A 57,671-nucleotide genomic window follows, 5' to 3' on the forward strand; every position below is an offset into this window, starting at 1 on the left:
GAGAACGGGGTTTCGATCTGGAACGAATGGGCCGATTCCGACGGCGACCTCGGGCCCGTCTACGGTCACCAGTGGCGATCCTGGCCGGCACCCGATGGCAACCGGATTGACCAGATAACGAATTTGCTCGACCAGATTCGGCATCGGCCGGATTCGCGCCGCCTGATCGTGTCGGCCTGGAATGTCGCGGATGTGGACACGATGGCCCTGCCGCCATGCCATTGCCTGTTTCAGTTCTACGTGGCGGACGGCAAACTTTCCTGCCAGCTCTATCAACGCAGCGCCGACATTTTCCTCGGCGTCCCGTTCAACATCGCGTCCTATGCATTGCTCACGATGATGGTGGCGCAGGTCGCGAACCTGGAGGTCGGCGAATTCATCCACACATTCGGCGATGCGCATCTTTACCTGAACCATCTCGAACAGGCCGATGCACAGCTCGAGCGGGAACCCTATGCGTTGCCTCAGCTAACCCTGAACCCGGACGTCCATGATCTGTTCGCGTTTGACTATGACGATTTCACACTCGACGGGTATCGGTTCCACCCGCATATCCCGGCGAAGGTCGCGGTCTGAACCGGTGCGTATATCGCTGATCGTTGCGATGGCCGAGAATGGCGTGATCGGCCGTGACGGCGGTCTGCCCTGGCGTATCCCGGCCGATCTTAAGTTTTTCAAGGAAACGACGATCGGCCATCCGATCGTGATGGGGCGCAAGACCCACCAATCGATCGGGCGCGCATTGCCGGGGCGCACGAACATCGTGATCACGCGCGACAAGGGTTTTTCGGGTGAAGATATTGCCGTCGTCGGCGACCTTGATGCCGCGATTTTGGCCGCCGGCAATGCGGATGAGGTGATGGTGATCGGCGGCGCGCAGATTTATGAACTGGCGCTGCCGCGCGCGGAACGAATTTACCTGACGGAAGTGCATATCGCGGCAGATGGCGACACGCGGTTTCCCGAACTCGATCACGACGCATGGCGCGAGACGGCGCGGGTCGATCATCCGGCCGACGGTGAGACGCCTGCGTTCAGTTTCGTCACCCTCGAACGCTAGACCTCGAACTCGGGACCGCTAGCTGCCGTCGCGCAGCCCCGGCCAGTTGCGGTCACCCGACGCGATGTTGCCGGCCTTGTCGAGGGCCCAGCGCGCGCGCACGATCTTCGAATAATTCAGATACAGCTTGCCGTCCCGGATCGACCATGCGTCGGGGTCGGTTGTGGCGGTATAGCCTTGTGCCACGGCCCAGGCGCAGTAACCGCCATATTGCGGGGCGAATTTCTCGGGCGTGGCGTTGAACTTGTCGCGGTTCGCGGCCGACACGAATTGCCAGGTTGCGCCTTGATAGGAGGCGCTGTGCGCCGGGTCGCCCTTGACCGGTTTTTCGTCGGTGAAATAAGCCACCGGATCATAGCCGTGGATGGCGGCCCCCCCGGCGGAGAATACGGGCTCGACCGCAAGGGCCGGCACGCTGAACAAAAGACCGATAAGCAGGAAGGTTGCCGTACGGGTGACAATTCGCATCCGGATTCTCCCGATTGTGGGTTGCAATACGCTTCATAAACACGCGTCGCGCAGAAATCATTCCGACATCGGCACAACAAATTCAATTGTCTTCTGGGATGCGCGGGAAATGAAATCCGCCGGGCCGGAGACCATTTGGTGCCGGCCATTTTGGGGGGCAAGGTGGCCGGCGGCCTGCGGGGCACGGCCAAACTCCGACCCGGCGGTTTCGCGATGCGGGCTTTTGTTCAGGGACCCGCCTCTGGTCACTAGTTGGGGCGAAACAGGGTGTTCGACAAGGCACGAAGATGTGTCGTGCGATCAACTAACTGCGACCGCGAAGGCGCGGTCGTGCGAGGCGGCATCGCCCCGCAGGCCCGGCAGGCCGCTTTATTCGATGGAGATGCTGGGCGCCGGACGAGTGGTTGCCGAAGATAGCTTCGCCAACACGGCCGACGCGAGATCCCGGTAGGCCGCCGCGTGCGGGCCATCGGGTTCGCTCGCCGTGATCGGTTGTCCGGAATCCGACGTCACCCGAATTGCGACATCGAGCGGAATTTCGCCCAAGAACTCGCAACCGAGCCGATCGGCTTCGGCGCGCGCACCGCCATGGCCGAAGATATCCGTCTGTTCGCCGCAATTCGGGCAGATGAACATGCTCATATTCTCGACGATGCCGAGCACCGGCACATTGACCTTGGCAAACATGTTCATGCCCTTGCGGGCATCGATCAGCGCGATGTCCTGCGGGGTCGAGACGATCACCACGCCGGCCAGCGGGACCCGCTGCGCCATCGTCAACTGCGCATCGCCGGTTCCCGGCGGCATGTCGACGATCAGCACGTCGAGCGCACCCCATTCGACCTCACGCATCATTTGTTCCAGCGCCCCGATCACCATCGGGCCACGCCAGACCATCGCCGTGTCTTCGGGCACCATGAATCCCATCGACATGACTTTCACGCCATGCGCCTCGAGCGGGGCGATCTTCTTGTTGGCCAGAGGCTTGGGTTTCTCGGTAACGCCCAGCATGCGGGGCAGCGACGGCCCGTATACATCCGCGTCGAGAATGCCGACCCGCTGGCCCAGCGAGGCGAGGGCGACGGCGAGGTTCACAGCCGTGGTTGATTTGCCGACCCCGCCCTTGCCGCTGGCTACGGCGACGATCGCACCGACATCCGGCAGCAGCGATGCGGCGGGTGCAGGGTTGGCACGTGGCGCCGGTTTCGCGGCGACATCGGCTGCTTCGGGGCGTGCTGCCGGGGCCGCATTGTGGGCGGTGAGAACCGCGGAAACGGACGATACCCCGTCGAGCGCAAGGACTGCGCGTTCGGCGGCTTTGCGTAACGGCTCCATCCGCTCCGCGTCCGCCGGATCGATCTCGATCGCGAAACCGATATTGCGCTCCTTGATCACCATGCCCGAGACCATGTCGTTCGCGATGATGTCTTTGCCGCTTACCGGGTCGACGACTGTGCGTAGCGCCGCGCGAACATCGTCTTGTGAAAGGGCGGTCATGCTTGAAAACTCCGGCTGTACAGACAATATCGTCTAGGACTGGTCGCCAGGGCGTGATCGCGCTTCACGACATGTTGTGTGATATAAGCCTGAGTGATCGATTTATAAACCCGGCGCGGTGACCGTTTGCCCTCATTTGGCAAACATCTTGTCCGGCGTCAGCTTACTGGTGAAGGAATTTGTGATGCCTTGGAACAGTCAAGGAGGCGGTGGTGGCCCATGGGGCGGCGGCGGCAGTGGCGGCGGCGGTCCATGGGGTGGGCAACGCCCGCCGGGCGGCGGCGGCATGGGCGGCGGACAGCAGCCCAATATTGAAGAGATGCTGCGTCGCAGCCAGGACAAGGTCCGCCGAATTATTCCGGGCGGGTTCGGCAGCGGCCGCGGGATTGGTATCGTCATTTTGATTGTTGTACTGCTCTGGGGCCTGAGCGGCTTCTACCGGGTTCAGGAAAACGAGCGCGGTCTCGAGCTGGTCTTCGGTAAGTGGAATGAGCAAGTGACCGCACCGGGTCTGCGCTGGCGCTGGCCAACGCCGATCGGCGAGGTGTTGACCCCGGCGGTGACGCAGATCAACCGTTTGAACATCGGCTTTCGCGACAGCGAGAATGTCGGCGGCAGGTCCTCCTCCCCGCGCGACATTCTCGGCGAATCCCTGATGCTGACCAGCGATCAGAACATCTCTGATGTCGATTTCACGGTGCAGTGGCGTATCGCTGACCCGGCAGACTATCTGTTCAACATTCTCGCACCGGAAGAGACGGTGAAGGCCGCGGCGGAAAGCGCCATGCGCGAAGTCGTCGGCCAGACGAAGCTTGATGATCTTCTGACCACCGCGCGTGAAGGCGTTCAGGATGATACCCGCATACTCCTGCAGTCGATTCTCGACGGCTACGGTGCGGGCATCAACATCGAGCGTGTCCAGCTTCAGAAAACCGAAGCGCCGCCACCCGTTATCGATGCCTTTAACGATGTGCAACGCGCGCGTCAGGATCAGGAAAGGCTGCAAAACCAGGCCGAGGCCTACCGCAACCGGATCGTGCCGACGGCGCGTGGTGAGGCGGCGGGTCTGCTTGAGGAAGCTGCCGCGTATCGCGAACGGGTCATCAAGGAAGCCCAGGGTGAAGCCGCGCGCTTCGACCAGATCTTCGCGACCTACCAGACGGCACCCGACGTGACCCGCCGGCGTCTTTATATCGAGACGCTGCGTGATGTTCTGGAGGGGGCCAACAAGGTCATCATCGACGAAGGTGCCGGCGGCCAGCAGGGTGTGGTGCCTTACCTGCCGCTGAACGAGATCAATCGCAATCGAACCGAAAACACCGGAGGCCAGCAATGAGCCGCGCAAAACTCGCGATAATCGGCGGTATCATTATTGTCGTCGGTGTGTTGCTGAATTCCGGCCTCTTCACGGTCCGGGAGACAGACCAGGTTCTGGTCCTGCAGCTTGGTGAACACAAACGTACGGTCCGCGATCCGGGCCTGCATTTCAAGGTGCCGCTGATCCAGAATGTCGTGAACTACGACAAACGGGTCCTGAGTGTGGACCCGCCGGCCGAGGAAATGCTGCTGAGCGATCAGAAGCGTATTCTGGTGGATGCGTTCGCGCGGTACCGGATCACCGACCCGCTGAAATTCTTCCAGACCGTGCGGGATGAGCAAATCTTCGGGAACCGGTTCGGCAATATCCTGACCTCGACGGTCAAGGAATTCGTTGCCCAGCGTGAACTCGCGGACCTGCTTTCGGATCAGCGCAACGTCATCATGGAATCGATCCGCGACGGTGTTGCCAACGAGACCGACGGGTTTGGGATCGAGGTCGTCGATATTCGTATCGGGCGGTCGGAGCTGCCGGAAGCGGTGTCGCAAACCGTGTATGAGCGGATGCGCACCGAACGCGAGCGGCAGTCGAACAAGCTGCGCGCCGAGGGCGAAGAGAATGCACGTCGCATTCGTGCCGAGGCGGATCGCCAGCAGGTCGAGATCGTGGCCGAGGCGCAACGTGAGGCCCAGTCCTTGCGGGGCGGTGGCGACGCGACACGCAACGCGATTCTCGGTGAATCCTACGGAAAGGACCCCGAGTTCTTCGAGTTCTTCCGTTCGCTGGAAGCTTACAAGGAGACGTTCGCCAAGGAAGGCACGACGATGGTCCTCTCCCCGAACAGCGACTTCTTCAAGTATTTCGGTGATCTGCAAGGCGGTCGCGACCGTGTCACGGGCCGTCAGGGCGGCAGGTAGCCGGCTATGGGACAACTCCTCATCTGGGGCAGCTTTCTGCTTATCGGCTTCGCGCTGGTCCTGTTGGTGGAGGGCTTGATCTACGCGATGGCACCCAATCTGATGAAGCGCCTGCTGAGCCAGATGAATGTTGTGCCGGAAGCAACGCTGCGGTCCGGCGGCGTCATAGCCGCGGTCGCCGGGTTCGGATTGCTGGTGCTCCTGAAAGTCGTGCAGCTCTGAGTGGTCCGGTTGCATTGCGGTCATTCACGCGAATGTCATGGCGTGAGGCCGCGATGCCGCAAATGTGCCGAAAGGGCGCCCAATTGCGAACATGATTGGGCGCCATATCGGTATCCGGCGGCTCGGGTGCCGCCGTGTTTTCCAGTCTGCCCTTGAACAGCCGGTTCGCATTTCACATATCAAACGGACCGATTACCAAGGGTGCGACGGAAGGCGCAAAATGCCTGGAACGGGAGTAACGGAAAAATGACCTCACAACATCATCAACCATCTCGCGCATTGGTCGGCTGGACAGCCGGCCGTGTCAGTTCGGCGGGCGCATTCCTGATCGGAATTATGCTCGCCATTGCGCTGGTCCTTTCAGCGCAACCGGCCGCCGCACGTTCGGCCCCGGACTCGTTTGCCGATTTGGCGGAACGATTGCTGCCGACGGTCGTGAACATCTCCAGTACGCAGCTGGTGAATCAAGGCCCTGGCCAGGAACGCGGGCCGGATATTCCCCAGGCCCCGCCGGGATCGCCGTTTGGCGACATGTTCAAGGATTTCTTCAATCGCAATCAGCAGGGCGCGCCGCGCCGTGCAACGTCATTGGGCTCCGGGTTCATTGTAGACCCGACCGGTCTGGTCGTGACCAACAACCATGTGATCGACGGTGCCGACGAAATCATGGTCACTCTGTCTGACGATACCCAGCTCAAAGCCGAGTTGGTGGGCCGGGATCCGAAGACGGATCTGGCATTGCTTCGTGTCGAAACGGAACGAGACCTGCCGTTCGTGCCCTGGGGCAATTCAAGCGTAGCCCGTGTTGGCGACTGGGTTGTCGCCATCGGCAACCCGTTTGGTCTCGGCGGTACTGTGACGGCCGGTATTATCTCAGCGCGCCAGCGCGATATCCGCCAGGGACCGTATGACAGCTTCCTGCAGACCGATGCCTCCATCAACCGGGGCAATTCCGGTGGACCGATGTTCAACATGAATGGCGAGGTCATTGGTGTGAACACGGCCATCTTCTCGCCAACAGGCGGCAGTGTCGGGGTCGGTTTTGCCATCCCGTCATCCATCGCCTCGCGGGTCATCGATCAGCTGCGTGACTTCGGCCAGACGCGCCGCGGTTGGCTGGGTGTCCGCATTCAGTCGGTGACCGAGGAGATTGCCGAAAGTATCGCCCTTGAAGGCGGTGCGCGCGGTGCGTTGGTATCGTCTGTAACTGCGGCCGGTCCTGCCGAGAAAAGCGGTATCGAGGCCGGTGATGTGATCCTGACGTTCGATGGCAAGCCGGTGGACACCATGCGCGAGTTGCCGCGTATTGTTGCCGAAACCGATATCGGCAAGAGTGTACCGGTCGAGGTGTGGCGTAATGAGCGTCTGGTGACGGTCGGTGTTCAGATCGGTGAGCTCGAGGAAGAGGTGCCGATCCTCGCGTCTGCCGGCCCGCGTGGTCAGGCGATTGAGCCCGAAGAAGCCGCGATCGACGATATCGGCATCACCGTGACGTCCATTACCGACCAGATGCGGACGCAATTCACGCTGCCGGACGACTTGCGCGGTGTGGTGATCACCGGTGTTGAGGCCGACAGTGCCGCCGCCGAGAAAAGCCTGCGCCCCGGCGACGTGATCGTCGAGGTCAGCCAGGAAGAGGTGAGTACACCGGGCCAGATTGCGGAGAAAATCCGCGAGGCTCGCGACACTGACCGTAGTTCGGTGCTGCTCAAGATCAACCGCAATGGCGACCGCCGGTTTGTCGCGGTCCGGATCAATAAATCCTGACGCAAGAAACCAAATAGGTTTCCTGGATAAGTGACAGCGGCGGCACCTTCGGGTGCCGTCGTTTCTTCTGTTTGAGGAGTCTTTCCCGCACAGATGCTTTCGCCCGCCAATGCAATATGCGATGAGGACGCGCTGAACCGATGTCTTCCACGCACACAAGCAAAGAGTTGCCGATATGAGCGAACGCCTGCTCCACCCGTTTCCCGGATTGCGCCCCGCACCCGGTGCCGCAGAGGATGTTGCTGCGCCGCCCTATGACGTCGTGTCGTTTGATGAGGCCGCCGCCATGGCGAATGGCAGGCCCTGGAGTTTTCTGCATGTGTCGCGGCCCGAGATCGATCTGCCGCCGGGAACGGATTCCCATGCGGATGAAGTCTATGCCAAGGGGGCTTCCAACCTCGCGGCGATGATCGAGGCCGGCGTGCTGATTCGCGACGATGCGCCCTGCTACTACGTCTATCGCATCATCATGGGCGATCACGTCCAGACAGGCCTGGTCGCCGCCACACCCGTGGACGCCTATCTGAAGAACATCGTGCGCAAGCATGAATTCACGCGACCCGACAAGGAAGACGACCGGGTGCGTCAGATTGATGAAGTCGATGCACAAACGGGCCCGGTTCTGGTGGTCCATCAACCGCAGGACGCCATCACCGATATTCTCAAGGAGATCACGGCCCTGGAACCGACCTATGACATCACGCAGCCCGATGGGGTGCGCCATATCATCTGGGCCGTGACGGTGACGGACGATGTTCAGCGGGTGGCAGATGCCTACGCACCCGTGGATGTGTTGTATATCGCCGACGGGCATCATCGCTCCGCCGCCGCGGCGCGTGTCGCTGCCCTGCGCGAGAGCCGCGACACCGTCACGGATGCCCATCAACAGTTCCTGATCGTCGCGTTCCCCACCGACGAGTTGCACATCCTCGACTACAATCGCGTGATCAAGGATTTGAATGGCTTGTCCGAGGAAGATTTCCTTGCGCGGGTGGCGGAGGTCTTTGAAGTGACGCCGTCTTCTGGTGCCGCCCGCCCGGCCCGTCAGCATGATTTCGGAATGTATATTGGTGGCGCCTGGTACGCATTGGCGACGAAGTGTGCGCCCGGGCCTGATGCACCGCCGCTCGAGCGGCTCGACGTGAAGCTCCTGTCGGATAAGCTGCTCGACCCGGTGCTCGGGATTGCCGATCCGCGAACCGATCCACGGATCGATTTCGTCGGTGGAATCCGGGGGTTGGAAGCGTTGGAAGCCCGCGTGGATGGCGGCGACTGGGCGGTGGCGTTCGCATTGTTTCCCACGAGTATCGAGGACTTGATGGCCGTCGCCGATGCGGACGAGGTGATGCCGCCGAAATCGACCTGGTTCGAACCCAAGTTGGCAGATGGCCTGGTTTCCTATCCGCTCGATGTTTGAGTTCGCCACGGATGGCTGAAAAGCCGGTCATCGTGGTTGCGGGGCCGACGGCGAGTGGCAAATCCGGTCTGGCCATGGATATTGCCGAACGTCTCGACGGCACCATCATCAATGCGGACTCAATGCAGGTCTATCGCGACCTGCGGATCCTGACCGCCCGCCCGTCACAGGCCGACGAGGCGCGTGTGCCGCATCTCCTTTATGGAGACCGCGACGCGGCACAGGCCGGTTCCGCCGCCGAGTGGGCCGCCGCCGCGCATGGCGCGCTCCAGTCCACGATCGACGCCGGCCGCCGGCCGATCCTTGTGGGTGGCACGGGCCTTTATCTGAAGGCATTGATGGAGGGTCTGGCGCCCATCCCCGAGGTTCCCGGCGAAATCCGCCAGCGCGCACATGACCGTCGGCTCGAGATTGGCGATGTCGCGTTCCACAACGAACTCGCTACCCGTGATTCCGAAATCGCCGCGCGGCTGCACCCCGGTGACAGTCAACGTGTGTTGCGGGCGTGGGAGGTGGTGGAGGCAACCGGCCGGCCGCTATCCGAATGGCAGAACGAGCCGGCTGTCGCGCCGGACAAGTCATTTCGGGTGATCGTGATTGCGCCGCCGCGCGCCGAATTGTACCGAAATTGCGACAGCAGATTTCTCGACATGATAGAGGCGGGCGCGATCGATGAAGTGAAGGCGCTCGCCGCGCGCGCTGCCAAAGAGGGGCTCAATCCGGCGTTGCCGATCTTCAAGGCCCTGGGATATCCGCCCCTGGCGGCGTATCTGCGCGATGAAACCGATCTGGGTGCAGCCATCATCGCCTCCCAGCAGCAGACCCGGAACTATGCGAAGCGGCAGACAACCTGGCTTCGGCATCAACTGCCGGGGGAACCAGGGGAAGACGGGCAACACCCTCGGATCAATGTATTGAAATATAATTACTCATTTGGTGACGATCTGTTTTCATTTCTGAGTTGACAGCGTATAAATCTTTTCTTAAGTTACCTGTGCGCTTGTAGCGGATGTCGTTGAGAATGCGATATCCGAGCAGCGATTTTTTTATGCCTGGCGTCATTGAACAATCCCGGATCGGGCTGAGGCCCGCGTAAATTACGCCGGTTGTGTCGATCTGGCTGGTCAACGGGGAGCAATTCGTTTATCCCGCCAGTCTTTGGTGCAGTGCAGCAATTGAAGCATGTCGATCCCGGGTCGCAGCGGGTCGACCCGAACGAGAATGAAAGGTGTGGGCGTTATGTCTGGCAATCGTATGACCGGAGCGGAAATGGTGATTAAGGCCCTGGCGGATCAGGGTGTTGAGGTCGTCTTCGGCTATCCCGGCGGCGCCGTACTTCCGATGTACGACGCGTTGTTCAAGCAGAATTCCGTGCGCCATATTCTTGTCCGCCACGAACAGGGTGCGGTGCACATGGCCGAGGGTTATGCCCGGTCCACCGGCAAGGTGGGGGTTGTCCTCGTCACCTCGGGTCCTGGCGCGACCAATGCCGTTACCGGCCTGACCGATGCGTTGATGGACAGCATTCCCGTGGTTTGCCTGACGGGCCAGGTGCCGACTCACCTGATCGGCAACGATGCCTTCCAGGAGGCGGATACGACCGGCATTACCCGGCCGTGCACCAAGCACAATTATCTGGTCAAGGATGTCGACGACCTGAGCACGGTGATGCATGAGGCGTTTTATGTCGCGGCGGCGGGGCGACCGGGACCGGTGGTAATCGATCTGCCGAAAGACGTTCAGTTCGCCGAGGGTGAGTATCACTCGCCGGAGAATGTCACGCACCGCCACTACAAGCCCCAGCGCGATGGCGCGGATGTCGCGATCGAGGAGGCCGTTGAACTGATTGCCAACGCCAAGAAGCCGATTTTCTACATCGGTGGCGGCTGCATCAACTCCGGCCCGCGCGCATGCGAATTGGTGACCGAACTGGTCACCGCGACGGGGTACCCGGCGACCACCACGATCATGGGCCTGGGCGCATTTCCTAGCTCGTCGTCACAATGGCTGGGCATGCTGGGCATGCACGGAACTTATGAATCAAACCTGGCGATGCATGACTGCGACGTCATGGTCGCAATCGGTGCCCGTTTTGATGATCGGGTGACCGGACGCACGGACGCCTTTTCGCCGAATTCGAAGAAGATCCATATCGATATCGATCCGAGTTCGATCAACAAGAACATCATGGTCGATGTGCCGATCATCGGCGACGTGGCGAATGTCGTCGAGGACATGCTCGAAAAATGGAAGGCTCGAAACGCGAAGCCGGACGGCAAGGCGCTCGAAGCCTGGTGGAAACAGATCGAAGAATGGCGCGCGGTGGATTGCCTCGCTTTCGAGCAGGGCACGGGTCCGAAGGATGAGATCAAGCCGCAATATGCGATCAAGCGCCTCTACGAACTGACGAAGGACATGGATGCGCTGGTGACGACCGAGGTCGGCCAGCATCAGATGTGGGCGGCCCAATATTATCACTTCGACAAGCCCAACCGGTGGATGACGTCGGGTGGCCTCGGCACGATGGGCTATGGCCTGCCGGCGGCGGTTGGTGTGCAGGTCGCACATCCGGAATCCCTCGTGATCGATATCGCGGGCGAAGCGTCTACAATGATGAACATCCAGGAGCTCGGCACCATCGCCCAGTACAAGCTTCCGGTGAAAATCTTCATCCTGAACAATTACTGGCTTGGCATGGTCCGCCAGTGGCAGGAACTGCTCCACGGTGCGCGTTATTCGGAATCCTATTCCGACGGCTTGCCCGATTTCATAAAGCTGGCCGAGAGCTACGGCATCACCGGGTTGCGCGCGACCCATCCGAATGAAGTGGATGACGTGATCACCCAGATGATCGAGACCCCGGGACCGGTGATCGTCGATATGGTCGTCGCGAAGGAAGAAAACTGCTTCCCGATGATCCCGGGCGGTGCCGCACACAACGAGATTCTCCTCGGTCTCGGTGATCAGCAGGAACAGAAGCAGTCCGAAGACGGCATGGTCCTGGTCTAGGACGGACCTGTACTGCGGTGGCTCGTCGAGAGCCGCCGTTGCCCGGTTCCAATTTCATTGAAAGCACACGTGTTATGGCAAAAAGAGACGATGCCGTTGAACGGCATGTTCTGGCGGTTCTGGTAGACAACGAACCGGGTGTTCTGGCCCGGGTTGTCGGGCTGTTTTCGGGCCGGGGATACAATATCGAGACACTGACCGTCGCGGCGGTCAGCGAAGATGAGCTGTCGTCGCGAATCAATATCGTGACGACCGGGACCCCGATGATCATTGAGCAGATCAAGGCTCAGCTCGAACGTCTCGTGCCGGTTCGCGATGTCCATGATCTCAGCGAAGAGGGGCCGCATGTTGCCCATGAGGTCGCGCTGGTGAAAATCGAGAATGAGGGCCCCGAACGCCGCGAGGCTTTGCGAATTGCGGATATCTTCCGTGCGCGGGTTGTCGACACGGGCGTGGATTCCTTCGTCTTCTCCCTGACCGGTGCGTCGGAGAAGGTCGACAGCTTCCTGCAACTGATGCGCAATCTGGGTGAGACCGAAATTGCCCGTTCGGGTGTGGTCGCAATCCAGCGCAGCGACAAGGACGGCAAGCCGAACCTGGGCGGTGATCTGGACGACGATTGAGACCTGCGGTGAAGCCGGTCATTGCCCGGCGGCATTCAGCACTGTAAAACCGCGCCACACCGGGCGCGGAAACGCGAAACCAACGATACTTCAAGACTGACGCAGAACAGGGAACAGAGATATGCGCGTTTACTATGACCGCGACGCGGACGTGAATCTGATCAAGGGCAAAAATGTTGCCATTATTGGCTACGGCAGCCAGGGCCATGCCCATGCCATGAACCTGCGCGACAGCGGCGCGACGAATGTCGTGATCGCGCTGCGCGAGGATTCATCCAGCGTCGCCAAGGCGGAGGCCGCCGGATTTGAGGTGAAGAACTCGGCCGATGCGGCCGCCTGGGCGGACGTGGTGATGCTGGCGGTCCCCGATGAGCTGCAGCGGGACCTCTACTATGATCATCTCCATGCCAATCTGAAGGAAAATGCCGCCATCGCCTTCGCGCATGGCTTGAACGTGCATTTCAATCTGATCGAGCCGCGGGCCGATCTGGATGTCTTCATGCTCGCGCCGAAGGGCCCGGGACATACGGTGCGTTCCGAGTATGAGCGTGGCGCCGGCGTGCCGAGCCTCCTCGCGGTGCATCAGGATTCAAGCGGCAACTGTCACGACATCGCGCTCAGCTATGGTTCCGCGATCGGCGGCGGCCGGGCGGGAATCATCGAAACCACCTTCAAGGAAGAGTGCGAGACCGACTTGTTCGGCGAGCAGACCGTCCTTTGCGGCGGCCTTTCGGCGCTCATCCAGGCGGGCTTCGAGACCCTTGTCGAGGCGGGCTATGCCCCCGAGATGGCCTACTTCGAGTGTGTGCACGAGGTGAAGCTGATCGTCGACCTGATCTATGAAGGCGGCCTCGCCAACATGCGCTATTCGATCTCGAATACGGCCGAGTATGGCGATTACACCCGTGGGCCGCGGCTCGTGACTGACGAGACTCGTGCAGAGATGCGCAAGATTCTCAAGGAGATCCAGGATGGCGACTTCGCGCGCGAATGGATGCTCGAGAATCAGGTCGGTCAGGCCTCGTTCAAGACCGTTCGTCGCCTGCAGGCCGACCAGCAGCTCGAAGAGACCGGTGCCAAGCTGCGTGGCATGATGCCGTGGATCGCCGAAAACGCCATGGTCGACAAGTCCAAGAACTAGCTGGTTCCGAAATCGGTCGGTCCGCGTGCCGAAAATACGGGCGTGGACCGAAACCGGCTGGTTTGGTTAACAAAATCGTTGCGGTTCTACATAAAAACGCTCTAAAACAAGGGCGTTAAGGCACTTTCTTTGCATACTGGTGAACCGATCGTTCACCATTTGTTAACTGCCCTGCGTCGATTCTTCGTGTTCGAGGTTCCGCCGGGGCCGTTGGGGAGATTCAGGGCGTGGCAATTGTCCGCACAGCATTCGAATTGTCAGCGCAAACCGTTCGTGGTTTGCCGACAGTTGATCTGTGCCTGACCACTCTCGATCTCGACGCACTTCTTATCGGCGGTGCGGCCCTGCGACTTAGGTGCCCCTGAGCATAAACAGGCCATAGCGGGCTGCGTTGTTCAGGGGAGAGTTCACCACCACCCTAAGTCAGCAAACCGAATTTGAGGCAGGACCAATGACCGCCACCGAAAAGAACACACAAGGTAATGATTCGCCGGTCGACAAGACCGACCCGAACTACGTCCGTATTTTTGACACCACGTTGCGTGACGGCGAGCAATCGCCAGGCTGCTCGATGAACCTCGAAGAGAAGGTGCGTGTTGCGCAAATTCTCGAGGAACTTGGCGTCGATATCATCGAAGCCGGCTTCCCGATTGCATCGAATGGCGACTTCGAGGCCGTGCGTGAAGTTGCGAACACGGTCAAGAAGTCGACCGTGGCCGGCCTTGCGCGCGCCGCGCATCAGGATATCGACCGCGCATGGGAGGCCGTGAAGGTCGCGGAACTCCCGCGCATTCATACGTTCCTCTCGACCAGCCCGCTGCACATGAAGTTCAAGCTGCAGATGGAGCCGGATGAGGTGCATGACGCGGTCATCGACAGCGTCAGCTACGCCCGCAACCTGTGCCCGGATGTTGAATGGTCGCCGGAAGACGGCTCACGAACCGAGCATGATTTCCTTTGCCGGACCGTTGAAAGTGCCATCCGGGCCGGCGCCGCCACGATCAACATTCCCGATACGGTCGGATACGCGGTGCCCGAGGAATTCGCGGCGCTGATCGCGATGTTGTTCAACCGGGTACCGAATATCGACAAGGCCGTGATTTCCGTGCATTGCCACAACGATCTCGGGCTTGCGGTCGCCAACTCGCTGGCTGCCGTCGGTGTCGGCGCGCGCCAGGTCGAGTGCACGATCAACGGCATCGGCGAACGGGCTGGTAATTGCGCGCTCGAAGAGGTCATCATGGCGTTGCGTACGCGCCAGGATGCCATGCCGTACCTGACCGGCGCGGACTCAACCGTGATCACACGGGCGAGCCATCTGGTCTCGACGATCACCGGTTTCAACGTACAGCCGAACAAGGCAATTGTCGGGGCGAACGCGTTTGCGCATGAATCCGGTATTCATCAGGACGGGGTGCTCAAGAACGCTCAGACCTATGAAATCATGACCCCGGAATCGGTCGGCCTGAACGAGTCGAACCTCGTGATGGGCAAGCATTCGGGCAGCCACGCCTTCCGCGAGAAGCTCAAGGATCTCGGCTATGGCGACATGGGCGACAACGCCATCCGTGATGCCTTCCAGCGGTTCAAGGACCTTGCCGACAAGAAGAAGGAATTGTTCGACGAGGACATAATCGCTCTCGTTGATGACACAATTCAGCACGAGAATGTCCGCCTCAAGTTCGTATCCTTACAGGTGCGGGCGGGGTCCAAAGGGCCGCAGGAGGCGGATCTGGAACTCGAAATCGATGGTGAACTGGTGAAGACGACGGCGCGCGGTAACGGGCCAGTCGATGCCACATTCAATGCCATCGGTGAGCTGTTTCCCCATGAGGCGAAGCTGCAGCTTTACCAGGTGCACGCCGTGACCGGCGGCACCGACGCGCAGGCCGAAGTCACGGTCCGCCTCGATGAAAATGGAAAGACCGTGAACGGGCAGGGCGCGGATGCGGACACGTTGGTCGCGTCTGCGCGGGCCTATCTTCACGGATTGAACAAACTGCTTGTGAAACGAGAAAAAACCGCGCCGGCGGCATTGTCGGCGTAGTCGGTAACTGGGCGGAGCTCTGGCGCTCCGTCCGGACCCCGATCCGGGGTCAAATAAGAACGGGCGAGGCCACGCATTATGTTTTCGCGAATCATGGGAGCGCTTTCCGCTGACATGGCAATTGACCTGGGGACGGCGAACACCCTGGTCTATGTCAAGGGTCGGGATATCGTCCTGAATGAGCCCTCGGTGGTTGCGATCGCCGAGTCAAAGGGCAAGAAAAAGGTCCTTGCCGTCGGCAACGAGGCAAAGCAGATGCTCGGGCGAACGCCCGGCAACATCCAGGCAATCCGACCGCTGCGCGATGGAGTGATCGCGGACTTCGAGGTTGCCGAGGAGATGATCAAGGAATTCATCCGCAAGGTGCACAACCGGCGCGGCTTCCACAGCCCGCAGATCGTTGTTTGCGTACCTTCGGGGTCAACCGCGGTTGAGCGCAGGGCGATTCAGGAATCTGCCGAAAGCGCGGGCGCGCGTCGTGTCTGGCTGATCGAGGAACCGATGGCCGCCGCCATTGGTGCTGGCTTACCTGTCACGGAACCGACCGGTTCGATGGTCGTCGACATCGGCGGCGGCACCACGGAAGTGGCGGTCCTGTCGTTGGGTGGCATCGTCTATTCACGCAGTGTGCGCGTCGGCGGTGACAAGATGGATGAAGCCATCATCGGCTATATCCGCCGCAATCATAATTTGCTGGTGGGTGAATCGAGTGCCGAGCGGATCAAGAAGGAAATCGGTTCGGCCTGTCCGCCGGAGGATGGCGAAGGCCGGACGATGGAGATCAAGGGGCGCGATCTGATGAACGGCGTGCCGAAGGAGATCATCATCACCGAGCGGCAGATTGCCGAAAGTCTGGCGGAGCCGATCAGCGCCATCATCGACGCGGTCAAGGTCGCGCTGGAGCATACGGCACCCGAACTGGCGGCGGATATCGTCGATAAGGGCATTGTTCTGACCGGCGGTGGTGCGCTGCTCGGCAATCTGGACTATGTGCTGCGGCACGCGACGGGACTTCCGGTTTCGATCGCGGATGATCCGCTGACATGTGTGGTGCGCGGCACGGGGCGTGCGCTTGAGGAATTCAAGAAGCTCAAGGATGTCCTGGTCAGCATGTACTGACCGGACACCGGGGTGACGGCGAGAACCTGGACGACAGGATAGTCTGGTGGTGAAACGAAACGCGAGCATGTCGGTTGCCGGTCTGGCTGTGCCATTCCGCATCTGGGGTCAGCGGTTTGCATTTCTCGGGTTGTTGGCGCTTGCCTTTGCACTGATGCTTCTCAGCAAGGCGGAAACCGGTGCGCTGGAGCGCGCGCGTACCGCGATTGTGGATGCTACGGCCCCGGTTCTCGATGTCATGTCGCGTCCGGTCGAGGCGGCCCAGACGGCGGCCCAGTCAGTCGAAAGTTTTTTCGTTGTGCGGGCAGAGAATGACCGTCTGCGCGCAGAAAATGCACGGCTTCTGCGCTGGATGCTGATGGCCCAACAACTCGAGGTCGAGAATGCGACCTTGCGCGCCCAGCTCGATTTCGTGCCCGGCGCCGCGCCGCGAGCGATTACGGCCCGGGTGGTTGCGGACACCGGCGGCGCGTTCTTCCACAGCCTTCTGATTAACGCCGGTGCGCGCCATTTCGTGCAGCGCGGACAGGCCGTCGTGTCCCATGGCGGCCTGGTGGGGCGGGTCGCGGAAGTGGGTGACCGCTCGGCCCGTGTGCTTCTGCTCACGGACCTGAATTCGCGCATACCCGCGATTGTCGAATCAACCGGCGACCGGGTCATCGTGACGGGCAATAATACGCCTTGGCCGACCCTGACCTATCTGGCATCGAATTCGCCGGTCTCGGCCGGAGATCGGGTGCTGACCTCGGGCCATGGCGGCGTTTTCCCGCCGGGGCTTGTGATCGGCGTCGTGGCCGAGGCGAGCGAGGCGCGGGTCACCATTCAGCCGGCGGTGCCGCTGGCGCGCGTGAGCGAGGCGCGGGTGCTCGACTATGGTGTGAACGGTATCCTGCCGCCGCCGGAACAGGTGCCGGCCCGGCTTGCCCCGCCGCCGGCTTCTCCGGCAACGCCTCCGGTCGTTCGTGATGTGCCGGCCGGACCTTCCGGCGCCCCTGCGGTTTCTCCGAAAATCGGCGCGGAGACGGCCCGGTGAACGCGGCCGTGTTTGGTCCGATACTCGAATTTACCCGGCGGGTGGTGCCGGGCTTCACCATACTCCTGCTGATATTGCTGGCGCAGTTGCCGATGCCGCTGCCCTTCCTTCCCGATATCGCGCCGGCGTTACCGTTGATGGCGATTTACTACTGGGTCGTGTTTCGTCCCGATCTGATGCCCCGAATACTGATCTTTACCCTTGGCCTGTTCCAGGACGCGTTGATCGGTGCGCCGTTCGGTTTGACGGCTTTGATCTTTCTGCTCGTGCATGGGTTCGTGCTCAACCAGCGTCGTTTTTTGGTCGGTAAGCCATTCTGGATCTTCTGGTCTGGTTTCGCGATCGTCACGCCGGTGGCGGCATTCCTGACCTGGCTCCTGGCCTCGGTGCTTCGCGGCGCGGTCCTGCCAACGGATGTGGTGTTGATGGGAATGGTCCTGACCGTGATCACGTTTCCGGCCATCGCCTGGGTGCTGTTGCACAGCCAGCGCTGGTTGGTCGGCTCGGCGCAGCCGTCATGAACAATCGCGTCAACAACCGGCAGCGGCAGTTCACCCGTCGCGCGGCGTTGCTGGCGGGCGGACAGTTCACCCTGCTGATGGCGCTGGTCGGGCGGATGTACTACCTGCAGGTGGTGGAATCCGAGCGCTACCAGATGCTGGCCGAGGAAAATCGGATCAATATGCGGCTTCTGCCGCCCTCGCGTGGACGGGTCATCGACCGATTCGGGGTGCCAATCGCCATTAACCAGCAGAATTACCGTGTGCTGCTGAAAGCCGAGAATGCGCCGGATGTCTCGGCCGTTCTCGATCGGCTTTCGTTGATCATTCCGATCAGCGCCGATGAAAAGGCCCGCGTGCTCAAGGAAATTCGTCGGCGCAAGAAATTCGTACCCGTAACGGTGCGGGAATTTCTCGATTGGGAGGATGTGGCTCGGCTTGAGGTCAACACGCCCGATCTGCCGGGGATCGATATCGATGTGGGAGAACGGCGCTTCTACCCGAACGGTGCGGCCGGCGCCCACATTCTCGGCTATGTCGGGTCGCCCCGGCCCGAAGACCTGTCGGGAGATCCGCTGCTTGAGCTGCCGGGTTTCAAGGTGGGACGCAGCGGGGTCGAGCGTGCGTTCGATTTGCCCCTGCGCGGGCGCGCCGGTGCCAGCCAACTCGAGGTGAATTCTGTCGGACGCGTGATCCGCGAGCTCAACCGGCATGATGGTGATCCCGGCCAGGATGTGGTCCTGACCATAGATATGGCGCTCCAGCAGGAGGCCATGAAGCAGCTGGGTGAAGAGGCCGGCTCGGTGGTCGTTATGGACGTGGAGACGGGCGGAATTATCGTCCAGGCGTCGACCCCGAGCTTCGATCCCAATGCATTCACCGAAGGGCTCAGCACGGCCCAGTGGCGCGCCGTGGCCGACAATGAACGCGCGCCCCTGCGCAACAAGGCGCTCGCTGGCGAGTACGCACCGGGCTCGACCTTCAAGATGATTGTCGCACTCGCTGCACTGGAGGCGGGCTTGATCACACCCCAGACAAATTATTTCTGCCCCGGCTTCCTGGAAGTTGGCGACGGTAAGTTCCATTGCTGGCGCCGACATGGCCATGGCCATGTGAATCTTGACCGGGGGCTCTCGGAATCCTGCGATGTCTATTTCTACGAAGTCGCACGACGGGTCGGCATCGACAATATTGCGCGCATGGCGAATAAATTCGGCCTGGGCACCGAGCTTGGTCTGGATACGCCGGGTGAGCGGGCGGGGCTGATCCCGACCAAGGCCTGGAAACGTGCCGTGATCGGGCAGCCCTGGGTTCTGGGTGAGACCCTCGTCGCCGGCATCGGCCAGGGCTTCATCACCACCACGCCCATGCAGCTAGTGACCATGACCGCACGCATGGTCAACGGCGGCAAGGTCGTCCAGCCACATCTGGCGCGCGATGTGGTCGCACGGGACAAGCTCGCCGCCCGTGTGGCGGTCGAGACGCAGACCATTGACGTCAAGCCGCAGCATTTGAAGTCGGTGACGGATGCCATGGCCCTGGTGACGGAATCCCCGGCGGGCACCGCGCACGCGGCGCGAATCATGACGCCCGGCATGTCGATGGGCGGCAAGACGGGAACCGCGCAGGTTCGGCGGATTACCCAACGCGAACGCGACGGCGGCGTCATCAAGAACAAGGATCTACCCTGGCGCTACCGGGATCATGCGCTGTTTGTCGGCTATGGACCCATTGACGCGCCACGATATGCCATCGCGGTTGTCGTCGAGCACGGTGGCGGTGGTTCCGCGGTTGCCGCACCGATCGCCCGCGATGTGATGACCGAAACCCTGAAGCGTGATCCCGCGCGCTTGGCGCCCGGCGCCAATGTCGCAGGCCTGCGCGCGCCCGGCAGTCAGGACGGCTGAGGATGGCACGGCTCAGCGGCACCACGGCGACCAAGCTCACCTTCCGTCAGAAGCTCCTGCATCTGAACTGGGAGTTCGTGCTGCTGATTATTCTGACCGCGTCGATCGGCTTCGCGATGCTGTTTTCCGCAGCGAATGGCGACTTCGACCCCTGGGCGTCGCGTCAACTCATGCGATTTGCGGTCGGGGTTCTGCTGATGCTTGCGGTCGCGATGACCGATATCCGTATCTGGTTGCGAGCGGCCTTTCCGATTTACGGGGTATGCCTCGGCCTGCTGGCGGCGGTCGAACTCATGGGGTCGATCGGCATGGGTGCGCAGCGCTGGCTCGATCTCGGTTTCTTCCAGCTTCAGCCGTCGGAAGTGATGAAGGTCGCGGTGGTCCTGGCGCTGGCACGCTACTTTCACGGGCTGGATTCCGAAGATGCCGGCCGGCTGACGAATCTCGCGATTCCGATCATCCTGGTTGCCGCGCCGATGGCCCTGGTTCTGCGCCAGCCCGACCTGGGTACGGCCGGTGTCGTGGCGATGGTCGGCGCCGCGATGTTCTGGTTGGGTGGTGCGCGGCTCTGGCAGTTCGCGACGGTCGCGGCGGCGGCGGCGGCGGCGGTGCCGATCGGCTGGCAGTTCCTGCACAGCTACCAGAAACAGCGGATCTTCACGTTCCTCAATCCCGAGACCGATCCGCTCGGGTCGGGCTATCACATCCTGCAGTCGAAGATCGCGCTCGGTTCGGGAGGCCTGTTCGGCAAGGGTTTTCTTGCGGGTACCCAGAGCCATCTGAATTTCCTGCCCGAGAAGCAGACAGATTTCATCTTCACGATGCTGGCCGAGGAGTTCGGGCTTGTCGGCGGGACCGGATTGATCGCTTTATACGGGCTGCTCATCGCTTACGGTATCTATATCGCGTTCCGCGTCCGCAGCCATTTTGCGCGCCTCCTGGCGATGGGCCTGACGGTGAATTTCTTCCTCTATGTGTTCATCAACATCGCCATGGTGATGGGCATTCTGCCCGTGGTCGGGGTACCCCTGCCGCTGATTTCCTACGGCGGCACGGCGATGCTGACGGTGCTCATCGGCTTCGGCCTGATCATGAGCTGCTGGCTGCACCGCGATACCTACATCAACAAGCGCGGCGGCGCCGCCTGACCCGGCAATTAACCGTGCCGGCAGGGGGTACGCGTATCGACAATCCGGGTCGCGGGTGTTATATCCGCCGCCGCTTCAAGCGCACGGTGGGCGATTAGCTCAGTTGGTAGAGCAGCTGACTCTTAATCAGCGGGTCGTAGGTTCGAGCCCTACATCGCCCACCATTTACCCCATTGATATTATTGAGAAAATACACATTCTGCATTAGGTCAGGGTGGGGTAACTGTCAGACTTTTTGAGGCCTGTCAGACTCTAAAAATGTCTGACGGACGCCCCCAACTGTCTGATTTCAATAGATAATTGTATTAAGAACACCTGATTCTAAATCAGTTGATCAAGTTTGCTTCCACGGACAATAGTGATCTGATGAACGCACAACGCGCAAAGCGTCAGCACACCGTTCCTAGATTCTATCTCGAATACTTTTCTGACGAGGAAAAGATGGTGTGGAGTTATGACCAGGTCGAGAACGAAGTGCGGCCTGCAGTTGCCAAAGAAACAGGCGTCGAAAAGAACTTCTATTCCCCGCAGGACAACGACGGGGCCTATATCGATGACATAGACAACTGGTTGGATGACGTGGGAATAGTATACCTTGCAAACCCAATTTCCGTCCCCATATATGATTCTAGCAATGAATCTATTGGGTTACGGTTATGTCGATTCTATCGAAAAAGCATTTTCACAACGAGAAAGCGGCTTTCGCTTATCTTGAGTCACTTCTCTGGCCGGATGGCCCCCAGTGTCCGCACTGTGGCGTCATCAACAATGCTGGCAAGCTGAAGGGCAAAACCACGCGCGTTGGATTGTGGAAGTGCTACGAGAAAGAATGCCGCAAGCAGTTCACGGTGAAGGTCGGCACGGTTTTCGAGCATGGCCGCATCCCGCTGTACAAGATGCTACAGGCGACCTACCTGATGTGCAGCAGCAAGAAGGGCGTGAGCGCCCATCAACTGCACCGCACGCTTGAGGTCACGTACAAGACGGCCTGGTTCCTGGCCCACCGCATTCGCGAGGCGATGCGCGAGGGGAAAGTTCCGGGCGGCCTCGGCGGTGATAACAAGGTTGTTGAGGCTGACGAGACGTTCGTTGGTGGCAAGGCGAAGAACGCGCACAACAGCAAGCCGATCCCGCCGAAGGAGGCGGTGTTCTCGCTTGTGGAGCGTGACGGTCGGGTTTCGTCCCATCACGTCGCTGCGGTGAACGCGCGGACGTTGCGCCCGATCTTGGTCACGCATGTTGATCGCAAGTCGTATCTGATGACGGACGAGGCGCGGCAGTACGTGAAGATGGGCGAGGAGTTCTCCGGCCACGGTTCGGTGAACCACTCGATTGAGGAATATGTGCGCGGCACGTTCTGGCACACGAACACGATTGAGAGTTATTTCGCGACGTTGAAGCGTGGCATTGGCGGCACCTACCAGCACGTCAGCCAGCAGCATTTGAAGCGGTATCTTGGCGAGTTCGATTTTCGCTACAACTACCGTGCGGCGCTTGAGGTTGATGACACGGAGCGCACTGAAAAGGCGTTGTCGGGCATCGTTGGCAAGCGCCTGACCTATGGGGGGTCTGGTGCGGCGGCGCAAGCGGTCTAGGGGTTGACCCGTTTGCGTGCTGTTGTGGCAAAGTAAACTTGCAGGACTGAACCCGCCTCTAGTGGCGGACGTAGGCCCTGCTTCGGGGCCCTTCGGGGCCCCGCCCTATCTTATGACGCCCATTGGATCACTTGGGTTGGCGGCCCGGACCACAACGTTGTCCAGCAGGTCGAAAGCTTTGTGAACGTCGTAAGCATTTTTTGACGCTAGTGGTTTTTCGCGCCTCAGGAGACCGTAGGCGCAGAAGTCTGCCATTTGGACGAAATAGGATCGGTGCGACTCCTTGAAGAATGGGTCTTCGAGAATGCGGTCAAGTGGGACATGGTCGATACTGCCGTCCGACCGATAAATGGGGTTGAACACGCTCATTCTGCGGGCAAGGCGCGTGTATTCGAGTTCTTTGCCCTCGTCGCAGACAAGAAGGGCGTGACTGTCCCATGCGCGCATTGTGCGTTCGATCCGGGTAAGCAACCGCTCGAAGGCCCAATCATGTTGGGATGTTCTGCACACGTTGAAAACGCGCACGCCGTCTAGGGAGTTTAAAAGTTGGAACGCGTTGCGAAATATCTGGCTGCGGCGGTATTTGGTGATGATCTTGGGCCCCAGGCGCCCGCGCCCGCCGATAAACTCTGTTGCGTGAAATTCCTTCTGCACAAAAATGCCATCAGTTTCTTTGAGGCGGCGACGCCAGTCTCGGATTGCGCGAAATGTCGTTAGCCATTGTGTTGCTGGCACAGCGACGGCAGAAAATGTGATGTATGGGCGTTCGTACGAATCGTCGATGTAGATGAGGTGCATATGGGCAAGCCTACAAAGAAGTCTCAATCTGAAAAGTTCAAAGACCTTGCCCGCGAGATCGACGCGGACGAGGACAAGGATGCGTTTGAGGGCAAGCTGCGCACCATTGCGCGACAAAAAGCCCCCAAAGATAACCCGAAGGACGAGAAATGATGATGCGATCTCTCCAGCCGGAAACCAGTGCCCGCATGGGCTGCCCTTGCGGACACGCATCGGATTGCGCTGTCCACAACGAACCGGCAATGCCGGCTGGAGAGTGCACGTGCGGGCTTACAACTGAGCGTAAATCCCGTCCTTCATTGCAGAGTCGTGCCGTACGTAGCCCGGCCTTGGCCCGGGGAACGACTCGTTAAGGATCTCCAAGGACCTTACGCGGTCCTCGCGGAATAAATCCCAGTCGTGGCCCGGTGTTTCATGGGGGCCGTTGACCTGAAAAGCGCGAAGGAGATTCTTTCCTTCGGAGCTGCGGCCATAGGCGTGAGGCTCAATGGTCCGTACGCCCACGGTGTAATCAACGCGCAGCAAGCGCCGCTCGTTGATGGCCTGACATATAATATCGTTCATTGACGATCTCTTTCCCCCAGCATTGCTGGGCTTGTGGAAAGGACCGTCTTGCGCAGAATCGTTCACTGGCGTACCAATGAACACAGGGAGAAATCACTTCCTTATTCAAGTGCACCCGCGACGGTCCTCAAAAATTGGCGCGGGAAGCCATAACGCCGGAGTGTGATCAGACACTCCGGCGTTATTTTATTCCGATTCGGCTGAGTCGCTTTCCGAAGATTTATCCATAAATCAATTGGATAACGGGGATGGATTGTGTTTTCCGCAACCTGTCACCCAACCTGTAGGGGTGTGCAAGGTATACATATCCCGATGACGTTGAGGACAAAGCGTCAAATATTTATCCAAAGCTTCTTGCTGGTGAGCAAATCGCGGGTCAGCAGAGAGCTGATTTTTCTGTGTTTCTGGCGAGTCTGTATACCCGCAGCCCTGCATACATACGAGCGATGGCAGAGCTCTATGGATTCCAAGTGCAGCATGCTGCAAAAGTGGTTTTTGGCGAGCGGCGGTCTTTTGAAACTGAAATGGATAAGCTTGATGAAGAGCGTGGTACGGAGACTGATGGTCTTAGACGCGACGAGCTATTTTCTATCGTAAAGGATTTGTCGAGCTTTGAACTTTCTGTTGACCGTAAGGTTGGGCTTAGAGGGATGGCAGTCACCGACACCCTCACTCAGATATTTATGGACATGAACTGGAGTATCGGAACGTGTTCCGATCAACATTTAGTTACGAGCGACAATCCCATCGTTCGGCTAACTCCACCAAACGAATATCACCCGATCTACGGTGACGGCGCATTCGCGAACAAGCGCACCTATGTGACCGTACCTCTATCTGCCTCGGTAATTCTGGAAATGAGATGGTCCAGTCCGGTGGGCAAAGGCATGCTTCATGTCCCGAAACAGCGCGGACGGCTTTACAACAGACAACGAGCTGTATTTTCTGAGCGATATCTTTACGCGTCCCGCAACGACATTGGTATTAGGACACTTGGACAAAAGCATCGAAAGCCGGGCCTAAATATAAGTGTTTCGGGATTGGGGAATAGCATGGAGATGAAGATAAAGAGACGCTTGGACTAGACCGCGAGCCTTGGACTCTGTCTGTCAGACAATCCCCCGAAAAGGCACTTGTTTGCCCATGTTTTAGTCTGACGTGACGTTGATTTCATTGGATAGTCCATATTCTCTTAATCAGCGGGTCGTAGGTTCGAGCCCTACATCGCCCACCAATTATTTTAAAGGCTTAGCTGGCGACGGCTGAGCCTTTACCGTTTCCGGCATTCGATGGAGGGGCGTGCCACGGTCTTGCCCGGATCAGCGGGCGGTTCATGGACATGCCCCGGGCGAAACCATAGAATTTGTTCAATACAAAGAATGCGCCGCCACGACAATGCATGGGCCGCACCCGGGGGAGTTCATGACAACCAGAGACCGTCTGCAGATGGGCGCATTTTTGCCGCCGCATCACCCAAACGACGAAGACCCGACCCTGGCGATGGAGCGCGATTTGGCCCTCGTCGAACATCTGGAGCAGCTCGGCTACCACGAAGCGTGGATCGGTGAGCATCATTCGGGCGGGTTCGAGATCATTTCCTCGCCGGAACTCTTCATCGCAGCGGCCGCTGAACGGACACAGCGGATCATGCTCGGCAGCGGGGTGGTCTCGCTGCCCTATCACAACCCGCTGATGGTGGCAGAACGCTTCCTGCAGCTCGATCACCAGACCCGGGGACGCGCCATGCTGGGCGTCGGGCCGGGCCAGCTGCAGACGGATGCGCGGATGCTCGGGATCGATGCCGCGACGCAGCGCGACCGGATGGCGGAATCCCTGGAAATCATCCTGCGCCTGTTCAACGGCGAGACGGTCACCCATGAATCCGACTGGATTACCTTGCGGGGTGCGCACACCAACCTGAAGCCCTATACCCGCCCCCGGCCGCCTGTCGCCATTGCCAGTGCGGTGACTCCTTCAGGTGCCAAACTTGCCGGCCGGCACGGGCTCGGCATGCTGTGCCTGGCGGCCAGCGTATTTGCCGCTTACGACGTGCTGGATGTGAACTGGGGTATCGCCTGCGACGCGGCCGCGGAAAACGGTCTCTCCATGGATCCGGCTGATCTGCGCCTTGTGGTGCCCATGCATCTGGCGGAGACGCGCGAGAAGGCCTGGTCCAACATTCAGTTCGGTTTCGAACCCTGGGAGGATTACAGCTTCTCGGTGAACCCGAAAACCGGATTGCTCGGTCTCGGCGGCATCGAGGAAGCGGTGAAGACGGGTCTTGCCGTCGTCGGCACACCGGATGATGCGGTCGCCTGCCTGGAGAAATACTGGGCCAAGACCGGCGGCTTCGGTTGTTTCCTGCATCTGGCCACGAACTGGGCCGATTTCGAGGAAACGAAGCGTTCGTATGAACTGTTTGCGCGCTATGTGATGCCGAAATTCGCGGGTCGCAATACCCAGCGTGAAGCCTCGCTACAGTGGATGAAGGACAACCGCGAGGAATTCAGCCAGTCCTATCGGGACGCCTCGCAAGCGGCCATCGACCGGCACTTCGATGGAAGTGCGCCGTCTCCGACGAAGGACGGCTGACCTGAGCGTGACCGCCGCGGTGGGCGCAATCAGCTCAGCGGGATATCGTTGTCGGACTTCGTGGCCTGATAGGTCGCGGACATCTCGTCATAGGCCGCGCGAATTGCCGCGATCTGTGCCGCGCGTGCGCCGACGCTGTCGCCGCCGATTTCGTCTGACAGGGCACTCAGGCTCTGACACGTCCAGAATGCGTTTTTGCGGGCGTAGTTGCCGTCGTCGATCCTGAACACTTCCTGCAGGATCTTCAGATCGTGGGGTATGTTGAAGGCGTCGCGCGTGTCTTCGTAGCTGAAGAAGTAATAGAAATTGTCGAACCCGGCCCAGGTGATGGCTGACAGGCACAGCGAGCAGGGTTCATGCGTGGAAATGAATACGCAGTCGCTGGTGTTGGGGCGCTCACCGGCCGGCATCTCGTAGAACGCGTTGAGGGTCGAGATCTCGCCGTGGTTCAGCGGGTTCTCGGTCTCGGCGTTGGTGGCCGCGATGACCAGCGACAGGTCCGACTTGCGCAGGATGGCGGCGCCGAAAAGCTTATTCCCGGTCGCCACGCCGGCGCGGGTGAGGGGCACGATGTCTTCCTCGATTACGTTGAGCAGACGCGCGCAAAATTTCGGTGAAGCCTGGGTCATGGCCGTCTACTCCGTGCGCGCGAAGTTGGAATGGGCCGAAACCTTCCACGCGTCGCCGATCTTGCGAAATACCGTCAGCCGCGGCGCGCGGCGGGTAATCGGTTTGCCGTCGATGGTCTCGTCGATCTGCAGGATGTAGCGCACCACCATGACATCGCCACCGGTCGTCGTGACAAGATCGTTCAGAGCGAAATTCGGCCGCGCCCGCACCGTGCCGGCACCCCGATTGATATAGCCATCCCGGTCATAGCCCACACCATTCGATCGCATGATCTGGTATTCCGGCGCGAGCATGGGGGCGACGGCATCGGGGCCGGCGATAACGCCTTCGATAAACGCGACAAGAAGCGCGCGTGCCTCGTCAGTCGCCTCGTCGGTAGCACCTGGGGTGGGTGCCGCCAAAACAAGGCTTGCCGCAAAAGCCGTCGCGATAAAGAGGCGGGATAGGGTTCTGCGCATGGGTAACGCCTCGAGTGAGAGCTGTCCGTGAGCACCCGCCTCAGTCGGCGTATGCAAACGTTACAACTCTTACCAAGATCGTTTCGCGCCGTCGCGGTACGGGCGTAGTCATTTCGTCTGACGGCTGAGAACCGAGGCGAGCGCCTAGAACAATCCCTTGGTCATGCCGCCGTCGACCGCCAGCACCGTGCCGTTGACGTTGCCGGATGCGTCAGATGCGAGGAACGTCACCACGCGTGCGACCTCGTCCAGTTCGCCCAGGCGCCCGATAGGGATCTGCTGGCGGAACCCGTTCTCGAGTTCTTCCGGTGTCGTGTTGTTGGCTTTGGCCATGTCGGCAAACAGGTTCAGGATGCGCTGGCTGCGGGTCGGGCCGGGATCGACGGCGTTCACGAAGATGCCATCGCCGCCGTAGATCTGCGAGAGCCCCTTGTTGACGGCCATGAACGCTGCGTTGACGGCGGAGGCCGGCAGGGCCTGCTTTGCGGGCTCTCGTCCAAACATGCCGATCATGTTGACGATGCGGCCATATTTGCGGGCCTGCATGTGGGGGACGAGCGCGCGGGTCAGCTTCACCGCACCCAGGAACTTGAGCTCGAACGCATCGCGCCAGACCTGGTCCTCGATGTCGTGGAACACCCCGCCGCGTGCTGCACCGGCGGCGTTAACGAGGATATCGATATTGTCGAACTGACCGAGGGCGGCTTCGACGATTTTTTCGCCCGCGCCTTCATCGGTGATGTCGATCGCCAGCAACCCGACCTCGACCCCATGCGCCTTCGTGATTTCGTCGGCCGTGCTTTTCAGGTCGTCCGCGTTGCGTGCGGTCAGGAAGACGTTGGCGCCTTCGGCGGCCAGCGCCATGGCCGACGCCGCGCCCAGACCTTTGTTGCCGCCCGAAACGATCGCGTTCTTGCCCTTGAGATTGAGATCCACCGTTACCCCCGTTCATCCGTATGTTGAAGATGGGTCATAGCATCACGCCGCGTCACGGGGGTAGTCGCACGGGAGAACAAGCCTTTTGATGTATTTGTCCGAGCTGCCGGGCTTTAATTGCGGCATGAGATCGGCATAGGATCATGGCATAGGATGCCAGGGTCATGATCCGCTTCGCCCCCAATTTTTATCATCTGTTCCTCGAGCTTCCGATCCGTGAACGGTTTGCCGCCGCGGCGAAGATCGGTTGCACCGCGATCGAATGGCATTTCCCCTACGAGTTGCCCAAGGATGAGCTGAAGGCGCTGCTCGATGATCACGGCCTGGAGTTCATGTATTGCGTGGTCCCGGCCGATTGGGATGCGGGCGTGCGCGGGTTGGGCGCCCAGCCCGGCAAGCAGGACGAGTTCCGGCGTGCTGCCGATCAGGCGCTGGAATATATCCAGCATTGCAATTTCTACTCGATCAATGTGGGTGCGGGGCCGGTGCCACCCGGAGAATCGCGCGAGCGTTGCGTCGAGACCTATATTGAGAACCTCGATTATTTCGCCGCTGCGTCCGGCGATCACCGCTGCCAGTTCCTGCTGGAGCCGGTCACCGCGCGGCGCATTCCCGATTGGGCCATGCAGACCATGGCCCAGGCGCGCGACATCGTGGCGGCGGTGGGCCGCGACAATGTGGGTCTCGTCTACGACACCTATCATATGCGCTATGAGGAAACCGGAACCCTGTCGGACATCATGGACGAGTACTGGCCGCTGATCGGTTACGTCCAGATCGGCAATCCGCCCGACCGGCATGAGCCGGGGGTGGGTGAACTTGACCTTCTCTGGCTTGTGCGACGCGCCATCGACAAGGGCTATCGGGGGGCCATCGGTATGGAACTCGATCCGTCGATGGACAGCTGGACCAGTCTTCTGTGGATGAACGCGCTGGGCTATACCGTCGACCCGGAAAACCGACTGTAGAATGTCCCTCGGAGTGAAAGACATGATCATCACCAAGCCTCTTCATGCCGTTGCCGTTGCAGTGTTCGCATTCGCTGTTCTGGTCGGGCCTGCGGGTGCCGCGGATCTGCCGAACCCCGGCGAGACAGTCATCCTGACCATCGGTGGCGCGGTGACCCGGTCCAACCGTGGCGCTCCGGATCACTTCGCCGCCTCGTTTCTCAAGACTCAGGAGTATGACTACACGAAGGCCGCGGCGTTCGACGTGCCCATGCTGGAACGTCTCGGCATGGTGAAGACGACGATCAAGGCGGCACCCTGGCCGCGCGCCATCACCCTGGAAGGGCCGCGCCTTGTCGATGTCCTGATGGCCGCGGGATGGAATGGAACGAAAATTACGATGGTCGCCCTGGACGGCTTTGCGGTCGAGATTTCGGCCGCCGACATTGCGGCCCGGGAGTGGATCGTGGGAATCAAAGCCGATGGGGCGTATCTTCCCATCGGCGGACGCGGACCCGTCTGGATTGTCTATCAGGTGCCCGGCGGACAGGGGACGGAAGAGGACGAGGCCCGCTGGCCGTGGGCGGTGTTCTACATTTCCGCGGAGTAATTGCCCTGCGTCACACGCATCGGGGATATCCGAATGTAACGCACCTCTTTAACTAAAAGAGCAAATTCCACTATTCTATAATCAATAATATCCGATCCCGGAGGCGCATTGCCCCGGTAACGAAACCGCCCGTTCAGCGGGTGCATAATCTTGTTTCCTGGGAGAGCTTCGATGGCGAAAAAGAAAACACCGTATCAGGACGAACAATCGTGGACCGACGTGCGTGATGGCATGCGGATCGATTGGGACGTGCCGATCGAAATGGACGATGGTCTCGTGCTGCGTTGCGATGTGTTCCGGCCGATCAAAAACGGCAAGTACGGTGTCATCATGACCTACGGTCCGTACGGCAAGTTTCTTCACTTTGACGATGCCTATCATGACCAGTATGAGCGGATGGTCGAGGACTTCCCCGATATCGCATCCGGCACCAGCGAGAAATACCAGAACTGGGAGGTCGTCGATCCCGAGCGCTGGGTCCCCGATGACTATGTGGTTATCCGTGTGGACGGGCGCGGCACGGGGCGTTCGCCCGGTGTCATCGACATCTGGTCCCTGCGCGAGGCGCAGGATCTGGCGATCTGTATCGATTGGGCCGGTGTCCAGTCATGGTCGAACGGCAAGGTCGGCCTGAACGGCATCTCCTACTACGCCGAAAATCAGTGGCAGGCCGCCGCGCTGCAGCCCAAGCATCTCGCGGCGATCTGTCCGTGGGAGGGTGCGGCCGATTTCTACCGCGACATGGCCCATCACGGCGGCATCATGTGTAACGGCTTCGTCAAGGACTGGTCGGAAGCGCAGGTCTATACGGTGCAGCACGGCAAGGGCAGCAACGGCAAGCGCTCGCGCATGAACGCCGAATGGGTCTCCGGTCCAATTACACTGACCGAGGAAGAGCTCGGCGCCAACCGGAACAATTTCTACGAGGATTGTCTCGCCCGGAAGCTCGACACCGACGAATACTGGCAGTCGCGCATGCCCGACTGGTCCAAGGTCAAGGTGCCGATGCTCTCGACCGCCAACTGGGGCGGGCAGGGCCTGCATCCGCGCGGCAACTTCGAGGGTTTCGTTCAGTCGGCCTCCAAAGAGAAGTATCTCGAAGTGCACGGGATCGAGCACTGGACGCATTTCTATACGAATTACGGCATGGATCTGCAGAAGCGTTTCTTCGGCTACTACCTGAAGGGCGAGAAGAACGGCTGGAACAAGCAGCCGAAGGTCCAGCTCCAGGTGCGCCACCCGGGCGAGGTGTTCGTCGAACGTCATGAGAATGAGTGGCCCCTGAAGCGGACCAACTGGACCAAATTCTATCTGAATCCCTCTGATATGAGCCTCTCGGGGACACCCCAGAAGAGCAAGGGTGACGTCACCTATGGTGGCTTCTCCGACGGTGTGACCTTCATGACCCCGCCGCTGGAAGAGGATATGGAGATTACGGGGCCGATCGCCTCGAAGCTCTTCGTGTCTTCGTCCACCAGCGATGCCGATATGTTCCTGGTGGTCCGGATCTTCGGGCCGGACATGAAGGAAGTCACCTTCCAGGGCGCGCTCGATCCGCACACGCCGATCGCCCAGGGCTGGCTGCGCGCATCCCATCGCAAGCTCGACAAGAAGAAGAGCCTGCCGTACCGCCCGTACCACACCCATGACGAAGAACAGCCCCTCGATCCGGGCAAGGCCTACGAGCTCGATGTCGAGGTCTGGCCGACCTGCATCCACGTGCCGAAGGGCTACCGGGTCGCACTGTCCGTGCGCGGACGGGACTATGTTTATCCGGGCGATTCCAACGTGCAACTTGGCGAATATGCCAACTGGAATGGCTGCGCGATCTTCCGCCATGACGATCCGCGCGATCGACCGGCGGAGATTTTCGGCGGCGATGTGACGTTGCACACAGGGCCGAAGGAACAGGCCCATGTGCTGTTGCCGATCATCCCGGCGAAGAAGCCGGCGCGGAAGGCCGCAGCCAAGAAGTAGCAGAATATTTTGGGCGGCCAGGAGATACGGGCCGCCCAAAACGATTCGGCCTGAACGTTTTCAGGGCCGTACCAGGAATGCAAAAAAAGCCCGAAAGGGCCTGTTTCGGGAGGAGTGATCATGGACGACATCAAATATACCGACGACCCACTGTTCAAAAGCGAGGTCCGTGAGGGTATGCGCGTCGATTGGGATGTGCCCATCGAGATGGATGACGGCCTCATTCTGCGCGCCAATGTCTATCGCCCGGACGATGACGGCCAATATCCGGTGATCATGTCCTACGGCCCCTACGGCAAAGACCTCCATTTCGAGGAACTCTACAAGACCTGCTGGGATCTGATGTGCGAAAATCATCCGGATGTCCCGCGTGGGTCCTCGAACATCCATCAGGCCTGGGAAGTGGCTGACCCCGAAAAATGGGTGCCGCGCGGATATGCGCTGGTGCGGGTCGATTCTCGCGGCGCCGGCCGCTCGCCGGGTTATCTCGAAAACTTCAATTCGCGCGAGACAAAGGATTTCTACGACTGCATTGAATGGGGTGGTGTGCAGCCCTGGTCGAACGGCAAGGTCGGTCTCAGCGGCATTTCCTATTATGGGATTAACCAGTGGCAGGTGGCCGCCCTGCAGCCGCCGCACCTGGCCGCGATCTGCCCGTGGGAAGGCTCGACGGATTATTACCGTGAGGGAAGCTACCACGGGGGCATCTACTCGACGTTCGCCAAGAACTGGTACGACATGCAGATCATGAAACTGCAACACGGCTACGGCGATCGCGGTTTCCGCTCGCGTGCCAATGGCGAATGGGCAGCCGGTCCGGAGACCTTGTCCGATAACGAGTTGGGCGCCAACCGGTTCGATTTGCATCAATCCTTGCGCACCCATCCGCTCGATGACGAGTTCTTTGCCGATCGTGCGGTGGACCTCTCCAGGATCGAAGTGCCGATCCTCAGTTGTGGCAACTGGGGCGGTGCGCCGCTGCATCCGCGTGGCAATTTCAACGCGTTCATGCAGGCATCTTCGAAGGAAAAATATCTCGAAGTCCACGGCCTGGAACATTGGTCGCTCTACTACACCGACTATGGCAACGACCTGATGTGGCGGTTCTTCGATTGTTATCTGAAGGGCGACGATTCCGGCTGGAAGGACCAGCCGCGCGTGTCGCTGAATGTGCGTCATCCGGGCGAGAAGTTCGTGCCGCGCGGCGAGGAGGACTGGCCGCTGCCGCGCGCCCAATGGACCAGGTTCCATTTCGAGCCGGTGGGACAAATACTTTCGGAAACGCCCACCAGCGAAGCAGCGACGATCACATATCAGGCGATGGGTGACGGCCTGACATTCCTGTCGAATCCCGCTGCGGAGGACACGGAAATCTGCGGCCCCATGGCCGTGAAGCTCAACGTGTCATCGGATACCAAGGATGCGGACATGTTCGTCATCCTGCGGGTGTTCCAGCCGGACATGAAGGAGGTTACGTTCCGCGGCGCGCTCGATCCCCACACACCGGTCGCATCAGGCTGGCTGCGGGCCTCGCACCGCAAGCTCGATCCCGCGCGCTCGAAGGAATGGGCGCCGTATCACACCCATGATGAGGTACAGGAATTGACGCCGGGCGAGATCTACGAGCTCGATATCGAGATTCACGGTTCGGGAATCGTTGTGCCGAAGGGTTATCGGTTCGCCCTGTCGATCCGCGGCTGTGACTATGTCTATCCCGGTGAGCCCGATTCCGGCCTTTCGAACATGAAGAACGCGTTTACGGGTGTCGGACCGTTCCTGCACGACGATGAGACGGACCGGCCGCCGGAGGTGTTCGACAACAATGTGACGGTGCATCTTGGCAACGATCATGCCGGCTATGTCTTGTTGCCGATCATCCCGGCCAAATAGGCGGGGCCCGGTACATGGCGGAGAAACCCTACGCGGATGATCCGCAGTTCCGCACCGAAGTTCGCGACGGCATGCGGATCGACTGGGATGTGCCGATCGAAATGGACGACGGCAATGTCCTGCGCGCGGATATCTTCCGTCCCGATACGCGACGGCGTTACCCCGTCATCATGAGCCATGGCCCCTATGCGAAGGGGTTGGCATTCCAGGAAGGTTACGAGACTGCCTGGAACATCATGATCGAGACCTTTCCCGAAGTGGCCCAGGGGACGACCAACAAATACGCCAACTGGGAAGTCGTGGACCCGGAAAAATGGGTGCCCGACGGGTATGTGGTCATCCGCGTGGATTCCCGGGGTTCGGGCCGTTCGCCCGGCATCGTGGATGTGCGTTCACCACGCGAGACGCGTGACTTTGCAACCTGTATCGACTGGGCCGGAGTGCAGCCTTGGTCGAACGGCAAGGTCGGGCTGAACGGCATCTCCTACTACGCGATCAACCAGTGGCATGTGGCGGCGCTGAAGCCCAAACATCTGACCGCGCTGTGTGTGTGGGAGGGTGCCGGCGACTATTACCGGGACTCCAATTATCACGGCGGTATCCTATCGACCTTCGTCACCAACTGGTACGACAAGCAGGTGGAATCCGTGCAATACGGATTGGGCAAGAACGGCCCGCGTTCCGCCGTGCATGGCGATCTCGTTTGCGGGCCGGAAACCTTCACCCGCGCCACGCTGAAGAAGAACCGCACAGATCTGCCGCACGAACTACGCACCCGCACGCTTGACGATGCATGGTACCGGGGCCGGTCGGCCGACTGGTCGAAGATCGACGTGCCGGTGCTGTCGGCCGGAAACTGGGGCGGGCAGGGGCTGCATCCGCGCGGCAACATCGACGGGTTCGTGCATGCGGCGTCCAGGCAGAAATGGCTGGAGATGCATGGCCGCGAGCACTGGACCGAGTTCTACACGGATTACGGTCTCGATCTGCAGAAGCGGTTCTTCGGACATTTCCTGAAGGGCAAGGATACCGGCTGGAAAAAACAGCCCAAAGTGCTGCTCAACATCCGTCACCCGGATGAAGCGTTTGTGCCCCGCGCCGAAGGCGAGTGGCCGATCAAGCGCACGAAATGGACCAAGGCCTATCTCGATCCCGTCACCGGCGCGCTCGGTGCGCGCAAACTCGAACGAAAGCGCAGCATCACCTATGCCGGCCTGGGTGACGGGGCGACATTCCTGATGCCGGCAACCGACAAGGCAACGGAGATTACGGGACCGCTGGCGGCCAAGCTGTTTGTGTCTTCGGAGACGAAGGATGCGGATCTGTTTTTGGTTGTGCGGCTGTTTGCGCCGGATCTCAAGGAAGTTACCTTCAAGGGGGCGCTCGACCCCCATACGCCGATTGCGCAAGGCTGGTTGCGGGCGTCGCATCGCAAGCTCGATGCGAGGAAGTCACGCAAGCACCAGCCCTATCACAGTCATGACGAGGAACAGCCGCTCAAGCCGGGTCAGGTCTATGAACTCGACGTTGAGGTTTGGCCGACCTCGATCGTGGTGCCGGCGGGCTATCGCCTGGGGCTTACCGTGCGCGGTCGTGACTATGTCTATCCCGGTGGATCGGGCGGGCGGTTGTCGAACATGAAGAACGAATTCACCGGTGTCGGACCTTTCGTCCATGACGGTCGTGACGCGCGGGTCTATGGCGGCAACGTCACGATCCATTGCGGGCCGAACCACCCGTCGCATCTGTTGTTACCGGTCATCCCGCCGAAGCGCGCGGGCAAGAAACGCAAATAGAGTAAATCAGGGGGGACGCAGACATGAACAGAATTCAGACACCCGGCGACAGCCAGATGACGTCGAAGGTCAATGACGGGATGCGCATCGATTGGGATGTGCCGCTCGAGATGGATGACGGGATCGTGCTGCGCGCCGACATCTACAGGCCCGACGATGATGGCCAATACCCGGTGATCATCAGCTACGGCCCCTATGCCAAGTGGCTCGCCTGGGAAGACGGCTATCCTCACCAGTGGAAGCAGATGGTCGAGGATTACCCCGACTGTCTGGCCGGATCGTCGAACCGTTATCAGAACTGGGAGCTGGTCGATCCCGAGAAATGGGTGCCGGACGGCTATATCTGCATGCGCGTCGACTCACGTGGTGCGGGCCGGTCCCAGGGGTTTCTCGATGTCTGGTCGGCGCGCGAGGCCCAGGATTTCCATGACTGCATCAATTGGGCGGGAACCCAGGCCTGGTCGAACGGCAAGGTCGGCACCTCGGGCATTTCCTACTACGGCATGAACCAGTGGCAGGTTGCATCGCTCCAGCCGAAACATCTGGCGGCGATGTGCGTCTGGGAAGGGGCCGCAGATTACTACCGGGACCTTGGCCATCACGGCGGCATCGCGTGCCGTTTTCCATCGATGTGGTACAACTCGGCCGTCGTTCCGCGCCAGCACGGCAAGGGTGCGCTTGGGCAGAAAAGCCGCCTCAACGGCGAATGGATATCCGGGCCGGAAACCCTTTCCGAAGAAGAACTGGCGGACAATCGCACGGATTTCGGGCGGGATATCCTCAACCATCCCCTGGTGGACGATTACTGGAAAGCCCGGATGCCGGACTATTCCAAGATCAACGTGCCGCTGCTGTCGTCGGGCAACTGGGGCGGTGTGGGTCTCCATCCGCGCGGCAACACGGAAGGGTATGTGAATTCGGCGAGCGATCAGAAATGGCTCGAGATTCATGGGCTGGAGCATTTCACCCACTATTACACCGACTACGGCATGGATTTGCAGCGCCGCTTCCTCGGCCATTTTCTGAAAGGCGAGGACACCGGTTGGGGCGAGCAGCCGAAGGTGCAGTTGCTGATACGTCACCCCGACGAGGTGTTCGTCGAACGGGCCGAGGATGAATGGCCGATCCCGCGTACCGAATGGACCGAGATGTATCTCGACCCTGCCGGCAAGACGCTTTCCGAGGCGCCCATGGCCGAGGCGCAGAGCTACATCTATGAGGCGATGGGTGACGGCGCGACGTTCCTGACATCGCCGATGGTGCAGGAGACCGAGATCACCGGCCCCGTCACGGCCAAGCTGTTCATTTCTTCGGAGACCGAGGATGCAGATCTGTTCCTCGTCCTTCGGGCCTTCAAACCGGACATGAAAGAAGTTGTCTACAAGGGCGCCAACGACCCCCACACACCCGTCGGGCTTGGCTGGTTGCGCGCGTCACATCGCAAGATCGATACCGACCAGACGCTGCCCTACCGGCCCTATCACACCCATGACGAGGTGCAGCCGCTGACGCCGGGCGAGATCTATGAGCTCGACATCGAGATCTGGCCGACGTCGATTGTCTTGCCGGAGGGCTACCGGCTGGGCCTGAGTGTCCGCGGGCGGGACTATGTCTATCCCGGCTGGACCCCGGGCGATCCGATGATCGCGGGCCGGGTCCAGTATGGTGTTGGGCCGTTCAAGCACGAGATGCCGTCCAACCGGCCGCTCGATGTCTTCGGCAAGAAGGTCACGCTGCACACAGGCCCGGACCATCCGTCCCACGTGCTGTTGCCGGTGATTCCGGAGAAGTAGTAGCGGGCTTGTGCGTTCGTTTTACGGAATTGCTATTTGGTGCGCATAAGGCATTCGAAAAGAATCGTTATGGCCGCGAGAATGGAAAGCGAGAACAACAAGGCCCAGGAGAATTCTGCGCCAGCAACCACCAGGGCTAGAGCGAGCAGGGCTGACGCCTGAATATTTATAAGCAGTTGGGTCCATGAACTGGCCGATGCCCAGATCGGCGTTCTGGAATATCGCTTCATCGTTTTTTGGTGCATGCGGAACCTGAACATGACGTGGGAAAAACAGAAAATCGTACCCGCGACTATCAGGAGGAAAACAACGGTCAGTGATGATGCCGAGAATTTGGTCATGTTCGCGACGGCGTCGAGATTCTGGGATCCGAGTGCACCTGTGGTGAGCGCGAAAATTGCCGTCACCCAGGCCGGTACTTGCCATATCAATCCGTCGAAGTGGCGATACTCCGAGCTGTAAACCGAATCGTTCTTAGAGGGCTTGGGATTGTTTGCGACGTAGTCCAGGAGTTCGCTGTCAGTGTTGATGCGCCGGCATTTTGCATCAAATTCTTGGGTTCCGTGCGTATGCCGATCGTCTTCCTGGCTTGATCCATGTTTGACTGTGTGGATAACGGACCCTGCAGACATATAGACGTTGTGAACGATACCAATTTGCGTCGTAAACAGTTCGCCGGGTCGAAATATCTCGATCGTAAACCTGCCGCCCTGCTCTTCGGCATACGCAATCCAGCCCGACTGAACGATGTAGGTTTCACGCACATTCAGGTGGAAATGGCTCTCTTGCCAGGCCCCGTGCAGTCCAGCCTCTGTGCGGATATAGGCTGTGCCATCAGATTTTTTCAGTCGAAATCGATGTTCCCCGTTGGGCATTTTTTCATGCCGCGTAAAGATTCCAAATTCGTTGTTCGCCTGTTCGGGATTGATTGGTTCCATTGCCTGTCCCGCGCTACTCGTAGTTGATTGTCCACACCAAGGTGGAGCTATTCTATGGCTTACAGGCGATCAGACAATTGGCTGTTTACTTGGCTAGGGCCGTGTCGGGTCGAACCTGTCCTCTAACCCGGCCCAGCAATCCTGGTAGTCGCCCTGTAGCAACGGCGTGCTGCGCGCGAAGTCCGTCGGGCGGAGCACGTAGCGGGTCTCGAGCATGAAGGCGAGGGTGCCGTCGATCTTCTCGGGTGCGAGTTCTGCCGTGCTGGCGGCCTCGAATGTCGTCGCGTCGGGGCCATGCCCGGCCATGCAGTTATGCAGGCTGGCGCCGCCGGGCAAGAACCCGTCGGCCTTGGCGTCGTAGGTGCCTTCAACGAGACCCATGAATTCGTTCATCACGTTGCGGTGGAACCAGGGCGGGCGGAATGTGTGTTCGGCGACCATCCAGCGTGGTGGGAAGATCACGAAATCCACATTCGCCGTACCCGGGTCGGGCGAGGGTGACGTCAGCACAGTGAAAATCGACGGATCGGGATGGTCGACGCTGACGGTACCGAACGTCATGAAATTCGCCAGGTCGTATTTGTACGGCACATGGGTGCCGTGCCAAGCGACCACGTCGAGGGGGGAACGGTCGATTGTGGTCGTCCAGAGACCACCGTCGAATTTGAACACGAGCTCGAAGGAACCCCGCCGATCCTCGAATGCGGCGTGCGGGGTCAGGAAGTCGCGCGGCCTGGCCAGGCCGTTGGTTCCGATCGGACCCAGCTCCGGCAGCCGAAGCGGCAGACCGTAATTCTCGCAGACATAGCCGCGTGATGCGCCCTGCGGGAGCTCGGCCCGGAACTTGATGCCGCGCGGGATGACCGCGATTTCGCCGGGCGCTGCGTCGAGCCTGCCGAGCTCCGTAAGGAGGGTCAGCTGACCCTGTTGCGGCACGAAGAGCATTTCTCCATCGGCGTTGTGGAAGAACCGGTCGGACATCGATTGGTTCGCCGCGTACAAGTGAATGCCGACCCCGGCCTGATGATGGACATCGCCGCACAGGGCGTAGCTTTGCATACCTTCAATCAGATCGGTCGGTACGTCCGGCAGCGGCAATGGGTCCCAGCGCATCTGGTTGGGTGAAGCGGGTGCGTCGCCGGCGTTCGGCGCGTGCCAGCTGTCCTGTTGGAGGCGCTTATAGGCCGGGGCCTTGGCGGTCGGCCGGATGCGGTAGCACCATGTCTGTCGGGATTCCGCGCGCGGCACCGTGAAGGCGGCGCCGCTGATCCCTTCGGCGTAGAGCCCATAGGGAACCTTCTGAGGCGAGTTTTGTCCCTTCGGAAGCGCGCCGGGCAATGCCTCGGTCGAAAAGTAATTGCCGAGGCCGCTTTGATAATCCGCCTGGTCCATGGTCGTTCCGCCGTCCATCGCGTTGTCCCTTCAGTTTTGTCGCAATAATAGTTGCAACTGAAACCAATGCAAGGTCAGACGGCTGTGTAACCACCGTCGATCAAGAGGTCCGACCCGGTCATGAAGGAGGATTCTTCGCTGGCGAGAAACACCGCGCCGGCGGCGATTTCTTCAGGTTTGCCGAGCCGGTCGAACATGGTGCTATTGGCGGCCTGGGCGGCGCTCCGGTCTTCGAAATTGGTCACGAAACGATCGGTCTCGACCGGCCCCGGGGAGAGACTGTTGACCCGGATATTCTGGTGCGCATGGTCGAGCGCCATGGCCTTGGCCATATTGATGAGCGCGCCTTTCTGGGCGCAATACCAGGGGCGACCGGGCTTTGCGGTCCGTCCGAGTTGAGAGGCGATCAGGATGATGCTGCCGCCACCATTCGCGTCGATCGCCGGGATGGCATGTTTGGAAAACAGGAAGGCGCTGTTGAGGTTGACGTCCATGGTTCGTCGCCAATCGTCATAGGGAATCTCGGTAAGGGGGGCGAGGGGGAGATCGTAGATCGCATTGCTGACGAGGACATGGAGGCCTCCGAAGCCTTCGACTGCGGCTGCGACGGCGGCTTCGGCGCTGGCTTCGACTGCGACATCGGCCGTCAGTGCGATACCTCTCCCGCCGCCGTCCACAATTTCATCGACGGCCGCATTGACTCGCTTCGCATCGATATCCACGCACACGACCGCCGCACCTTCTCTGGCGAACCGCGTGGACATGGCACGACCTATTCCGCCGCCAGCGCCGGTAACGATTGCAACCCTGTTGTCGAGTGCGCCCATGAATTTTGCTCCTTTGAAACGCGTAAAGGTTAGAGATAGATCACATTTCAGATGAATTCAGTTTGAATTTTAACCGATTGAAATTGCGGGTATTTTTGATTCGAACTAGGTTCGTTTCCAGACCAACGGACCAAGTGACAGGATACAAACGGACACAGAATTCCGGATCAACAATACGCCGGCTGGTGCCATGCCCCCGGACATATTTGGCATCGCAACCAATCTCCCCATGGCCTCAAGCAAGCGCCGCCGTCGTGACACCAAGTCAATCTCGGGCCGGATCAGGTAGATCCGGCCTTTTTCTATTCAGCCATATTCCTGTTCGGTCCGGTCCCGCGCGAATCGTGCCTTGGTATAGACCATCGGATTGGGGCAGAGATCGATGCGTCCGGGGAAAACATGATCGAGAATGTGCAGCCGATATTGGGCCTGATTGCGCTTGTCGGATTGGCTTGGCTGGTGAGTGAAAATCGCCGTGGCTGGTCATGGCGACTGGTCCTCGCGGGCGTGGCCGTTCAAGTGGCACTGGCGGCTATCGCGCTGTCGGTGCCGGTGGTTCGCGAGGCGGTTGGTGCCGTCAACGGATTGGTGCTGGCCCTCGACACGGCGTCGAAAGCCGGCACGAGCCTGGTGTTCGGTTTTCTTGGCGGCGGCCCATTGCCCTTCGCGGAGAGCCACCCGGGTGCGGCGTTCGTTCTTGCGTTTCAGGCGCTTCCGATTGTTCTTCTGCTGTCTGCCCTGTCGGCCGTCCTCTGGCATTGGCGGGTGATGCCGCTGATCATCCGTGGTCTGGCCGCCGGCCTGAAGGCGACCCTGCGGATCGACGGCCCGGTCGCACTGGGCGCCGCCGCCAATATATTTGTCGGCATGGTCGAGGCGGCCATTTTGATCCGGCCCCATCTGGTCCGCATGAATCGCAGCGATTTGTTCGTCACCATGACATGTGGCCTCACGACTATCGCCGGGACAGTCCTCGTGCTTTACGCCACATTCCTGAATGGCGTGATCGAGAATGCCGCGGGTCATTTGTTGGTCGCATCTCTGATAAGTGCGCCGGCGGCGATTGTCGTCGCGCGACTGATGGTGCCCGTGTCGCCGGATTCTGTTCCGGCGGTTGATGCGAATTCCACGGTCGCAGACACGAACGAAGCCGGTCGTGGCATGTATGACAGCACCTTGGACGCCATGGTTCAGGGCACCCAGGACGGTTTGCGTCTCTTGCTGAATATCATCGCGATGCTGATCGTATTTGTGGCGATGGTGGCGCTGGTTAACCAGATGCTTGGCCTGTTTCCCGACCTTTGGGGCGGGCCGGTCAGCCTGCAACGGCTGCTCGGCTGGGTGCTGGCGCCGGTTGCCTGGTTGATCGGGATACCCTGGGCGGAAGCGACGACCGCCGGGTCGTTGATCGGCACCAAGATTGTTTTGAACGAGTTGATTGCGTTTCTCGAGCTCGCGGCAACCGGTGACAGCCTGTCGGAGAGGACCCGAGTTATTCTGCTCTATGCGATGGCCAGCTTTGCCAATTTCGGCAGTGTAGGGATCATGTTGGCGGGAATGATCGCGATGGCGCCGGAGCGGAAGTCGGATCTTATTGGTCTGGGGCTTAAATCCCTCTTTGCGGGAAGCATCGCGACCTGTATGACCGGTGCCGTGGTCGCATTGGTGATCTGATCCCAGATTCGCGCCAAATGGGCTATACTCCGCGGTTATCAACAACCCCTATCAACAGGTGACGTCATCGACGACGCGCGTGCCTTCAACGAAGCGGAACGTACCCGCTTTCACAATTTACTGAATCTCGCAAAGGAAAGCCCTTACGAGGGTGAGCGCGAGGCTGCGCTTGCGGCGGCAAAACGCATGGCGAAAAGCCGTGGAATGTCGCTGGAGGAGGCCGCCGGCGGCGGGCCGGCGCCGAAACGCCCCGAGGAGCGGTTTCCGCAATTTTCGCGCAAGCAGGCGGAGCAGGCAGCCGGCATGGCCAAGGCCGCGCGCATGACTGACTCCTGGGTTGATGCCGACAAGGCCCGCCGGGATGCGGCCTTGGAGGAAGCGCGTGAGCGTGGCCTAGATGAAGATGAGCGCCGTAAGGCGGAAGCGGCGGCGAACCGGGTGCCCCGGCGCAACAATCGCAAGCGCGATCCCGAAAGCCATGCACGTGTGCTGCTCAACGAGACGTCTCTACCGCTTGAGGAGATCAGTGTTCTGGCCGGGCTAGATGTTTACGAGGTGGTGGCACTGAAATTGAAGATGCGCCGCGGGGAATAACGCGCTGGTTCAGGTTCCCGCTGCTCGCTGCAGGAGCGCGCCGCGGACAAATTTTATATATGTTGCAACCACATCTTCCGGCAGTTTCCCATCGGCCAGGCCGTAGCGCAGCGTGAGATAGCTACGGGCGGCCATGAGCAGGTAGACGACCGTCTCCAGATCCCCTTCGGCGTATGCGGGCAGATCACCGCGATCGAGTCCCTGTTTTAACGCTGCCACATATCTTGTCGTAAGCGCGTTGAAATGCTTCTGATGGGCTTTTGGCGCCATCGTTTCCGCCTCGTTCAGAATTCGGTAGAAGCCCGGATGGGCCGCGAGATACTCGAAGAATGCGCGAAACCCGCGCTCTTCCATTTCGAGCGTGTCACGGCTTCCGCGGACCCGATCTCCGACGAAAGCGATCAGGTCCTGGCCGAGCTCGGGAAGCAGCGTATCGAATAGCGCCTGCCGTGTTTCGAAGTAGTTGTAGAAGGTGCCCTGTGCGATGTTCGCCCGGGCTGTGATGCGCGCGACGGAGGCATCCGCATAGCCATGGTCGCCGACAACCTCCGCGGCCGCTTCGATCAAATCCTGACGCGTGGCGGCCGCTTTCTCGGCGCGTGTGGGGCGCCGCGACGCCGTCGGTTTGGTCTGCTCATCTTGTGCAACATGCGAAGTGGGCATCACGATTGGCTCAATTGAAAGAACAGGGTGCCATCATCACCATTCCCGGAGTCGCATGCAATAAATATGAATAATGAATCATCATTCATATTTATTGACTCACCCCGACGTTGCCGCCATGGTGAGATTTGAGAACAGTGAACTGCTGCCGTACCGGTCAGGCATTCGGTGCGATAGTTTCAGAGGGGGATTTCAGGTGAACTACGACGGCTATCAGGCAATCAAGGCGAAACGCGACGGGCAGGTGCTCACCCTGACGATGTCGCGCCCCGAAACGCTCAACGCCATCGACGCGGAACTGCACGAAGAGCTGTCGCGGATATTCTATGACGTCGCCGCAGATGACGAGGCCGACGTGGTTGTGCTGACCGGCGAGGGGGCCGCGTTTTGTGCCGGCGGCGACCTGCAATGGCTGAACGCCATGCATGGCGACCCAGCGGCGTTTGCCCGTACCGTTTGGGAAGGCAAGCGGCTGGTGAACAGCCTGCTCGACCTCGAGAAGCCGATTATTGCCCGCCTTCCCGGTCATGCGATCGGGCTGGGCTGCACAATCGCGCTTTACTGCGACATCATCTATGCAACGGAACGGGCCAAGCTCGGTGACCCTCATGTTGCTGTTGGCCTCGTTGCGGGGGACGGGGGTGCGGTCATCTGGCCTCAGCTGATCGGCTACGCCCGGGCCAAGGAATATCTGATGACCGGGGATCTGCTGACGGCCACGGACGCGGCCGCGATCGGACTGATCAACCATGTGGTTTCGGCCGACCAACTCGATGCCGCGGTCTACGGCATGGCCGACCGTCTCGCCGGGGGGGCCATCAACGCCATCAAGTGGACCAAGGCCTCGGTCAATGCCGGGCTCAAACAGGCGGCCAATGCCGTCCTCGACACGGCCTTCAATTTCGAGGCCATGTCCCAGATGACGGACGATCACCGGATTGCCACGGAAGCCTTCCTGAACAAGGAAGACCCGAAGTTCACGGGCAAATAGGCCGCGCCATGGAACATTTCCAGGAAGCCGAACATGTCACCATGCTGCGGGACACGTTGCGGCGGTTTGTCGAAAACGAAATGCCGCGGGCCAAGGCGCAGGAATGGGACCGGGAGAATCATTTTCCCCGCGAGATCTTCGAGAAGCTCTCCGCACTTGGGGTAAATGGTCTGACGGTGCCCGAGGAGTATGGTGGCGCCGGTCGGGACATTACCGCAACGATGGTTGTGATCGAGGAGCTGGCGCGTCGGTCGATGGCTGTCGCCGTACCCTTCATCATGTGCGCCTGCTACGGCGCGATGAACATGGAAGAGGTCGGCAGTGAAGAACAGAAGAAGGCGCTTTTACCGAAGCTCGCAAACGGCAAACTGCTGTTTGCCTACGGCATCTCCGAACCCGATGTCGGCGCCGACGTGGCGAGCGTCCGGACGACCGCCGTTCGCGACGGAAATGGCGCGACCGTCAGGATCAACGGTTCGAAGCGCTTCTGTTCCGGCGCCAATATCGCCGACTACATCTATGCTGTCGTGAAGAGCGATCCCGACGCCGAGCGTTATCAGAACCTGTCCATTGTCCTGATTCCGCCGGACGCGCCCGGTGTGACGATCGAATTGCAGAACGCGATGGGCATGAAGGGGGCATCCACCTGCGATGTGACGTTCGAGGATGTCGAAATTCCGGCTGAGAATATCGTTGGTGGTGAGGCCGGCTGGAACGATGGCTGGCGCCGTATCGTTGGGCCAGGCCTCGATGTCGAAAAGATAGAAGTCGCCGCACTGGCGCTGGGGAATGCCGCCGCGGCGGTCGATGATGCCTGGGAATATGCCCAGGAGCGCAAGCAGTTCGGCAAGCCGGTTTCCGCCTATCAGTCCGTTCGTCACATGCTGGTCGACTGCAAGACCAGGCTCCACGCCTGCCGGCTGATGACCTACCACGCAGCCTGGCTGCTCGATGAAAAGAAGCCGGCATCGGTCGAGACCTCGATGGCCAAGCTCTATGTCAGTGACGTCGCCAAGGAGATCGTGCTGACCTGCCAGCAGGTGATGGGCGCCTACGGCTACATCAAGGAATTCGATATGGAGCGTTACGTGCGCGAGGCGCTGCTTATGCCGATCATCGGCGGCTCCTCGGCGATCCAGAAGAACAATATTTCAAACCGGCTGCGGCTGGCACGCGAGTAGGCCGGGGAGTGCGCGAAATGCGGATGGACATCAGCGGCTGGAAGACGCGCCTGACTGACGAGTTGATCGCGGCGAACACGGCCAGTGGAATTTGGCGAAACCGCACACTGGCGGACGAACTCGCCGATCTGGCGTCGAAGAATCCCGACCGTGTGCTGTTCGTGGAGGGTGGCACACAACATACCGTCGCCGACTTGGATCGCCAGGCGCGCGCGTTGGCCAGCGCATTGCAAAAGCGTGGTCTCGTCGCGGGCGATGTCGTGAGCTTCGAACTCCCCAACTGGCCCGAGACCGTGATCATCGATCTGGCCTGCGCCATGCTGGGGCTGGTCTGCAATCCGATCATCCCGATCTACCGGGATTCCGAGGTGTCCTACATTCTGCGCGATGCCGGCACCAAGCTGGTCTTTGTGCCGACGACGTTCCGGAAGTTCGACTATGCCGACATGGTCGCGCGCCATCGTGGCGAGCTTCCCGACCTGGCGCATGTCATCACGGTGCGCGGCACCGCCGAGGGGGCGACGGCGTTCGAAGACCTTCTGGCGGAGGGCGAACCGGAGACGTTCGAACGCGCAGCGGTCGATCCCAATGCCGTCAAGTTGATCCTGTATACATCAGGCACGACCGGGCGCCCCAAGGGGGTGCTGCACAGTCACAACACGATCGATACCGAAATTCAGGCGATCTCCGGTTTTCTCGGGCTCGACGACAGTGATGTCATTCTGATGCCGTCGCCGGTGTCTCATATCACCGGCTATCTCTACGGCATTCAGATGCCGTTCACACTGAATGCACCTGCGGTTTTCATGGAAACCTGGCGCGCAGATGACGCGGGTGAGCTGATCGACGCGTTTGGAGTCACCTTCACCATCGCGGCGACGGTGTTCTTGCAGGAACTGACCATGTTCTCCCGGAAGAATTCGCGGCCCTTTCCCAGCCTGCGCTACTTTCCCTCTGGCGGGGCCCCGGTGCCGCCCGAAGTGATCTACAGCGCCCACGCCGCCTTCGAGAATTGCGTCTGTTCGCGTGTATACGGCTCGACCGAGGCACCGACGGTGACGCTGGGTGTGAACAGCCGAGAAGAAGAAGCTCTCGGTGCGACGACCGAAGGATATATCGTCGGCCATGAAGTGAAAATCGTGGACCCCTCGACTGGGCATGTGGTGGGTCCCGGTGAGGAAGGCGAAATCCTGACCCGTGGTCCGGAGATGTGTCTGGGCTATGCCGGCGACGCACACAATGCCGAGGCGTTCGAGGGCGATGGCTATTTTCACACCGGCGACCTGGCGATGATGGATGACCGCGGGGCGCTGGTGATCACCGGTCGTTCGAAGGACCTGATTATTCGCGGGGGTGAGAACATCAGTCCGCGTGAGGTCGAGGATGCTTTGCACGCGCATCCGGCAATCCATGAGGCTGCCGTGGTCGCGATGCACCATCCGCGCATGGGCGAGACGGGCTGTGCCTTCGTCGTGCTGGAAGAGGACGAGAGCCTCGACCTCGCGAATGTTTCGGCATTTCTCGATGGGACCGGTATGGCGAAACAGAAATATCCCGAGCGGCTGGAAATCATCGATGATTTTCCCCGCACGGCCGCCGGCAAGATTCGCAAGAATGTCTTGCGGGATATCATCGCGGCGCAACTTGAGGGAGAAGGTGGCGGGTGAGCCCGCATAGTTGACAGTTTCAGCGATTGGGAACCAATCTGATCAAAAGAAAAGATATCCATTCACATGTGTGAAATGGCTCATCAGGGGAGAAGCAAATGCAAACTCGAGACGTGGAATTCAACAGTTGCGGTGACACCATTCGCGGTACGCTTTACCTGCCGGACGGTGTCAAGAATCCGCCGCTCGTGGTGATGGCCGGTGGCTGGTGCTACGTGCGGGAAATCGTCATGCCTTACTATGCGGATGATTTTGTCGATATCGGCTGTGCCGCGCTGACATTCGATTATCGGTGCTTTGGCGACAGCGAGGGTTCGCCGCGCCAGCACATCAATCCGTGGGATCAGATCGAGGATTACCGCAACGCGGTGAGCTTCGCGAAGACGCTGGATGAAATCGATACGGACCGGATCGGCGTGTGGGGTATTTCATACTCCGGCGGACATGCGATTTGCGTCGCGGCACTGGATTCCCGCGTGAAGTTTGCCATGTCGGTGGTGCCCGTCGTCGACGGTTTCCCGACGATGCGCCGGTGCCACGGCGAGCGTAAATTTGCGGCAATCCAGAAACTCATTCTGGCGGATCGCGAGGCGCGTCAACGCGGCGAGCCGAGCCAGATGATACCGATGGCTACGACCGACCCGGACAACGAGATCAGCTCGTGGCCGTTCCCCCATGTCCGCACCATCTTTCAGGACATCAAAGAGCGTGAAGCGCCGAATCACATCCATGAAAACACGCTTGAGTCGGTTGAATTGCTCCTGCAGTACGACGTGATGCCCTATGCCAAACGCCTGTATGAGACGCCTTACATGATGGCGATTGCCAAGGGCGACAACATCACATCGTCCGATCTTGAGATCGACGTGTTCAACGCGGTGCCGTGTCCGAACAAGGAGTTGGCGATCGTTGAAGGTGTCGATCACATGAGCCTGTATTCGAACAATGAGCATCTCGAGAAGGTCTCGAGCGCGCAGGCCAACTGGCTTCGTGACCTATTGTTCGGACCGGGGGCACTCCTGGCGCAGGCCGCCGAATAGGCTGCCGATTCAATGGGAATTCCCGACCGGGCTGGCAGGTTGCCGGCCCGGTCTTTTTCTGCCTGGATTCTCAATCCTCGGACGATCGGGCGCCGATTTCTGGACGCGTGGTAATGCGGGACGAACGCCTGATTGGGCAGATATTCGTGTTCGTGTACGTGAATTTGGTCACCAGCTCATCTATACGAATAATCGTGTAACAGCCGCGTATTGCTGACTTTCTCGTGATCACGCACGTAATTTTGTGCGCGTCGACGAACATTCTCGAATTCTCGATGGACAAGGGGCCTTCGTTGTTGGAAGCTTTCGTCAGGACTAGAAAAGTCCGACGGGGAAATAATAAACAAACTGGGAGGACTTCATGTCCAAAGTTTCAAAATCGACGGCGATGCTTATCGCCGCGGCTGCGACAGCAACCGTTGCCGTCTCTGCGCCGGCAAGTGCGCAGGAAACCATTAACCTCACGGCGATCTCCGGCTATCCGCCGCCCGCGACCTGGATTGGCTCGCTGGTTGACGCCTACATGCCTGCTGTTGATGCCATTCTTGCCAAAAACGGTAAGTACAAAATCAACTGGAACAAGGGCATCAGTGGCCAGATCGTCAAGCCGCGTGGTGAACTTGAAGGTGTCGAGACTGGCATTGGTGACCTCGGCGTCATCGTGACTGCGTTCCACGCCGATAAGGTTCCGCTTTACGACGTGTCGTTCAAGACGCCGTTCACGACCCTCGATGTCGGGCTTGCGAGTGCCGTCACCCAGAAGATGGTCGATACGTTCCCGCAGTACAACGGCACTTGGCGGAAAGAGTTCAACCAGATTGCGTTGGCTCCGACCGGCGCGGTTGACAACTACATGCTCTGGTCGGCCAAGCCGATCTCCAGCATCAACCAGGTCAAGGGCCTGAAGGTCGGCGCCGCCGGCCCGAACCTGCCCTGGGTTCTCGCGATCGGCGCTGCCGGTGTGCAGACCAACCTGGCGGACGCCTACAACAGCCTGAGCACGGGCATCTATGAGGCCATGATTGTTTGGCGCCAGGGTGCGGGTGCTTTCAAGCTTTGTGAGCCGGCTCCGTTTGCATTCGATGCAAGCCTGGGTGGTGTGAACGGCTTCTCGTTGAACTTCAACATCGACGTCTGGGACAGTCTTCCCCAGGAAGTTAAGGATGCAGCATCTGAAGCATCTTCGGCTTGGGTCACCGAGAACGTGAAGCGCGTGAATGACGGCGCGGCCTCTGGTCTCGCACGTTGCGAAGCCGAATTCGGTACCAAGGTCACCGTGGCAAGCGATGCCGAGCGCAACGCTTGGGCCGCGGCACTGCCGCCGCTGGGCAAGCAGTGGGCCGAGCAGCGCAATGCCGCTGGTCAGCCGGGAACCGAGATCCTCAAGGCCTGGATGGACGAGATGCGTGCGAACAATCAGCCGATCGCACGTCAGTGGGATCGCGAATAGGCGGTTCCAGAACTTCTGTTTGTGACTTCACATACGAACCAGGGAGGGGGGCCGCCGAAAGGTGGCTCCCCGACTTCCATTGAGCGCAATACTCGGATTTCTGGATATTCTGCGTCGAATTTTCGATCGGATCGTCCTATTAAGTAACGCGGTGGCGTCAGGCTGGATTTTCATCCTGATGCTGTTAATCACGCTCGATATCTCGCTGCGGTTTATCTTCAATTCGCCTTTGAGCGGCGTGACGGAGATCGTCGAGATTTCGATTGTCACGATCCTCTACCTGCAGTTGGCACACACGCTGAAGGTTGGCCGGATCACGCGGTCCGACGCACTCTATGGACGGATTCTCTCGAAATGGCCGGCGGTCGGCAACATCATGGGCATCCTGTTCCACCTCGCGGGTGTCGGCCTGATGGTCGCCATTGTCATGGGCGGCTGGCCGAAGTGGCTGCAGGCCTATCATGGCGGGCATTTCGTCGGAAATACCGGCGTTTTCACATTCCCGGAGTGGCCTCAGCGCCTCGCGCTCGTGGTCGGCTGCACGCTTCTCGGTATGCAGTTTTTCCTGTCGGTTGTCGACAATATCCGCGGCCTGTTCGGTAAGCCACCGCTTGAGCATGAGGAGGCTGTCGACGTGGAAGTGGCTGCCGCTGAGGAGTCGATCAAATGAGCGGCTTTGAAATTGGCCTTATTTCCATTATCGCGATGCTGCTGCTGATCTATATCGGCATGCATGTCCCGGTGGTTCTCGCCTTGATTTCGTTCGTCGGGGTCTGGGTTATCAAGGGCAACGTCAAGATCGCGATCAGTCTGCTCTGGATATCGGCGGCGAAAACTGTCGCGGATTTCCTGTTCGGCGTCATACCTCTCTTCGTATTGATGGGGCTTCTCGTCAGTACGGCCGGGATGGGGCGTGACACATACGACATCGCCCAGAATGCGTTGCGCCGCGTGCGCGGCGGCCTCGGCATGGCCACGGTCATTGCGAACGCGATCTTTGCCGCGATCACGGGTGTCTCGATCGCATCGGCGACCGTGTTCACCCGCATCTCCGTGCCGGAAATGCTGCGATATGGCTACAAGGGCCGATTCGCGGTTGGCACCGTTGCGGGCTCGTCGGTGCTCGGAATGCTCATCCCGCCGTCGATCCTGCTGATCATCTTTGCGCTGATCGCGGAAGAATCCGTCGGCGATCTGTTCATCGCGGGCATCGGCCCGGGCATCCTGCTGACCTTCTCCTTCTGTACCCTGATCGCGGTCATGGCCTACGGCTTTCCGAATATGGTGGCTCAGCCGGGCGCGCTCGATGCGCATGTCGATCAGGAAAAGATGCCCGGTCGGGAGCTTTTCGCGAAGACATATCCGATTGTCATTCTGGTGCTGGTCGTCCTCGGCGGTATATATGCGGGGCTCTACACCCCGACCGAGGCGGGCGCAGCCGGCGCGTTCGTCGCATTCCTGTTCGCGCTTATTCGCAGGCAGATAACACCGCGCAAGCTCTGGGATGTGCTGGTGGAAACCGGACATATCACGGCGACCCTGCTGTTCCTGATCATCGCGGCCAGCATGTACAGCCGGATGCTTGGAATTTCGGGCCTGCCGACGGAGCTGGGCCGCGTGATCGGCGATATGAACGCGAGCTTCGCGCAGCTGATGATCATGTATGTGATCATCCTGATCATTCTCGGCACGATCATCGATTCCGTCTCGATCATGCTGATCACGGTGCCGCTGTTCCTCGTGGTGTTGGCACCGTTTGACATTGATCTTGTCTGGTTTGGCGTGGTGACCGTAATTGCCACAGAAATCGGTCTGCTGACCCCGCCGTTGGGCCTCGCGGTCTATGTGATCAAATCGACCCTGGTGCAGAAGGACATCTCGCTTGCCGATATCTTCATCGGCGCGGCGCCATTCGCGCTGGTGATGTTGTTTGTGCTTATCCTCGTGATGATTTTCCCGGAAATTCCGCTGGCTCTGGTGGATCTCAAGCGGTCGCTCAACTAGCGCGCGTTGCCGCGAAACCCATGTGAAACAAGGGCGGTGGATTTTCTACCGCCCTTTTTCTATTCGCCAGCAGTGCTAAGCTTTGACCCAACCGATCAGCAGATCGGATGCATAGAAGGGGGAAATCATGGCCGCAGATGCCGCCGTCGCAATCGACATGCATTGTCACGTCTTCTCGCCGTCGGCGAAGGCGCTTATGGACAAGCACTACCAACCCGCAGAAATCCTGACACCCGACCGTGATCCGTACATGTTCTTCGCCCATCCGGCTTCCATGGCGGTCGACAACGAGAATATCCCGAACCTGGTCCCGAAAATGATCGACCTGAAGCCGCGCGAGGCCGATATGGACGCCACACGGGTGGATATGCAGATCGTCAGTCCGGTGCCGATCCAGTTCTACTATTGGGCCGATCCGGAACTGGGTAACGCCCTCGCACGCGCCCAGAATGACGATGTGTCCAAGCTCGTTGCGGGAAACCCGGACCGGTTTGTCGCCATGGGCACGCTGCCCCTGCAGGATGCCGCGGCATCGGTGACGGAGATGCGCCGCGCGGTGAAGGAGCTCGATATCCGGGCGTTTATTCTTTCCACCAACGTGGACGGGGTCGAGCTGTCGGACGAACGCTTCGATCCGGTCTATGCCGAGGCTGTGGCTCTCGATGTTCCGCTGTTCCTGCATCCTTTCGGGTTTACGGACGGTGCGCGGTTACGGCCGTTCTTCATGCACAATTGTGTCGGACAGCCACTCGAGGAACAGATCGCGATCACGCATCTGATCTTCGGTGGGGTGCTCGACCGCCACCCCGGGATCAAGATCTGCATTGCCCATGGCGGCGGGTATTTCCCCTTTTACGCGGGTCGCATGGACCATAGCTGGGAGTATCGCCCGGAATTGCGCGACAAGATCAGCCGTCCCCCGAGCGAGTATCTCAGTGAGCTCTACTACGATACCGTCGTGTTCCGGCCCGACCAGCTTGAGTATCTGGTCAACATGGTCGGGGTTGATCGTGTGATGATGGGAACTGACTACCCGTTCGACATGCAGGAGTTCGAGCCGGTTTCATTTGTCGAAAGCGCGACCAAACTGAGCGCCGCGGAACGCAAGAAAGTTCTCGGCGGCACCGCCGCAGCGATCATGGGGATCGGATAATTTAATGGACGCCGGCCATGACCGGACAAGGAGGTATCGATGACGCTCAAGCGCGGATTCAAGCAGATTCTTGCGGAGGCGAACGCCGCAATCGAGACCGTGGCCGTCAAGGATGCGCTCGCGGTGTTTGGCGAGCCCGGCTACAGTTTCATCGATATTCGCGAGGGGGTGGAGCGAGAGCAGGGCACGATCCCCGGGTCGGCGCATGTTCCGCGCGGATTTCTGGAGTTTCATGCGGACCCGGACAGCCCGGCCCATAATCCGGTGTTTTCCAACGGTGACCGGCTGATCCTGTTCTGCGCGAGTGGTGGGCGATCCGCGCTCGCCGCCAAGACCCTGGTCGATATGGGATTCGAGGATGTTTGCCACATCGCGGGCGGCATGGCCGCATGGCGTGAAGCCGATGGTCCGACGGATTAGCCCTCGCGGTTTCCGAGAAGCGTCCAGGTGGTCTGGATAAGGGCAATAGGTTCGCCCGTGTCGGCAGCTTCCAGGTCAATCCGACCGTAAACCATACGCTTGCCCCGGCGCAGAACCTCGCCACGTGCAAGAATGTCGGTGTTGTAGGCGGCCGCGAGGAATGACGTCGTCATGTCGATGGTAGCCATTTTCTCGAAACCGCCGATCGCCGACGAAATAACCACCACCATCGCGGCATCGGCGAAGGACATGAGGGCCTGGCCGGTCACCAGCCCGCCGTCGCGCGAGATACGCGCATCCCACGGCAGGCGTACGACAGCGCCATTCTGCGTGAGTTCCTCGACGGTCATGCCGAGTTCGTCGAGCCACGGCGTCATGACCGTGTCGAGAATATGCTGGGCGTCGTCGCGGGTGAATTCGCTCATGTTGCAGACCGCAAGGCTAGTCGCCCTTGAAATCCGGTCGCCGCTTCTCCACGAACGCCGCGACACCTTCGGCAAAGTCATCCTTGACCGCACAACGGAGAAACGCGGCATGCTCGGCTGACAGATGGTCGGCCATGCTTTCGGATTCCAGGCTTTGATTTATCAGCGCCTTGGTGTTTGCGTATGCGGTTGTGGGCCCTTTGGCGAAGCGTTCGGCCATCTTCATGGTTTCCGCGTCAAGCTCGTCGGCGGGTACCACGCGATTGACCATGCCGAGATCGCGCGCCGTCGCGGCATCGACCGGCTCGCTGAGCATGGCCAGTTCGAGCGCCTTGCGCCGGCCGACGACCCGGGGCAGCAGGTAGGTGGAACCGCCATCCGGAATCGTGGCGATCCCGATATACGCCATGGTGAACACGGCGTTGTCCGCCGCGATCCCGATATCTGCGTTCAGCGCCATGCCGATGCCGGCACCCGCGACCGGGCCGTGCAGCGCCGCCACGACCGGCTTGGGGAGGCGCGACAGGCCCAGGACCGCCTTGTGATAGAGGCTGATGAGGTCGTCGATCGTCTCTTCGATAGTGTCGATGTTCTCGTGGAAGGTCGCCACATCGCCGCCGGCCATGAAACCCCGGCCGGCGCCCTTCAGGATGACGGCGCGGACCGAATCGTCGCCGGCCAGGTCTTCGACAGCGGCGTTGAGTTCGAGTGCCATGTCGCGATTGAGGGCGTTCAGCACGTCGGGGCGGTTTAGTGTGAGGGTGGCGACGGGGCCTTGCTTGTCCAGTAGAATGGTCGGCATTGGATTGATATCCGCGTGGCGTGAAGGTTGTCCCAAACTTACCGGCGCCGCGGCGGGACGGCAAACATCCGTAGCCCGATGTTGGGGGGAAGTATTATGCGTGACCAGTTTGATTTGACCGGGCAGGTGGCATTCGTAACCGGTGCGTCGAGCGGGCTGGGCGCGCATTTTGCGCAGACGCTGGTCGGGGCCGGCGCGAAAGTCGCCATCGGGGCCCGGCGCGCGGATCGACTGGCGGATCTGGCGAAACAAATCGAAGCGGCTGGCGGGCGAGCGCTCCCGATCGAACTCGACGTGACAAACGCCGAGTCCGTCGCGCGCGCAGTGCGGATCGCCGAGGAGGAACTCGGAGCGATGACGATCCTCGTCAACAATGCCGGTGTGCCGCCGCGCGCTCTCACCCTCGAGATGGACGAGGAGGAGTGGGACCGGGTGGTCGGGACAAATCTCAAGGGCGCCTGGCTCGTCGCGCGCGAAATCGGGCGTCACATGGTGGCTCACGGCGGGGGCGGGCGGATCATTAACATCGCGTCGGTGCTCGGCTGGAAAACGGTTGCCAAGGGCATTCAGTCCTATGGTGTTTCGAAAGCTGGCCTCGTCAGCATGACGGAGACGATGGCGCTGGAAGTCGCGCGGGATGGCATCCTAGTGAACGCGATCGCACCCGGCTACATCCGAACGGAACTGAACGATGCGTTCCTCGACAGTGAACCTGGACAGCGCATTCGAACCCGCGTGGCAACCCGAAGGTTCGGCGAGCCCGCTGATCTGGATGGCGCTTTGCTGCTGCTGGCCGGCCCGGCCGGGGCATATATCACCGGGTCGGTGATCGCCGTGGATGGCGGGCTGACCCTGTCGACACTCTAATTGTTACGACTGGAGACCTGACGTGGATTTTGCACTTTCGAGCGAGCAAGAGGCGCTGCGGCTGCGGGTTCAGAAATTCGTGGCCGATGAAGTCATGCCCATCGAGGCGGATCAGGCGAACTTCGACGCCCATGAGAATATCGACGAAGTGCCGTTACAGGCGCTGCGGGCCAAGGCCAAAACGGCGGGCCTCTGGGCGCCTCAGATGCCGATATCGCGCGGTGGTCTGGGCCTCGATACCGTTGGCATGGCGGCTTTCTATGAAGAGGCGGCGCGCTCGCGATTTGGACCACTGGTCTTCAACTGTGCCGCACCCGATGACGGCAACATGATCCTGCTCGACCGTGTGGCGCGCGAAGATCAGAAGGACCGCTGGCTCCAGCCGATCATCGATGGCGATATCCGCTCGTCGATTGTCATGACCGAGCCCGCGCCGGGGTCCGGCTCCGATCCGACGATGATGCTGACCCGCGCCGAGCCGAGCGGGAACGACAAGTGGGTCATCAACGGGCGAAAGTGGTTCATCACCGGGGCGGAGGGCTCCGAGCATTTCATACTGCTCGCCCGCACGTCCGACGACAAACGCGGGGCGTTGACGACCTTCCTGTTTCACAAGGACCAGCCGGGCTGGCACATCGTGCGGCGAATCCCGATCATGGGGCCGGAAGAGCATGGCGGGCATTGCGAGGTCGTGTTCGACGGCATGGAGATCGACGATGAGAACCGGCTGATGGAGGTCGGTGAGGGCATGAAGTCGGTACAGATTCGCCTTGGAACCGCGCGCCTGACCCATTGCATGCGCTGGCTGGGCATGTCGAAGCGGGCTGTCGAGGAGTGCCTCGATTATGTGAAGACCCGCGAGAATTTCGGCTCCACCCTCGCCGACCATGAGGGTGTCCAGTGGATGCTCGCCGATGCGGGGATGGATATCGAGATCGGGCGGTTGCTGACAATGCGCGCGGCCGCCAAGCTCGACACCGGCGATCAGTCCCGCAAGGAAGTCTCGATGGCCAAGATCTGGGTCTCGGAAATCCTGCACAAGACCATCGCGACCGCTATTCAGCTCAACGGTGCGCGCGGTTACTCCAAGGATCTGCCGCTCGAGTGGATGTACCGCTACGCGCCCCAGGCCAAGCTGGTCGACGGTGCGTCGGAGGTGCACAAGATGGTGGTCGCGCGCAATCTGCTTGGCCAGGGCATGGATTTCTGGAGTTGGGACTAGTGCCAGACGGCCTGACCGGCGGCCCTGCACCGTCATTGCCGATACCGGATACGCTGCTGAGCCGCTGGTTCGGGGAGCGTCTCGGCACTACGGATGTCACGATTGTGACTACGGAATTACTGCCGGGCGGCGCGATTCAGCATAACTGGCGCGTTGATCTGGATGCCGATGGCGCGGCGCAAAGCTATGTTTTGCGCGCCGGTCCTGAAATCCCGTTGCCCGAGAGCCTCACCAAGTCGGATGAGTACGACATGGTTTGCCGCGTGTATGACGCCGGCATTCCCGTGCCCGAACCGCTTTGGTTCCGTGAAGGTGAAGTGCCCTTTTTTGTGTCGCGCCTGTGCCGGGGAGATGCGCGCCGCGGTGATCTGATTGCCCGATCCGACAACGATGCGCTTTTGCGCGATCTGGGCGCGGCGCTTGCCCAGATACACAAGGTGGACACTGCTGACGCGGCCTTGACGAATGCCCCGTCTGTTCGGATCAATACGCTGTCGGATTGGTTGAATGCGCTCGATGAAATACCGGGGCCGATTTCCCACAGCCTTGCCGACGGCCTCACCTGGTTGCGCACTCATGAGC

General features: G+C 60.1%; 51 protein-coding genes, 1 tRNA gene and 1 pseudogene (2 of these 53 running past the window's edge). 41 read left to right on the forward strand and 12 right to left on the reverse strand.

Annotated features, from left to right (window positions below):
- Together ABJ363_15185 and ABJ363_15190 are read left to right on the forward strand one after the other, a co-directional pair.
- Nucleotides 1-576, forward strand: the 3' portion of a protein-coding gene (locus tag ABJ363_15185) for a thymidylate synthase (protein MEP4380338.1). It extends 219 nt beyond the left edge of the window; 576 of the gene's 795 nt are visible here — the last part of the coding sequence; its start codon lies off the left edge, out of view; its stop codon occupies nt 574-576.
- Nucleotides 577-580: 4 nt separating this feature from the next.
- Entirely contained in the window at nt 581-1,060 is a 480-nt protein-coding gene (locus tag ABJ363_15190; GenBank protein ID MEP4380339.1) for a dihydrofolate reductase, read from the forward strand.
- An 18-nt stretch (nt 1,061-1,078) separates the two neighbouring features.
- Here ABJ363_15190 and ABJ363_15195 read toward each other — a convergent pair whose 3' ends face one another.
- Both ABJ363_15195 and ABJ363_15200 read right to left on the reverse strand, forming a co-directional pair.
- Nucleotides 1,079-1,528, reverse strand: coding sequence for a YHS domain-containing (seleno)protein (locus tag ABJ363_15195; GenBank protein MEP4380340.1), 450 nt, complete (start codon nt 1,526-1,528; stop codon nt 1,079-1,081).
- A 369-nt stretch (nt 1,529-1,897) separates the two neighbouring features.
- Complete coding sequence (locus tag ABJ363_15200) at nt 1,898-3,025, reverse strand: Mrp/NBP35 family ATP-binding protein (protein MEP4380341.1); 1,128 nt, start codon at nt 3,023-3,025, stop codon at nt 1,898-1,900.
- 184 nt (nt 3,026-3,209) lie between these two features.
- Here ABJ363_15200 and hflK point away from each other — a divergent pair, with 184 nt between their 5' ends.
- The 17 genes from hflK to ABJ363_15285 all read left to right on the forward strand — a co-directional run bounded on the left by hflK (nt 3,210) and on the right by ABJ363_15285 (nt 22,788).
- Complete coding sequence (hflK, locus tag ABJ363_15205) at nt 3,210-4,361, forward strand: FtsH protease activity modulator HflK (GenBank protein ID MEP4380342.1); 1,152 nt, start codon at nt 3,210-3,212, stop codon at nt 4,359-4,361.
- Nucleotides 4,358-5,260, forward strand: coding sequence for a protease modulator HflC (gene hflC / locus ABJ363_15210; GenBank protein ID MEP4380343.1), 903 nt, complete (start codon nt 4,358-4,360; stop codon nt 5,258-5,260). The genes hflK and hflC overlap by 4 nt, the downstream gene beginning before the upstream one ends.
- A gap of 6 nt (nt 5,261-5,266) precedes the next feature.
- Nucleotides 5,267-5,482, forward strand: a complete 216-nt coding sequence (locus tag ABJ363_15215) for a DUF2065 domain-containing protein (protein MEP4380344.1) — start codon at nt 5,267-5,269, stop codon at nt 5,480-5,482.
- 246 nt (nt 5,483-5,728) lie between these two features.
- Nucleotides 5,729-7,249 (forward strand): DegQ family serine endoprotease, encoded by a 1,521-nt coding sequence (locus tag ABJ363_15220; GenBank protein ID MEP4380345.1) that lies wholly within the window; start codon nt 5,729-5,731, stop codon nt 7,247-7,249.
- Nucleotides 7,250-7,424: 175 nt separating this feature from the next.
- Nucleotides 7,425-8,666, forward strand: a complete 1,242-nt coding sequence (locus tag ABJ363_15225) for a DUF1015 family protein (protein ID MEP4380346.1) — start codon at nt 7,425-7,427, stop codon at nt 8,664-8,666.
- An 11-nt stretch (nt 8,667-8,677) separates the two neighbouring features.
- Nucleotides 8,678-9,631 carry a tRNA (adenosine(37)-N6)-dimethylallyltransferase MiaA gene (gene miaA / locus ABJ363_15230; protein MEP4380347.1) on the forward strand — a complete coding sequence of 318 codons (954 nt, stop codon included), beginning with the start codon at nt 8,678-8,680 and terminating at the stop codon, nt 9,629-9,631.
- Between the two features lie 274 nt (nt 9,632-9,905).
- Nucleotides 9,906-11,675, forward strand: a complete 1,770-nt coding sequence (locus ABJ363_15235; GenBank protein ID MEP4380348.1) for an acetolactate synthase 3 large subunit — start codon at nt 9,906-9,908, stop codon at nt 11,673-11,675.
- Between the two features lie 74 nt (nt 11,676-11,749).
- Nucleotides 11,750-12,298: an acetolactate synthase small subunit gene (gene ilvN / locus ABJ363_15240; protein MEP4380349.1), complete on the forward strand. Its 549-nt coding sequence runs from the start codon at nt 11,750-11,752 to the stop codon at nt 12,296-12,298.
- Nucleotides 12,299-12,419: 121 nt separating this feature from the next.
- The gene (gene ilvC / locus ABJ363_15245) at nt 12,420-13,439 is read left to right on the forward strand and encodes a ketol-acid reductoisomerase (protein MEP4380350.1); all 1,020 of its coding nucleotides are present in this window, start codon (nt 12,420-12,422) and stop codon (nt 13,437-13,439) included.
- Nucleotides 13,440-13,890: 451 nt separating this feature from the next.
- Entirely contained in the window at nt 13,891-15,486 is a 1,596-nt protein-coding gene (locus ABJ363_15250) for a 2-isopropylmalate synthase (GenBank protein MEP4380351.1), read from the forward strand.
- Nucleotides 15,487-15,564: 78 nt separating this feature from the next.
- Nucleotides 15,565-16,605 (forward strand): rod shape-determining protein, encoded by a 1,041-nt coding sequence (locus ABJ363_15255; protein ID MEP4380352.1) that lies wholly within the window; start codon nt 15,565-15,567, stop codon nt 16,603-16,605.
- A 46-nt stretch (nt 16,606-16,651) separates the two neighbouring features.
- Nucleotides 16,652-17,638: a rod shape-determining protein MreC gene (gene mreC / locus ABJ363_15260; protein ID MEP4380353.1), complete on the forward strand. Its 987-nt coding sequence runs from the start codon at nt 16,652-16,654 to the stop codon at nt 17,636-17,638.
- Entirely contained in the window at nt 17,635-18,159 is a 525-nt protein-coding gene (gene mreD, locus ABJ363_15265) for a rod shape-determining protein MreD (protein MEP4380354.1), read from the forward strand. Before mreC ends, mreD begins: the two co-directional genes overlap by 4 nt.
- Nucleotides 18,156-20,045, forward strand: a complete 1,890-nt coding sequence (gene mrdA, locus ABJ363_15270; GenBank protein ID MEP4380355.1) for a penicillin-binding protein 2 — start codon at nt 18,156-18,158, stop codon at nt 20,043-20,045. Before mreD ends, mrdA begins: the two co-directional genes overlap by 4 nt.
- A gap of 2 nt (nt 20,046-20,047) precedes the next feature.
- Nucleotides 20,048-21,193, forward strand: coding sequence for a rod shape-determining protein RodA (gene rodA, locus ABJ363_15275; GenBank protein ID MEP4380356.1), 1,146 nt, complete (start codon nt 20,048-20,050; stop codon nt 21,191-21,193).
- 88 nt (nt 21,194-21,281) lie between these two features.
- A tRNA-Lys gene (locus tag ABJ363_15280) sits at nt 21,282-21,357 on the forward strand.
- 492 nt (nt 21,358-21,849) lie between these two features.
- A complete protein-coding gene (locus ABJ363_15285; GenBank protein MEP4380357.1) occupies nt 21,850-22,788 on the forward strand; it encodes an IS1595 family transposase in 939 nt (312 codons plus the stop codon).
- 105 nt (nt 22,789-22,893) lie between these two features.
- Here the strand turns inward: ABJ363_15285 and ABJ363_15290 are convergent, their stop codons facing one another.
- Nucleotides 22,894-23,799, reverse strand: a complete 906-nt coding sequence (locus ABJ363_15290) for a DUF3800 domain-containing protein (GenBank protein ID MEP4380358.1) — start codon at nt 23,797-23,799, stop codon at nt 22,894-22,896.
- Between the two features lie 677 nt (nt 23,800-24,476).
- On the opposite strand from ABJ363_15290, the pseudogene ABJ363_15295 reads away from it, so the two are divergent.
- Nucleotides 24,477-25,235: pseudogene (locus ABJ363_15295) on the forward strand (DUF4238 domain-containing protein).
- Nucleotides 25,236-25,572: 337 nt separating this feature from the next.
- Entirely contained in the window at nt 25,573-26,742 is a 1,170-nt protein-coding gene (locus ABJ363_15300; protein MEP4380359.1) for an LLM class flavin-dependent oxidoreductase, read from the forward strand.
- Between the two features lie 29 nt (nt 26,743-26,771).
- Here ABJ363_15300 and ABJ363_15305 read toward each other — a convergent pair whose 3' ends face one another.
- The 3 genes from ABJ363_15305 to ABJ363_15315 form a co-directional block, all read right to left on the reverse strand.
- On the reverse strand, nt 26,772-27,371 hold the full coding sequence (locus ABJ363_15305) for a nucleoside deaminase (protein MEP4380360.1): 600 nt from the start codon (nt 27,369-27,371) through the stop codon (nt 26,772-26,774).
- A 6-nt stretch (nt 27,372-27,377) separates the two neighbouring features.
- Entirely contained in the window at nt 27,378-27,830 is a 453-nt protein-coding gene (locus ABJ363_15310) for a nuclear transport factor 2 family protein (protein ID MEP4380361.1), read from the reverse strand.
- Between the two features lie 144 nt (nt 27,831-27,974).
- Nucleotides 27,975-28,766 (reverse strand): SDR family oxidoreductase, encoded by a 792-nt coding sequence (locus ABJ363_15315; GenBank protein ID MEP4380362.1) that lies wholly within the window; start codon nt 28,764-28,766, stop codon nt 27,975-27,977.
- A 164-nt stretch (nt 28,767-28,930) separates the two neighbouring features.
- Between ABJ363_15315 and ABJ363_15320 the strand changes: the two genes are divergently transcribed.
- The 6 genes from ABJ363_15320 to ABJ363_15345 all read left to right on the forward strand — a co-directional run bounded on the left by ABJ363_15320 (nt 28,931) and on the right by ABJ363_15345 (nt 37,779).
- A complete protein-coding gene (locus ABJ363_15320; protein ID MEP4380363.1) occupies nt 28,931-29,734 on the forward strand; it encodes a TIM barrel protein in 804 nt (267 codons plus the stop codon).
- A 22-nt stretch (nt 29,735-29,756) separates the two neighbouring features.
- The gene (locus ABJ363_15325) at nt 29,757-30,323 is read left to right on the forward strand and encodes a hypothetical protein (protein ID MEP4380364.1); all 567 of its coding nucleotides are present in this window, start codon (nt 29,757-29,759) and stop codon (nt 30,321-30,323) included.
- 171 nt (nt 30,324-30,494) lie between these two features.
- Entirely contained in the window at nt 30,495-32,300 is a 1,806-nt protein-coding gene (locus ABJ363_15330; protein ID MEP4380365.1) for a CocE/NonD family hydrolase, read from the forward strand.
- A gap of 120 nt (nt 32,301-32,420) precedes the next feature.
- A complete protein-coding gene (locus ABJ363_15335) occupies nt 32,421-34,190 on the forward strand; it encodes a CocE/NonD family hydrolase (GenBank protein ID MEP4380366.1) in 1,770 nt (589 codons plus the stop codon).
- Between the two features lie 14 nt (nt 34,191-34,204).
- Nucleotides 34,205-35,986 (forward strand): CocE/NonD family hydrolase, encoded by a 1,782-nt coding sequence (locus ABJ363_15340; GenBank protein MEP4380367.1) that lies wholly within the window; start codon nt 34,205-34,207, stop codon nt 35,984-35,986.
- A gap of 23 nt (nt 35,987-36,009) precedes the next feature.
- Complete coding sequence (locus ABJ363_15345) at nt 36,010-37,779, forward strand: CocE/NonD family hydrolase (GenBank protein ID MEP4380368.1); 1,770 nt, start codon at nt 36,010-36,012, stop codon at nt 37,777-37,779.
- Between the two features lie 32 nt (nt 37,780-37,811).
- Here ABJ363_15345 and ABJ363_15350 read toward each other — a convergent pair whose 3' ends face one another.
- The 3 genes from ABJ363_15350 to ABJ363_15360 all read right to left on the reverse strand — a co-directional run bounded on the left by ABJ363_15350 (nt 37,812) and on the right by ABJ363_15360 (nt 40,936).
- A complete protein-coding gene (locus ABJ363_15350; protein MEP4380369.1) occupies nt 37,812-38,717 on the reverse strand; it encodes a hypothetical protein in 906 nt (301 codons plus the stop codon).
- Nucleotides 38,718-38,810: 93 nt separating this feature from the next.
- A complete protein-coding gene (hmgA, locus tag ABJ363_15355) occupies nt 38,811-40,127 on the reverse strand; it encodes a homogentisate 1,2-dioxygenase (GenBank protein ID MEP4380370.1) in 1,317 nt (438 codons plus the stop codon).
- Between the two features lie 56 nt (nt 40,128-40,183).
- The gene (locus ABJ363_15360) at nt 40,184-40,936 is read right to left on the reverse strand and encodes a glucose 1-dehydrogenase (protein ID MEP4380371.1); all 753 of its coding nucleotides are present in this window, start codon (nt 40,934-40,936) and stop codon (nt 40,184-40,186) included.
- Between the two features lie 399 nt (nt 40,937-41,335).
- On the opposite strand from ABJ363_15360, the gene ABJ363_15365 reads away from it, so the two are divergent.
- Complete coding sequence (locus tag ABJ363_15365) at nt 41,336-42,610, forward strand: nucleoside transporter C-terminal domain-containing protein (protein ID MEP4380372.1); 1,275 nt, start codon at nt 41,336-41,338, stop codon at nt 42,608-42,610.
- 204 nt (nt 42,611-42,814) lie between these two features.
- Entirely contained in the window at nt 42,815-43,204 is a 390-nt protein-coding gene (locus tag ABJ363_15370) for a hypothetical protein (protein ID MEP4380373.1), read from the forward strand.
- A 9-nt stretch (nt 43,205-43,213) separates the two neighbouring features.
- Here the strand turns inward: ABJ363_15370 and ABJ363_15375 are convergent, their stop codons facing one another.
- Nucleotides 43,214-43,867: a TetR/AcrR family transcriptional regulator gene (locus ABJ363_15375; GenBank protein MEP4380374.1), complete on the reverse strand. Its 654-nt coding sequence runs from the start codon at nt 43,865-43,867 to the stop codon at nt 43,214-43,216.
- 196 nt (nt 43,868-44,063) lie between these two features.
- Here ABJ363_15375 and ABJ363_15380 point away from each other — a divergent pair, with 196 nt between their 5' ends.
- The 9 genes from ABJ363_15380 to ABJ363_15420 all read left to right on the forward strand — a co-directional run bounded on the left by ABJ363_15380 (nt 44,064) and on the right by ABJ363_15420 (nt 53,773).
- Complete coding sequence (locus ABJ363_15380) at nt 44,064-44,858, forward strand: enoyl-CoA hydratase/isomerase family protein (protein ID MEP4380375.1); 795 nt, start codon at nt 44,064-44,066, stop codon at nt 44,856-44,858.
- A gap of 8 nt (nt 44,859-44,866) precedes the next feature.
- Complete coding sequence (locus tag ABJ363_15385; GenBank protein ID MEP4380376.1) at nt 44,867-46,039, forward strand: acyl-CoA dehydrogenase family protein; 1,173 nt, start codon at nt 44,867-44,869, stop codon at nt 46,037-46,039.
- Between the two features lie 17 nt (nt 46,040-46,056).
- Nucleotides 46,057-47,706 (forward strand): AMP-binding protein, encoded by a 1,650-nt coding sequence (locus ABJ363_15390; protein MEP4380377.1) that lies wholly within the window; start codon nt 46,057-46,059, stop codon nt 47,704-47,706.
- 98 nt (nt 47,707-47,804) lie between these two features.
- Nucleotides 47,805-48,746, forward strand: a complete 942-nt coding sequence (locus tag ABJ363_15395; GenBank protein ID MEP4380378.1) for an alpha/beta fold hydrolase — start codon at nt 47,805-47,807, stop codon at nt 48,744-48,746.
- Between the two features lie 361 nt (nt 48,747-49,107).
- Entirely contained in the window at nt 49,108-50,196 is a 1,089-nt protein-coding gene (locus tag ABJ363_15400; protein ID MEP4380379.1) for a hypothetical protein, read from the forward strand.
- 79 nt (nt 50,197-50,275) lie between these two features.
- Nucleotides 50,276-50,866, forward strand: a complete 591-nt coding sequence (locus tag ABJ363_15405; GenBank protein MEP4380380.1) for a TRAP transporter small permease — start codon at nt 50,276-50,278, stop codon at nt 50,864-50,866.
- Nucleotides 50,863-52,200 carry a TRAP transporter large permease subunit gene (locus ABJ363_15410; GenBank protein MEP4380381.1) on the forward strand — a complete coding sequence of 446 codons (1,338 nt, stop codon included), beginning with the start codon at nt 50,863-50,865 and terminating at the stop codon, nt 52,198-52,200. The genes ABJ363_15405 and ABJ363_15410 overlap by 4 nt, the downstream gene beginning before the upstream one ends.
- Before the next feature lie 127 nt (nt 52,201-52,327).
- Nucleotides 52,328-53,353, forward strand: coding sequence for an amidohydrolase family protein (locus ABJ363_15415; GenBank protein ID MEP4380382.1), 1,026 nt, complete (start codon nt 52,328-52,330; stop codon nt 53,351-53,353).
- A gap of 39 nt (nt 53,354-53,392) precedes the next feature.
- On the forward strand, nt 53,393-53,773 hold the full coding sequence (locus ABJ363_15420) for a rhodanese-like domain-containing protein (protein ID MEP4380383.1): 381 nt from the start codon (nt 53,393-53,395) through the stop codon (nt 53,771-53,773).
- Here the strand turns inward: ABJ363_15420 and ABJ363_15425 are convergent.
- Together ABJ363_15425 and ABJ363_15430 are read right to left on the reverse strand one after the other, a co-directional pair.
- Nucleotides 53,770-54,198, reverse strand: coding sequence for a PaaI family thioesterase (locus ABJ363_15425; protein MEP4380384.1), 429 nt, complete (start codon nt 54,196-54,198; stop codon nt 53,770-53,772). The two genes, ABJ363_15420 and ABJ363_15425, sit on opposite strands and share 4 nt — an antisense overlap.
- Nucleotides 54,199-54,214: 16 nt before the next feature.
- Nucleotides 54,215-55,000 (reverse strand): enoyl-CoA hydratase, encoded by a 786-nt coding sequence (locus tag ABJ363_15430; GenBank protein ID MEP4380385.1) that lies wholly within the window; start codon nt 54,998-55,000, stop codon nt 54,215-54,217.
- Between the two features lie 96 nt (nt 55,001-55,096).
- Between ABJ363_15430 and ABJ363_15435 the strand changes: the two genes are divergently transcribed.
- The 3 genes in view from ABJ363_15435 to ABJ363_15445 are tightly spaced (at most 22 nt apart) and all read left to right on the forward strand, a layout consistent with a single transcriptional unit that may run on beyond the window.
- The gene (locus tag ABJ363_15435) at nt 55,097-55,867 is read left to right on the forward strand and encodes an SDR family NAD(P)-dependent oxidoreductase (protein MEP4380386.1); all 771 of its coding nucleotides are present in this window, start codon (nt 55,097-55,099) and stop codon (nt 55,865-55,867) included.
- 22 nt (nt 55,868-55,889) lie between these two features.
- Entirely contained in the window at nt 55,890-57,089 is a 1,200-nt protein-coding gene (locus ABJ363_15440; GenBank protein ID MEP4380387.1) for an acyl-CoA dehydrogenase family protein, read from the forward strand.
- Nucleotides 57,089-57,671 carry the 5' portion of a phosphotransferase family protein gene (locus ABJ363_15445; GenBank protein MEP4380388.1) on the forward strand. 413 nt of this gene lie beyond the right edge of the window, so only the first 583 of its 996 coding nucleotides appear in the window; the start codon lies at nt 57,089-57,091; the stop codon falls past the right edge of the window. The genes ABJ363_15440 and ABJ363_15445 overlap by 1 nt, the downstream gene beginning before the upstream one ends.

This window comes from Alphaproteobacteria bacterium (assembly GCA_039980135.1).
Lineage (GTDB): Bacteria > Pseudomonadota > Alphaproteobacteria > UBA6615 > UBA6615 > UBA8079.

What these genes read in the sequence shown, in the direction of transcription:
- ABJ363_15220 (MEP4380345.1), top strand. Translation starts at nt 5,729, where the DNA reads ATGACCTCACAACATCATCAACCATCTCGCGCATTGGTCGGCTGGACA.
- ABJ363_15305 (MEP4380360.1), bottom strand. Translation starts at nt 27,371, where the DNA reads ATGACCCAGGCTTCACCGAAATTTTGCGCGCGTCTGCTCAACGTAATC.
- ABJ363_15350 (MEP4380369.1), bottom strand. Translation starts at nt 38,717, where the DNA reads ATGGAACCAATCAATCCCGAACAGGCGAACAACGAATTTGGAATCTTT.
- ABJ363_15320 (MEP4380363.1), top strand. Translation starts at nt 28,931, where the DNA reads ATGATCCGCTTCGCCCCCAATTTTTATCATCTGTTCCTCGAGCTTCCG.
- ABJ363_15365 (MEP4380372.1), top strand. Translation starts at nt 41,336, where the DNA reads ATGATCGAGAATGTGCAGCCGATATTGGGCCTGATTGCGCTTGTCGGA.
- ABJ363_15400 (MEP4380379.1), top strand. Translation starts at nt 49,108, where the DNA reads ATGTCCAAAGTTTCAAAATCGACGGCGATGCTTATCGCCGCGGCTGCG.
- ABJ363_15235 (MEP4380348.1), top strand. Translation starts at nt 9,906, where the DNA reads ATGTCTGGCAATCGTATGACCGGAGCGGAAATGGTGATTAAGGCCCTG.
- ABJ363_15375 (MEP4380374.1), bottom strand. Translation starts at nt 43,867, where the DNA reads ATGCCCACTTCGCATGTTGCACAAGATGAGCAGACCAAACCGACGGCG.
- ABJ363_15415 (MEP4380382.1), top strand. Translation starts at nt 52,328, where the DNA reads ATGGCCGCAGATGCCGCCGTCGCAATCGACATGCATTGTCACGTCTTC.
- ilvC (MEP4380350.1), top strand. Translation starts at nt 12,420, where the DNA reads ATGCGCGTTTACTATGACCGCGACGCGGACGTGAATCTGATCAAGGGC.
- hmgA (MEP4380370.1), bottom strand. Translation starts at nt 40,127, where the DNA reads ATGGACGGCGGAACGACCATGGACCAGGCGGATTATCAAAGCGGCCTC.
- ABJ363_15360 (MEP4380371.1), bottom strand. Translation starts at nt 40,936, where the DNA reads ATGGGCGCACTCGACAACAGGGTTGCAATCGTTACCGGCGCTGGCGGC.
- ABJ363_15300 (MEP4380359.1), top strand. Translation starts at nt 25,573, where the DNA reads ATGACAACCAGAGACCGTCTGCAGATGGGCGCATTTTTGCCGCCGCAT.
- ilvN (MEP4380349.1), top strand. Translation starts at nt 11,750, where the DNA reads ATGGCAAAAAGAGACGATGCCGTTGAACGGCATGTTCTGGCGGTTCTG.
- ABJ363_15430 (MEP4380385.1), bottom strand. Translation starts at nt 55,000, where the DNA reads ATGCCGACCATTCTACTGGACAAGCAAGGCCCCGTCGCCACCCTCACA.
- ABJ363_15340 (MEP4380367.1), top strand. Translation starts at nt 34,205, where the DNA reads ATGGCGGAGAAACCCTACGCGGATGATCCGCAGTTCCGCACCGAAGTT.
- hflK (MEP4380342.1), top strand. Translation starts at nt 3,210, where the DNA reads ATGCCTTGGAACAGTCAAGGAGGCGGTGGTGGCCCATGGGGCGGCGGC.
- ABJ363_15310 (MEP4380361.1), bottom strand. Translation starts at nt 27,830, where the DNA reads ATGCGCAGAACCCTATCCCGCCTCTTTATCGCGACGGCTTTTGCGGCA.
- ABJ363_15250 (MEP4380351.1), top strand. Translation starts at nt 13,891, where the DNA reads ATGACCGCCACCGAAAAGAACACACAAGGTAATGATTCGCCGGTCGAC.
- ABJ363_15325 (MEP4380364.1), top strand. Translation starts at nt 29,757, where the DNA reads ATGATCATCACCAAGCCTCTTCATGCCGTTGCCGTTGCAGTGTTCGCA.
- ABJ363_15335 (MEP4380366.1), top strand. Translation starts at nt 32,421, where the DNA reads ATGGACGACATCAAATATACCGACGACCCACTGTTCAAAAGCGAGGTC.
- mrdA (MEP4380355.1), top strand. Translation starts at nt 18,156, where the DNA reads ATGAACAATCGCGTCAACAACCGGCAGCGGCAGTTCACCCGTCGCGCG.
- ABJ363_15410 (MEP4380381.1), top strand. Translation starts at nt 50,863, where the DNA reads ATGAGCGGCTTTGAAATTGGCCTTATTTCCATTATCGCGATGCTGCTG.
- ABJ363_15390 (MEP4380377.1), top strand. Translation starts at nt 46,057, where the DNA reads ATGCGGATGGACATCAGCGGCTGGAAGACGCGCCTGACTGACGAGTTG.
- ABJ363_15330 (MEP4380365.1), top strand. Translation starts at nt 30,495, where the DNA reads ATGGCGAAAAAGAAAACACCGTATCAGGACGAACAATCGTGGACCGAC.
- ABJ363_15200 (MEP4380341.1), bottom strand. Translation starts at nt 3,025, where the DNA reads ATGACCGCCCTTTCACAAGACGATGTTCGCGCGGCGCTACGCACAGTC.
- ABJ363_15435 (MEP4380386.1), top strand. Translation starts at nt 55,097, where the DNA reads ATGCGTGACCAGTTTGATTTGACCGGGCAGGTGGCATTCGTAACCGGT.
- rodA (MEP4380356.1), top strand. Translation starts at nt 20,048, where the DNA reads ATGGCACGGCTCAGCGGCACCACGGCGACCAAGCTCACCTTCCGTCAG.
- ABJ363_15370 (MEP4380373.1), top strand. Translation starts at nt 42,815, where the DNA reads ATGTCGCTGGAGGAGGCCGCCGGCGGCGGGCCGGCGCCGAAACGCCCC.
- hflC (MEP4380343.1), top strand. Translation starts at nt 4,358, where the DNA reads ATGAGCCGCGCAAAACTCGCGATAATCGGCGGTATCATTATTGTCGTC.
- ABJ363_15215 (MEP4380344.1), top strand. Translation starts at nt 5,267, where the DNA reads ATGGGACAACTCCTCATCTGGGGCAGCTTTCTGCTTATCGGCTTCGCG.
- ABJ363_15420 (MEP4380383.1), top strand. Translation starts at nt 53,393, where the DNA reads ATGACGCTCAAGCGCGGATTCAAGCAGATTCTTGCGGAGGCGAACGCC.
- ABJ363_15345 (MEP4380368.1), top strand. Translation starts at nt 36,010, where the DNA reads ATGAACAGAATTCAGACACCCGGCGACAGCCAGATGACGTCGAAGGTC.
- ABJ363_15255 (MEP4380352.1), top strand. Translation starts at nt 15,565, where the DNA reads ATGTTTTCGCGAATCATGGGAGCGCTTTCCGCTGACATGGCAATTGAC.
- ABJ363_15285 (MEP4380357.1), top strand. Translation starts at nt 21,850, where the DNA reads ATGTCGATTCTATCGAAAAAGCATTTTCACAACGAGAAAGCGGCTTTC.
- ABJ363_15385 (MEP4380376.1), top strand. Translation starts at nt 44,867, where the DNA reads ATGGAACATTTCCAGGAAGCCGAACATGTCACCATGCTGCGGGACACG.
- ABJ363_15425 (MEP4380384.1), bottom strand. Translation starts at nt 54,198, where the DNA reads ATGAGCGAATTCACCCGCGACGACGCCCAGCATATTCTCGACACGGTC.
- ABJ363_15395 (MEP4380378.1), top strand. Translation starts at nt 47,805, where the DNA reads ATGCAAACTCGAGACGTGGAATTCAACAGTTGCGGTGACACCATTCGC.
- miaA (MEP4380347.1), top strand. Translation starts at nt 8,678, where the DNA reads ATGGCTGAAAAGCCGGTCATCGTGGTTGCGGGGCCGACGGCGAGTGGC.
- ABJ363_15225 (MEP4380346.1), top strand. Translation starts at nt 7,425, where the DNA reads ATGAGCGAACGCCTGCTCCACCCGTTTCCCGGATTGCGCCCCGCACCC.
- ABJ363_15195 (MEP4380340.1), bottom strand. Translation starts at nt 1,528, where the DNA reads ATGCGAATTGTCACCCGTACGGCAACCTTCCTGCTTATCGGTCTTTTG.
- ABJ363_15290 (MEP4380358.1), bottom strand. Translation starts at nt 23,799, where the DNA reads ATGCGTGTCCGCAAGGGCAGCCCATGCGGGCACTGGTTTCCGGCTGGA.